We start from the raw sequence: 56,766 nt of genomic DNA on the forward strand, positions 1-56,766 counted from the left end.
GCTTGTTCGTCATGGCACCTCCTATTGGGCCTCAGATTTGAGGCTCAGAGGTGTCTAGGAAACCCGGGGCGATTCAGCCAAAGCGAGAGTAACGTGCATCATTTTCCTTGTGCTCGGGGCTCCATTTCTGCGAGTAAGGTGGGTTGGACACCACAGCGTCCAAGTACAACGGGTTGTAGGTATTGGTCGGGTCGTTGTCCTGGAAGAAGGGCCAGTCGTCTTCGAGCGTGTCGCCGTTGCGGGTGACGATGTTGGAGGGACCGATGTCGCGCATGATGAGGTTCATGCGAGTGAGGTTGTAAGTGTTCTCTTTGAGCTCTTGCGCAAAGTATTTGATGTTGTCCGTACCGCTCATGTGCTTGGCAATCGACTGGCCGATATTGAGCAACAGCGAGCCCGAGCCGCTGGTGGAGTCGTAGATGTCGATGCGCTGCTTGTGCTTGACGTGGTCGGCAATGATCTCGGATATGAGGACCGAGACCTCATGCGGAGTATAGAATTCTCCCGCCTTTTTGCCTGCATTGGCGGCAAACATGCTGATCAGGTATTCATATATGAAGCCCAGCACGTCATAGCCTTGACGGCCATCCATGGGAATGTCTTTGATGAGTTGGATCAGATCGCTGACGGCCTTGGTCTGCTTTGCTGCAGTTTCGCCCAACTTGCTCAGTCCAGTTTCCAGTGTCTTGAAGATTCCGTCGAATAGAAGCTTGTGATCGGGGTGAATCAGGCGGCTGAATGCAGAGAGGGCATCGCGTACGTCGGCCACCTGAAAGTCTGCACCACGTTCTAACCAAGTGGCAAACAGGTTGTCGTAGCTAATGAAGTAGCCAAGGTTACGTTTGAAAAACTCTACTGTCTCGGGATCGCTCTCGGAAAGGGCCTGCAGGTCTTCTTCCGCATAGTCCTGGCTGACGGCAAAGCGCTCTAATTTGTCAGAGAGGTATTTGTAGAAAATGAAGCCAAGAATGTAGTCTTTGTATTCATTTGCCTCGATCTTGGAGCGCATCTGGTTGGCGGACTCCCAGATCTTTGTGGCCAGTTGCTGCTTGTTCATTTCAAATTCAATTCGCTAAAATTATTGCCGGCGTCGGCCGTTCTCTTTTTGGGGGGCGTCATGTTCCCGGAGGTCGCTGCTATCTCAGAAACTGTGCGAGTGTAAGGATGCCGTGCCCCATACCCACCGCCGAAAATAGTAGTTCAGAACGCCTTTCGTTTGGGTCACTTTCAGGGCCGTCACGCGAACCTTGGTCGGAGCGCAAGCGTTCTATAACGAGGGCGTCATCCGCTTGCCTTGTTTGAAGGCTGCGGATCGGTACATCCACAGTGTGAATTGTCAGGCATCCATTGCTAGGTCAACTGGCTAGATGCTCGTCACAACTCGGAATTTTTAGGTTCTAAAATTCGTCTTACATTAGCCTTTGCAGAATTTGCAAAAAGAAAAACCCCACTATCTAAAAGATAGCGGGGTTTTCTTTACTGACTTGGTGCCGGAGAGATGAATCGAACACCCGACCTTCTCATTACGAATGAGCTGCTCTACCGACTGAGCTACACCGGCGTTAGAGAGAAATTATAGCGTGAAATTTTGGCTCTCAGACCAAATTGCGGAATTTATGCTTCCGTGTGGTAACGGGTGATGCGCTCGACCTCGTTCTTCGAGCCCAGCACCACGCTGACGCGCTCGTGCAGCTTGGTCGGCTTGATGTCGAGGATGCGTTCGCGGCCGTTGGTGGCGGCGCCGCCGGCTTGCTCCACCAGCCAGCTCATGGGGTTGGCTTCGTACATCAGGCGCAGCTTGCCGGGCTTGTTGGGTTCGCGCTTGTCCCAGGGGTACATGAAGACGCCGCCTCGGGTGAGGATGCGGTGCACGTCGGCGACCATCGAGGCGATCCAGCGCATGTTGAAGTCCTTGTTGCGCGGGCCTTCCACGCCAGCCAGGCATTCGTCCACATAGCGCTTCACCGGTTCATCCCAGTGGCGCATGTTGCTCATGTTGATCGCGAATTCCTTGGTGTCCTCGGGGATACGCACGTTCTCCTGGGTCAGTACAAAGCTGCCTTGCTCGCGGTCCAGGGTGAACATGGCCACGCCGTCGCCAAAGGTCAGCACCAGGGTGGTTTGAGGGCCGTAGACGCAATAGCCGGCGGCCACTTGCTGGGCGCCTGCCTGCAGGAAGTCGTCTTCGGTCACGCCAGGGTGGCCTTCGGGCTTTTTGAGCACGCTGAAAATGGTGCCGATGGATACGTTCACATCGATGTTGGACGAGCCGTCGAGCGGGTCGAACATCAGCAGGTATTCGCCCTGTGGGTAGCGGTTGGGCACCAGGTAGATGCTGTCCATCTCTTCGGAGGCCATGGCGGCCAGGTGGCCACCCCATTCATTGGCTTCGATCAGCACCTCGTTGGCGATGATGTCCAGCTTCTTCTGCACTTCGCCTTGCACGTTCTCGCTGCCTGCTGTGCCCAGCACATCGCCCAGTGCGCCTTTGTTGACGCTGTGGCTGATGCGCTTGCAGGCGCGGGCCACCACTTCGATCAGCAGGCGCAGCTGGGCGGGGATAAGGCCGTCTACGCGTTGCTGCTCGACAAGGTAGCGGCTGAGGGTGATGTTTTTCTTCATGGGTGGAACTCCTTCAAATTGGGTCAATCTGGGTGGGCTCAGCGCTTGGGCTGGCGCGGTGCCTGTGGGGCTGGCGATTGGGCCGGCTGTTGCGGCGGGGGCGCTGCTTCGCGGCCGTTCAGCTCGTCGCGCAGCTGCTGGGCGCGGGCCAGTTGGTCGCTGTGGCCCTGGGCGCGGGCATATTGCGCATAGGTGCTGAGCCACTGCTGCGCCTGCTGCGGCTGGTTCTGCTCATGGGCCAGCACCATCAGCTGGAAATAGCTGTCGTACACGGTGGCGTGGTCGCCTGCGCTGATGGCAATCTGCAGGCGCTCTTGCAGGTAGTTGCGGGCAGCATCCACCTGGCCGAGCATGTAGCTGTTCTGCGCCAGGTTGGCCAGCAGGCCACGCAGGCGCGGGGTCTCGCCCAGCGCTAGCAGGCGCTCGCGCGCCACAGGCAGCAGCTGCTGGTTGGCCTGCAGGGCCTGGCGGTACTGGCCTTGCTCGTGCAGTACATAGCCCAGGTCTTCGTACACGCCCAGTATCTGCAGCTGGGTGGGGTAGTCGGCCGCCTGCGGGATGGGGGTGCTGTTGTCCCAACGCATCTGCGCGGGCAGCCTGGCAATCTCTTGCAGCGGATAGCGGGTGATAAGCGTTTGCGCCTGTTTGAGCGCTGCCTCATAACGCCCGCCTTCGGCCAGCCAGCGGATGCTGGCAATGCTCAGCTCCAGATGCTGGTAGGCCCATTGCGGATCGCTGGGCTTGGGCATGGCCACCAAGGCCTTTTGTGCCACCTGGCCCGCTTCGGCAGGCATGGCGCGGCGGCTGAAGATGGTGGCCTGGGTGTAGTAGAGGCGGAAAAAATCCAGCGCCGGCGCCTTGGTGCGCTTAAGGATCGGCTCGAGCGCCTGCAAATCGGCGCTCATCGCGCTGCCGCTGAAACGGCCGCCTTCGCTGAACACGGCGGCATAGAGCGGCGCAAAGCGCTTTTCAAAATTGTTGCTGGGCGTGACCGCCAGGCCTTCGGGCGCGGCGGTGGCCACCGCCCCGGCACTGCGGCCGGTTTGCGCGCTAGCCAGCAGGGGCATGGCGGCAGCCAAGCTGGCCAGGGCGGCAATGCCCTGGGCCAGCAGCTGTTGGCGCATGCCCTGGCGCATCAGTCCGCCATCGCGCGCGTGATCACCTCGCGCACATCGTTGCTGAGCTTGGGCTTGGCGGCGACCTTGGCAATCGCGTCGCCCGCCGCGCTGCGGTAGGGCTCGGGCAGCTTCTTCCAGCGGTCCAGCGCGCGGGCCAGGCGGGCAGCGACTTGCGGGTTGAATGCATCGAGCGCCACCACCTGTTCGGCCCAGAAGGCGTAGCCAGCACCATCGGCGCGGTGGAAGCCACCGGGGTTGCCGTTGCAGTAGCTGAAGATCACGCTGCGGGCGCGGTTGGGGTTCTTGATGTTGAAGTCGGGCTGCTTCATCAGCGCGCGCACGGCGGGCAGGGCGCTGCCGTTGATATCGGGTGCGCTCGCTTGCAGCGCAAACCACTTGTCCAGCACCAGCTCGTCGTTCTTGAACATCTGGTGGAAGCTCTGGATCGCCGCGTCGGCCAGCGGGCTGCCGCTCACCACCAGCGCGCTCAAGGCGTTGTAGCGGTCGGTCATATTGCCCGCATCCTTGTAGCGCTGCAAGGTCTTGCCAGGCCAGACCTTGTCGCCCGATTCACGGGCGGCCACGCAGAGCATCAAGAGCGCATGGCCGGCCAGTGCGCGCTTGCCGGCGCTCACCGCATCGGGCACATAGGCACCGGTGTGGCTGCATTCGTCGTAGGCCCAGGCCCAGTCGGCGGCCAGCTCGGTGGCCAGCTGCTGGCGCATGGCTTCGCGCACGGCGTGCACGGTTTGCGGGTCAACCTGGTCGAGCTGTTCGGTGATGTAGCCTTCGGACGGCAGAGTCAGCGCCAGGTCCTTGAAGGCGGCGTCGAGCTGCGGATCGCGAAGCACGTCGCGCATCGCTTGCACGAAGGAGGCGGGCAGCAGATGGGCTTGCAGCGCGGGGGCATCGGCACCGGCGGCGCTGCGTGCAGCAATCGCTTGCAGCGCAAAGCGCAGGCCCAGGCGTTGGCCCGCTTCCCAGCGGTTGAAGGCGTCTTCGTCGTGGGCTAGCAGGTGCAAGAGCGCGTCGTCGCTCTCTTCGATCTGCAGCACCACGGGCGCGCTAAAGTTGCGCAGCAGCGATGGGGCAGGGGCTTGCTCGACACCGTCGAAGACGATGGTGTGGGATTCCTCGGTCAGCACCACAGTGTGGTTGGTGGCGCTGTGGGCAATGCTGCTGAGCGCCTGGCTGGGGCGAATGTTCAGCGGCAGGCTGCGGCCATCGGCTGCCAGCAGGCCCAGGGTGACGGGGATCACAAAGGGTTCTTTGCCAGGCTGGCCCGGGGTGGGCGGGCAGGACTGGGTCAGGGTCAAGGTGTAGGTCTGCGCTTCTGCGTCGTACACACCTTGCGCGGCCACGCGCGGCGTGCCCGACTGGCTGTACCAGCGCTTGAACTGCGGCAGGTGCTGGGCCAGCGGCGAGCCGGGGTTGGCATCGGCAATGGCCTGGGCAAAGTCGTCGCAGGTCACGGCCTGGCCGTCATGGCGCTCAAAGTAGAGCTTCATGCCCTTTGCAAAGCCTTCGCGGCCCACCAGGGTGGACTGCATGCGCACCACTTCCGAGCCCTTCTCGTAAATGGTGACGGTGTAGAAGTTGTTGATTTCGAGGTAGCTGTCCGGGCGCACAGGGTGGGCCATGGGGCCGGCGTCCTCGGGGAACTGCACGGTGCGCAGCACGCGCACATCGTCAATGCGCTTGACGGCGCGGGCCGAGGCGCTGCCGGCCATGTCCATGCTGAACTCCTGGTCGCGGAAGACAGTCAGGCCTTCCTTGAGCGAGAGCTGGAACCAGTCGCGGCAGGTGACGCGGTCGCCCGTCCAGTTGTGGAAGTACTCGTGGCCCACCACCGACTCGATATTGGCGTAGTCGGCATCGGTCGCGGTGGCCTGGCTGGCCAGCACATACTTGGTGTTGAAGATGTTCAGGCCCTTGTTCTCCATCGCGCCCATGTTGAAGTCGCTGGTGGCGACGATCATGAAGCGGTCGAGGTCCAGGCTCAGGCCAAAGCGGGCTTCGTCCCAGGCGATGGAGGCCATCAGCGAGTTCATCGCGTGCTCGGTCTTCTCCAGGTCGCCGGGGCGCACAAAGACCTGCAGCAGGTGCTCGTTGCCGGCGCGGCTCTTGATCTTCTGCTCGCGGGCGACGAGGTTGCCGGCCACCAGTGCAAACAGGTAGCAGGGCTTTTTGTGCGGATCGACCCACTTGGCAAAGTGGCGGCCTTCGTTGCCAGGCCCTTGCAAGTCGCCTTGCTCGACCAGGTTGCCGTTGGACAGCAGCACCGGGAACTGGGCCTTGTTGGCGCGCAAGGTCACGGTGTACATGGCCATCACATCGGGACGGTCCAGGAAATAGGTGATGCGGCGAAAGCCTTCGGCCTCGCACTGCGTGAAGAACGAGCCATTGCTGGTGTACAAGCCCATCAGCTTGGTGTTCTTCTCGGGCATGCAGGTGGTGAAGATCTCCAGGTCGACGGGGTCGCTGCCTTCTGGCAGGTTCTCCAGCACCAGGTCCGAGCCGTCCATCTTGAACGAGGACGCTGCGCCATTGACCATCACGCGGGCCAGGTTCAGCTCGTCGCCATTGAGGTGCAGCGGCTGGGCTGGCACATCGGGGTTGCGGCGCACGCGCATCTTGTTGAGCACGCGCGTCTTGGCCGGGTCCAGATCGAATGTCAGGTCGACCGTATCAATCCACCATGCCGGGGCCTGGTAGTCGGCGCGGTACACGGTGTGTGCTTGTCCTTCACGCATCATGGAGCTTCTCCAAAAATTGGTTGTTGAGCAGGGTCGAAAAATCGGGCGCCCATGCCAGAACATGGGGGCCGCTGAGTTGCTGGGCATCGTGCGTGGTGCCAATGCCCACCGCACGCATGCCGGCGCGCCGCGCCGCTTCAATGCCGTGCGGCGCATCTTCAAACACGATGCAGGCGGCCGGGTCTATCGCCAGGCGCTCGGCCGCCTTCAGAAAAATATCGGGGTGGGGCTTGCCGGGCAGGCCCTCGTCGCCGCGCGCAATCGCCTGGGCTGGGGGCTGCATCTGCAGGTTGTCCAGCACAAAGCGTACATTGTCCTGGTCGCCCGCAGTGCCAATGGCCACTTTGAGGCCCATGTCTCGCGCCTGGGCATGAAAGCGGTCAAAGCCATCGACCGCGCAGAAATGGGCGGCAAACAGCTCGCGGTAAATGCCTTCTTTTTCTGCGGTGATGCGCTCGCTCTCTTCGGCGCTCACCGTGCGGCCCATCAGCGCGCAGGCGCATTCAAAGGCATTCTTGCCAGTGGTCTGCGCCATGAAGGCGGGCACATCCAGATCCATGGCGTGGCGGCGTGCGTATTCCACCCAGGCCTGGGTGTGCCAGGGCATGGAGTGAACCATGGTGCCGTCCATGTCAAAAATCAGCGCTTCGATCGCAGGCATTGGGCTTGTCTTCAGGTCCGTATCGGCTGGGAGGCCCAGCCAATCGATAGAGGGGCTGAGGCACGCCGCATGCACCGCTGCAAGGCTGCGCTGCATGGGGAGTGCCACAGGTTTTTTAAACGCCTTGCTTGAGCGAGGCTTCGATGAACACGTCCAGGTCGCCGTCCAGCACCTTTTGGGTGGCGGAGACTTCGACGTTGGTGCGCAGGTCCTTGATACGGCTGTTGTCCAGCACGTAGCTGCGGATCTGGTGGCCCCAGCCCACATCGGTCTTGGTGTCTTCAAGCTTTTGCTGCTCTTCCATGCGCTTGCGCATTTCAAAGTCATAGAGCTTGGAGCGCAGGCGCTGCCAGGCCACATCGCGGTTGCTGTGCTGGCTGCGGCCATCCTGGCACTGCACGACGATGCCGGTCGGGATGTGGGTCAGGCGCACGGCCGAGTCGGTCTTGTTGATGTGCTGACCACCAGCGCCCGAGGCACGGTAGGTGTCGGTACGCACATCCGAGGGGTTGATGTTGATCTCGATGGAATCATCAATCTCGGGGTAGACGAACAGCGACGAGAAGCTGGTGTGGCGGCCGCCCGACGAGTCAAACGGGCTCTTGCGCACCAGGCGGTGCACCCCGGTTTCGGTGCGCAGCAGGCCAAAGGCGTACTCGCCTTCGATCTTGATCGTGGCGCTCTTGATGCCGGCGACGTCGCCCGGGGTTTCTTCTTCAACAGTGGCCTTGAAGCCCTTGCGCTCGGCGTACTTGAGGTACTGGCGCAGCAGCATACTGGCCCAGTCGCAGGCTTCGGTGCCACCGGCGCCAGCCTGGATGTCGACAAAGCAGTTGAGCGGGTCGGCCTCGTTGCGGAACATGCGGCGGAACTCGAGCTCCTCGATCAGCGGGCGCAGCTTGGCAGCCTCGGCTTCGATGGTCTCCAGCCCGGCGTCATCGCCTTCTTCCTTGCTCATCTCGAAGAGCTCGGTGTTGTCGGCCAGCTCACTGCTCAGCTTTTGCAAGGTCAGCACGACGGAGTCGAGGGCCTTCTTTTCCTTACCCAGCTCCTGGGCCTTTTTGGGATCGTTCCAGACGCTGGGGTCTTCCAGCGAGGCGTTTACCGTGCGCAGTCGTTCGTACTTTGCATCGTAGTCAAAGATACCTCCGAAGCTCTTCTGTCCGGCTGGACAGGTCTTCGAGGGTGTTGCCGATTTGGTTGATGCGTTCTGCTTCCATGTCACTGTGTCCTATTATTGCGGTCTAGCCCGTTATTGTCGCATGCTGGCAGCGCTTGGCCGGCCAGTGGTGCTTTAGGGCATATGCTTGATTTAATAATGTTTTTGCTCCCGCTGCGCAGCTTTTGCGGCGCTGGGCGAGGCGAGGCTCACTTCCAGGCAAACCGGGGCTGGTCAAAATGCGCGACGCGGGTGGGGTGCCCGAGCAGGCAAACCTCGCGAAACTGGTACAAAAATGCGGCTGTAGGTGCGGCCACCCAGCTCTTGCCCATCGGCATGCGCAGCACCGGGTGGGGGGAGGCATCGGTGTGCTCGAGCATCGGCGTATCGCTGCGCAGCAGCTCAGCCAGCGGGATGCGGTGCACGCTGGCCACTTCATCGGGGTTGGGCTGCAGCTGGGCCGTGGCACCGGCCCAGACCACCACCGGGGTGATGACAAAGCCCGAACGCGTGGCGTAGTCATCGAGGCAACCGAGCACCTGGCTGGGCGGCAGCAGCAGGCCCGCCTCTTCATGCAACTCGCGCAAGGCGGCTTGCTCGGCGGTCTCGCCCGCCTCGATGCGGCCGCCGGGCAGTGCCCATTGGCCGGGGTGGTTGCGCAAGTGCAGGGCGCGGCGCGTCAGCAGCAGTGCGGCCTCGTTGCTCCACTGCGCGGGTGGGGGCATGCCTTCGAGCCCGGCGCCCGGGCCTTCGTCCAGCAGCACCAGCGCGACTGCGGCCTGGGACTGGCCGGCGCCGCCCATGCGCTGCACCTCAAAATGCTGCAGGCTGTGGTGGATGCGCGATCGCAGGGCGTCGCTCAGGGGCGTGGCATGGGTCATAGGGCTGCTGCATTGTAGAAGCGGCCCGGCCAGCTACCGCGCGCCAGAGAGACAGCGGGCGGTGTTTGGGACTTTGAACAGGTTCTAAGGATTCAGCTGGAGCGGCTCTTGTGGCGCAGGCAGACCTGGAACATCAATCCAAAGGCTGCATCGGGGCCGAACTGGGCGGGCAGGGGCGCGCCCTGGGCCGGCAGCAGGCGGCCATGCATCACGCCGGTGTCGCTGGGGTGGGAGGTGACCACAATCTCGGGCCCGCAGCCACCGGGCAGCAACACCCGCAGGATCTGGCCCTGGTGGCAGTGCAGGGGGGCTTGGGGTTCAAAGATCAGCCGCACGGTGCCATGTGCATGGCCGCTGGCGTCGCACAGCATGCACTGGACGATGCCTGGCGGGCTGCCCTGGGACCAGCAGGGCACATGGCCGATGAAAGGATCCTTGGACGGCTGCGCGTATGGCGCCCCGCCGCTGGAGGCTCTTGCCTGCCTGCCGTGGGGGGCGCACGGGGGGCAATGGGTCTCGGTGCAGGGCGTGGGCAGGCTTTTGCCGCCCTCGGGCCTGGAATCGCGCGGCTTGTCTGGCCGGGGTGCGGGGGGAGGGTGGCTGTGGGGGTTGGGCGGCTGGAACATCGTGGGCTGTCGCTATAACTGTATTGAACGGATTAATGAATTCGATAGTTTTTTATAAATAATAAAAGATGAAGCTTCGGCAGAACTTACGGGAGATTGGCGGCTGATGCGGATCAAAAGAGCGATGAATAACGCTTGACAGCGCCTCGATCTGCTGCGCTGTGCTGCCTGGGTGGCGGTGATGCCGGTGTCGATGGGCATCTCTGCGTGGCGCGCATGGCGGCCATGGCCAGCGAGGTGTCAATAAATGCTTTTACACTTGGTTTTTTGACCGACACCGCTGAATTTTTCTTATGCAAGACATCCAACTTGGCCGCAGTGATTTGAAGGTATCGCCCATTTGCCTGGGCACGATGACGTTTGGCGAGCAAGTGAGCGAGGCGGATGCGCATGCGATGCTCAGCCATTCGCTGGCGCGCGGCGTGTACTTCTGGGACACGGCGGAGATGTACTCGGTACCTGCCCGCGCCGAAACCTATGGCGCGACGGAGACCATCATCGGCAACTGGTTCAAGGCCAACCCGGGCCAGCGTGACAAGGTGGTGCTGGCCAGCAAGGTGGCGGGCCCGTCGCGCGGCATGCCCTGGGTGCGCGAAGGCAAGGGCATGACGGCGGCCGACATCGTCGCATCGTGCGAGGCGAGCCTGCGCCGCCTGCAGACCGATGTGATCGACCTCTACCAGATCCACTGGCCAGAGCGCCATGTGCCCGCCTTTGGCAATCTGTACTACGACCCGAAAAAGGAAACCAGCGAGACGACGATTGGCGAGCAGCTGCAGGCCTTGGCGGGCCTGGTCAAGGCCGGCAAGATCCGCCACATTGGCCTGTCCAACGAGACGCCGTATGGCGTGCATGAGTTTGTGCGTCTGGCCGAGCAGCATGGCCTGCCGCGCGTGGCCAGCGTGCAAAACCCGTACTGCCTCATCAACCGCAGCTGGGAAAACGGCCTGGATGAAACTTGCGACCGCCTGGGCGTCTCGCTGCTGGCGTACTCGCCACTGGCCTTTGGCCTGCTGACCGGCAAATACGACGACAGCGGCATCACCGGCCCCCAGGCGCCGCAGGGCGCGCGCATTGCCAGCTATGAGTCGGTGCGCAAGCAGCGCTGGGGCCGCCCCGAGGCGCTGGATGCCGCCAAGCGCTACAACCAGCTGGCGCGCGACCATGGCCTGACCCCGGCTGCTTTGGCACTGGCCTTTTGCTACAACAAATGGCAGGTGGGCAGCACCATCATCGGTGTGCGCACCATGGAGCAGCTGGACGAAGACCTCAATGTCTGGGGCACGCAGCTGTCCGAGGCCTTGCTGCAGGAGATTGACGCACTGCGCTGGGCGCTGGGCGATCCGGCGCAATAAGTCTCCAACAGGTTCTGAGGTCCCTGACGGGGCTGATGAAAGGTGCTGACCTGCAGGCCCTGGTGCAAACCAGGGCCTTTGGCGTTGCCAAGGCCGCTATGCTTGGCGGCGCTCCCCGCTTATTTTTCGAGACAATAGGGGCAGATTTTGTGTGGCGCCTGCCGCCACCCCTCCAGCCATGAGCAAAAAAAACCATATCAGCGAAACGCCTGCCACCCAGTTTCTGAAGGCGCACAAGGTGGCGTTTACCGAGCATCCCTACGACTATGTGGAGCATGGCGGCACGTCCGAATCGGCCCGCCAGCTGGGGCTCGATGAGCATGTTGTCGTCAAGACCCTGGTGATGCAGAACCAGGATGCCAAGCCGCTCATCGTGTTGATGCATGGCGACTGCAAGGTGTCGACCAAGAGCCTGGCGCGCCAGATTGGCGCCAAGAGCGTGGAGCCCTGCTCGCCCGAAGTGGCCAGCCGCCACAGCGGCTACCTGGTGGGGGGGACCTCACCGTTTGGCCTGCGCAAGGCCATGCCGGTCTATATCCAGGAGACGATTCTGGCGCTGCCGCGTATCGCCATCAACGGCGGGCGGCGTGGTTTTTTGGTGCAGATCGACCCCAAAGCATGCGTGGAGGTGCTGGGTGCCCAGCCAGTGCAATGCGCGCTGGCAGAATGATGCCTGTTTTTGACCTAGATATACCAGTGCGCGCCGGCCGCCCAGGCGCGCAGACAAGGGGAGCAATTTGAGTACCGTTTATTCCATCCTGGCCACCATCCTGGCCTACCTCATCGGTTCGCTGTCGTTTGCGGTGATCGTCAGCCGCACGATGGGCCTGAGTGACCCGCGCACCTATGGCAGCAAAAACCCGGGTGCCACCAATGTGCTGCGCTCGGGCAGCAAGGCAGCGGCCGTGGTGACCTTGCTGCTCGATGCCGCCAAGGGCTGGCTGCCGGTGGCGCTGGTGGTCTGGTTGGGCAAGCGCTATGGCCTGCAAGAGGGCACTGTCGCCCTGGTGGGGATTGCGGCATTCCTGGGCCATTTGTGGCCGGTGTTCTTCAAGTTTGAAGGCGGCAAGGGCGTGGCCACCGCTTTGGGCGTGCTGCTGGGCTTTAGCGGTTGGCTGGGTCTCTTGGTCTTGCTGGCCTGGGTGGCGGTCGCTGCCATCTGGCGCTATTCGTCGCTGTCGTCGCTGGTGGCGGCGGTGCTGGCGCCGGTGTTCTATATCCTCATCGGCGGCGAGCTCTGGGATTTCCATGCGGAGATCTTTGTCGCGATCCTGGTGATGTCGGCCTTGCTGGTCTACCGCCACAAGCTCAACATCCAGCGCCTGGTCGAAGGCAAGGAATCCAAGCTGGGCCAAAAGAAAAGCAAGTGATGCAAGGCGCTGCCCACGGGCAGACGGCAAAAGGGCTGAATACCGATAGCGGGTTCAGCCCTTTTGTTTTGGCGGCGTTCAGTGCGGATGCTGGCCGCTATTTGATCCGGTCCAAGGTCATCTGCGGGCCGGCGCGCTTCATCTCAAAGGCATTGAGAAAGCTGTTGCCCAGCAGCACATAAGGCATGTTGGCCGAGGTGACCACGGCATCCACATTGCGCAGTTCCACATCGGAGATGCGCACGCTGCTCAGCTTCAGATGCCAGCCGTTGCTGACGCCATTGGCCGTGCCCATGCGCACGGCACGGCCCTGTTTGTAGTCAATGCCCAGCTTGAGCGCCTCGCTCATCCCCAGGCTCACCGTGGTGGCACCGGTATCGACCAGAAAACGCGTGGCCTTGCCGTTGATCATGCCGGCCGTCATGAAGTGGCCGCTGGCATCGGCCGCCAACACAATGCGGCCGGTGTTGCTGACGGGCAGCGCGGCATCGGCCACGCTGACCGGCGACTCGCCCATGCGCAGGCTGTGCAGGGCGCCCGCGATGCTGACCTGGGCCTGCCCATCCTTGACGCTGACCACCTGCACCTGCTGGTAGCTGCTGCCCGCTGCCACGGCCTTGGGCGCCCGGCCGTCGATAACGAGCAAGGCCTTGTCCCCCAGAATGCCGGCCAGCGCCACCGAGCGGGGGCCTTCGGCAGCCTCCTGTGCATGGGCCGCCCAACTGGCGCTGCCGCACAGGGCCAGTGCCAATGCCCAGCGGTGCAGGCAGGTAGGGGCGGGGCAGGGCTTGGGAACTGAAAGCTTCATAGGTCGCGGGGCAGCATGGTGGTGCATACGGGCAGGGCGGTGCCGCGTCTAGCGCGGGTCACAGGCAGGTCGGCTGCTTTACATCCTAAAGCATGCGAGCCGCAGCAAAAGCTGCGATTTATTTTTTTGACGAAAAGTCTAGCCCGTTGTTTTTTTGATAAGTAAACACCCGCTTAAGGTTAATATATTGCTATTGATAATCGTTATCATTAGCATCCCTGACTCAAATTTACAAGCCGTTTACCAAACGGAATTATTGTTTCAGGAGTTTTCAATGATCCAAGCCCTTCGCAGCGAGACGCTCGCGCGTACAAGAGGCGAGCGCGCCGGCCTGTCGGTCGCCGCGCTGTTGATGATGGCCGCCGTGCCAGCCATTGCACAAGAGCACACCTTGCCAACGGTCCAGGTGTCGGCCGACCAGTTCGATCCCGATGATGTGCGCCCCGAAGGCGTGACCACGGCGACCAAGACCTATATGGCGCCCAAGGACATTCCGCAGACCATCGACACCTTGGAAGTCAACAAGTACAAGAGCTATGGCATCAATGACCTGTCGGTCATGCTCGATGGTGTGCCGGGCGTCAACACCAGCTATGACATGCGCGGCGAGGGCGTGATGATCCGTGGCTTCAATGCCGACAGCGGCGATATCTACCGCGATGGCGTGCGCGAATCCGGCCAGGTGCGCCGCAGCACCGCCAACGTCGAGCGCATCGAGATCCTCAAAGGCCCGGCCTCGGTGCTGTATGGCCGTGGCGCGGGCGGCGGTGTCGTCAACATGGTCAGCAAGCAGGCGCGTTTTGATGGCGTCAGCAGCGTGACCTTGCGCGGTGGCTCCTGGGAGAATGTCGGCGGCACCATCGACATCAACCGGGTGATCAGCCCCAATGTGGTCATGCGGTTGACGGCCGACCGCGAGCAGGCGCACAGCTTTCGCAGCGGCATCCGCAACCGCAACGAGATGGTCTCGCCCAGTATCCTGGTGGATACGCGCACGGGCCTGCGCTGGACCGGCCAGTACACCTATGACAATGTCTGGCGCGTGCCGGACCGGGGGCCTTCCTACGACCAGATGCCGCCAGGCATGTCGCTGCGCCAGGGCTTTGCCCAGCCGGGCGACTTTGTCGAAGACCGCCTGCGCGTGCTGCGCTCGGACCTGTCGTACGAGTTCAACAAGGCCTGGAGTGTGCGCTGGGTGGCCAGCAAGCGCGAGGCCAGCCAGGACTTTGACCACTACTTTGCCGGCACCTACTGCAACCCCCAGGGCCTGACGCCGGCGGGCGCCAAGTGCGCCAACCCTGGCCTGCTGCGCCAAAGCTATGCCTGGCAGCAAACCGAGAACCGCACCACCACCCACACCGTGGACTTGACCGGCAAGCTGGACCTGGCCGGCATGCGCCATGAGTTGCTGCTGGGCGTGGAGCACAGCGAGGAAGAGCGCGCGCCGCGCCTTTTCAGCACCGCCAACAGCAATGGCTATATCGACCCGAACAACCCGGTGTTCGATGCGGTGCGCCCGCCCCAAGGCGCGCCATCGCAGCAGAATCTGCACAAGGGCACGGCCCGCGCGCTGTATGTGCAGGACTTGATCAGCCTGAGCGACCAGTGGAAGCTGCTGCTGGGCGCGCGCTATGACAACTTTGACTTCAACAGCACCAACCAGCTGACCAACGCCAGCCGCAGCACCGATGGCAACTCGGTCAGCCCCCGTGCGGGCCTCGTTTGGCAGCCGGTGCGCGAGCACAGCCTGTATGCGTCCTGGAGCCGCAGCTTCTCGCCCTATGGCGGGCGCGGCATTCTGTCGGTGGATACCGGCGCTGGCGCGGTGCTGGACGACGAGCCCCAGCATTCGCAGCAGTTTGAGATGGGGGTCAAGAGCGATTGGCTGGACGGCGCGCTGTCCACGCAGCTGGCCGTCTACCAGCTGGAGCACTACAACATCCGCTACCGCCCCGATCCGGACAACGACCCCTTCACCTGGGCCGTGCGTGGCAAGGAGCGCTCGCGCGGTATCGAGTTCAGCGCGTCTGGCCGTGTGGCACCTTTTTGGTATGTGCGTGGCGGCGTCGGCATCATGGCCGCCAAGGTCACCGAGAACAAGGCCAACCCCGCCCTGGAAGGCAACTACCTGGCCAATACCGCGCGCCGCAATGGCAATGTCTTTCTGCGCTATGCGCCTGCAGGCAACTGGTATGCCGAGCTGGGTGTGACCCACACCAGCGCGCGCTACACCAATGACGCCAACACCAGCCGCGTGCCCGGCTACACCCGCTGGGATGGCCTGGTGGGCTGGCGCGCCGCGCCCTGGACCGTCACCCTGGCGGTCTCCAACCTGACCAACAAGGAATACTGGCGTTCCAGCAGCATGCCCGGCACGCCGCGTGGTGCGCTGCTGAGCGCGAACTACCAGTTCTAAAAGGGTAGGCACCATAAAAACAGGCCGCGCTGCAATCCCTGCAGCGCGGCCTGTTTGTTTTTGATCGAGTGCGGATCAGTCGCGGAAGTTGTTGAACGACAGCGGCACGTCGGTCACGTCTTTCTTCAAAAGCGCCATTGCCGCTTGCAGATCGTCGCGCTTGGCGCCGGTGATGCGCACGGCATCGCCCTGGATGGCGGCCTGCACCTTCATCTTGCTGTCCTTGATGAGCTTCTGGATCTTCTTGGCCAGCTCCTGCTCGATGCCATTGCGCACCTTGATCACTTGCTTGACCTTGTCGCCGCCGACCTTTTGCACATCGCCCTTGTCCAGAAAGCGCACATCCACATTGCGCTTGGTCAGCTTGTTGCGCAGGATGTCTTCGACCTGCACCAGCTGGAAGTCGGCATCGCCGTACATGATGATCTCTTTGTCCTTGAGCTCGATCCCGGCCGACGTTCCCTTGAAGTCAAAACGGGTGCCAATTTCCTTGGCGGAATTCTCAACAGCGTTTTTCACCTCGACGAAGTCGGCTTCGCAAACCGTGTCAAACGATGGCATAAATACTCTCCTTGCAGGCCAGGCTGAGCGCCTGAGTGGGTCGCGACAAGTGCGACAATCTAGCGATGTTAGTCGAGAAAAATGCCCCGCTGCAGCAATACAACACCTTTGGCATCATGGCGCGGGCCATGAACCTGGTGCGCGTGCAGGCCCCGCAGGATATCCGTGATTTTTTGGCCCAGCCCCCGTTGGGCGCCAGCCGCCAGGTGGTGGTGCTGGGGGGCGGCAGCAATATCGTCATCACCGGCGATGTCGAGCCCACCGTCTTCAAGATGGAGATCATGGGCAAGCGCCTGGTCGAAGAGACCGACAAGCACTACATCATTGAAGTGGGCGCCGGTGAAGTCTGGCACGAGGTCGTGGCCTGGAGCCTGGCCCAGGGCTACCCCGGGCTGGAGAACCTGGCGCTGATCCCCGGCACCGCAGGTGCGGCGCCCGTGCAGAACATTGGCGCCTATGGCGTGGAGCTGCAAGACCGCTTTGACTCGCTCGATGCGATCGACCTGAGCAATGGCGAGCATTTCAGCCTGCATGCGGCGCAGTGCGCGTTTGGCTACCGGGATTCGGTGTTCAAGCATGCGCCGGCCGAGACCATGCCATTGACGATGATTGCCCGCGCCACCGGCGTGGCCGAGCCTCGGGGCATGGGCCTGGCGGGCCGCGCCGTCATTACCCATGTGCGGCTGCGCCTGGCCAAGGATTGGAAGCCCGAGCTGGGTTACCTGGACCTGGCCCGCAAGCAGGCCGAAAAAGGCATTGCGCAGCCCACGGCACAGGACATCTTTGACTGGGTGGTGGAGATCCGCCGCGCCAAGCTGCCCGATCCAGCGCAGATCGGCAATGCCGGCAGCTTTTTCAAGAACCCGCAGGTCACTGCCGACCAGTGCGAGGACATCATCGCGCGCGAGCCCAAAATTGTGCACTACCCGATGCTGGATGGCAGCATCAAGCTGGCTGCGGGCTGGATGATCGATGCCTGCGGCTGGCGCGGCAAAAGCATTGGCAAGGCCGGCGTCTATGACCGCCAGGCGCTGGTGCTGGTCAACCTGGGTGCGGGCGAGGGCAGCGTGACCGGTGGCGAGGTGGTGACCTTGGCACGCGCGATCCAGACCAGTGTCTATGAGCGCTTTGGTATCCAGCTGGAGCCCGAACCCGTCGTCTGGTAGCTGCGTTAGCGGCTCGAAATGGCTCAGCGCTTGGCTGGCGGAATCCAGCGCGCCAGCGCAGCCGCCGCGCCCCAGGCCAGCAAGCCGATGCAGGCAATGCCGCTGGCCAGCGACAGGCTGCCTGCCAGAAACGACAGCAGCGCTGGCCCCAGCGATGAGCCCAGGTCGGCCGCCAGACGCCATAGCCCGAGAAAATGCGCCCGCGCATGGCGCGGTGCGTGGTCGGCCCCCAAGGTCATGATCAGGCCCGAGCCAATGCCATTGCCAAAGCCCAGCGCCATGGCCGCCAGCAGCAAGGTCGTCACGCTGGCCGTCAGCGGCATCAGCAGCATGGCCGCGCCCATCACCAGCATCGATGGCACGGCCACCCAGCGCCGGCCTTTGAGATCCATCAGCTTGCCGGCGGGGTAGAAGACCAGCATATCGATGGCGCCTGCCAGCCCGTAGACCAGCGAGGCGGCAGCCGGTGCCAGCGCAAGATGGTCGGCCCACAGCGGGATGACCACCTGGCGCGAGGCACGCACGGCGCTGACCAGCAGCACGCCCAGGCCCAGCGTGAGAAACAGCCGGTGGTGATCGCGCAGAATGCCGGCGATGGACGGTGCCTCGGTGGGCAGCGGCTGGCCCGGCAGCGCGGCGGGCGCCGCCAGATCGGGCACGCGCAGGCCAATGGCTGCGGCGCAGAGGACGCCCACAATGCCCACCGCAAAAGCGGCATGCAGGCCCCAGGTATGCATGGCCCAGGCGCCAATAAAGGGCCCGATGAACATGCCGATGCGCATCACCCCACCCAGGGTGGACAGCGCCCGCGCGCGGTAGGACACGGGCACGGCCTCGGTCAGATAGCTTTGCCGCGCCAGGTTGTAGACCGCCTGCGACATGCCCACCATCAGGCAGCCCAGCGCAAACAGCCACAGCTGCTGGGTGGCCAGGCAGAGGGCCATGCCGATCGCGCTCCACAGGCCAGCGGCCACAATCGCCCAGCGCTCGCCCCAGCGGGCTGTGATCAGCGATGCCGGGATATTGCTCAGCAAGGAGCCAATGCTGACCAGCCCCACCACCAGCGCGGCGATGGGCACTGACGCGCCCAGATCGCGCGCCATCAGCACGATGACCGGCAGCACCGCACCTTCGCCAATGCCAAACAGCAGCGAAGGCCCAAAGGCCGCCACGGCAATGCGGCGCAGCGAGAATGCTGCGTCGCTGTCTAGGGCCGGATCGGATGCGGGAGGAGGGGAGCTGGGCGTGCCCATGGTCGCGGTAAGGTGGGTATCAATCTGCGCTGGTTGCCTGGGGTGCTGTGTGGATCAGCACCTCAACCGCAGATTGTGCGCCTGCCCGCCGCTTGGGTGGCGCTGATGCTGTCGCGGGCAGAACTCGGCCTGCGCGGCTTATTTGAGGCTGCCCGAGAGGAAGCGTGCCAGACGCTCACTCTTGGGGTTGGCCAGCACCTCGCGCGGCGGGCCTTGCTCTTCGATCAGGCCCTGGTGCAGAAAGATCACATGGTTGGAGACCTCGCGGGCAAAGCCCATCTCATGCGTCACGACCAGCATGGTTCGGCCTTCCTGGGCGAGGACCTGCATCACGCGCAGCACCTCACCGACCAGCTCGGGGTCGAGGGCAGAGGTGGGCTCGTCAAACAGCATCACCTCGGGCTCGACCGCTAGCGCACGCGCAATGGCCACGCGCTGCTGCTGGCCGCCACTCATATGGTTGGGGTAGCTGTCTTCCTTGTTTTCCAGGCCCACCAGCTTGAGGTACTTGCGGGCGCGGGCGACGGCCTCGTCCTTGCTGATGCCCAGCACATGCACCGGCACTTCGATGATGTTCTGCATCACCGTCATGTGGGCCCAGAGGTTGAAGTGCTGGAACACCATCGCCAGCTTGCTGCGCAGGCGCTGGAGCTGCTTGGGGTCCACCGCGTCCAGCGCGCCATTGCGGCCGGTGCGCAGCTGCAGGCTTTCGCCAGCCACGATGATCTGGCCTTGCTGGGGCTGCTCCAGCAGGTTGATGCAGCGCAGAAAGGTGCTCTTGCCCGAGCCGGAGCTGCCGATGATGCTGATCACGTCGCCAGCGCAGGCGTTGAGCGAGACGCCCTTGAGCACCTGGTTGCTGCCATAGCTCTTGTGGATGTCCAGCGCCTGCAGTTTGTAGTTGGATGCGTTCATATCTCGATGCTCGAATGTCTTAGGCCTTGCGCGGGGCCAGGTAGCCCAGGAAACGGCGCTCGGCGAGGCGGAAGATGCCAATCAGGATGAAGGTGATGCTCAGGTAGATGGCAGCTGCCGCGATATAGGCTTCAAACGGCAGGTAGTAGTCCGAGTACACCCGGCTGGCAGCGCCGGTCAGGTCCACCAGCGACGGCACGGTCGAGGCCAGGCTGGTCGAATGCAGCATCATCACCACCTCGTTGCTGTAGGCGGGCAGGGTGCGGCGGATGGCGCTGGGCATCACGATGCGGCGCATCAGCTGCCAGCGGCTCATGCCCATCGCGCGGGCCGCTTCCACTTCGCCCTTGTAGGTCTCGCGGATCGAGCCGGCGAGCATCTCGGCCGTGTAGGCGGCGTTGTTCAAGGTGAAGGCGAGGAACGCGCAGAAGAACGGCTCCTTGAAGTAGGTCCAGGGCCAGACCGCATCCCAGCGCGCCTGAACCCATTCAAGCTGCGAGAAGCCGTAGTAGATCAGGTAAACCTGGATCAGCAGCGGCGTGCCGCGCATGAAATAGGTAAAGGCGCCCACGCTTTTGCGCAGCAGCCAGGAGCGGCTGACCAGCGCGAGCGCGCCCAGCAGCGCCAGCACAGCGCCAATGGCCAGGCTGGACAGCAGCAGCTTGAGGGTGGTGACCAGGCCCTCGCCGTACAGCGCAAGGGTGTCGGGCTGAAAAATGACTTCCCAGTTCATAGCTGCACCTTTTCGGTTCCCAGGCTGTAGCGGGCATTGAGACGGCCCAGCGCCCACAGCGATACCGATGTGTAGACCAGGTACAGCGCAGCGGTGAAGAGGAAGAAGATAAAGGGCTCGCGCGCAGCGGCGCTGGCCTGCTTGGCCAGGTAGGTCATGTCTTGCAGGCCGATCAGGCTGACCAGCGCGGTGGCCTTGATCAGCACCAGCCAGTTATTGGTAAAGCCGGGCAATGCATAGCGCACCATTTGCGGCAAGGTGATGCGAAAGAAGGTCTTGACCGGACTCATGCCGAAGGCCCAGGCCGCTTCCATCTGGCCCTTGGGGATGGCCAGGATCGCGCCCCGGAAGGTTTCGGTCATATAGGCGCCGTAGATAAAGCCGATCGTGAACGAGCCGGCCACAAAGGGGTTGAGGTCGACCGAGCTTTCGCTGCCCATCTTCTCAAGCAAGGTATTGAGGCCGATGGCGCCGCCGTAGAAGACCAGCAGCATCATCACCAGCTCAGGGATGCCGCGCACGATGGAGGTGTAGACCGTCGCCAGCACCACCAGCGGGCGGCGGCCCGACAGCTTGGCACTGGCGCCCAGCAGGCCCAGCACGGTGGCAATGGCCGCTGATGCCAGTGAGACCGCTACCGTCAGCAGCGAGCCCATCAGGATCGATTGAAAGTAATCACTCATAGTTTTTGGCCTTAGGCGCCGTGATTGCGGTACGCAATCGGGCCCATGGATGGCCTGGTGTTTGCCTTGGGGGGGCGCTGCAAAAAGGCTTGGCACCATGGAATTGCGGCGCGATTCATCCAGTATGAAGACTCTGGAGCAGCGCGCCGCTTGGTGTTAGCCCTGATCGAGGACGCGGTGGCGCCAGGGGCGCGACCGCGTTTTGCAAAGATCAGTTGCCGTAGGGGTCGAAATCGAAGTACTTCTTGGCAATCGTGGCATAGGTGCCATTGCTGCGGATGGTCTTGATCGCTTCGTTGATCTGCTTTTTCAGGTCGCCCTGGTTCTTGCGCAGCGCAATGCCGATGCCATCACCGTAGTACTTGGTCTCGTACTGGTCCGGGCCCTTGTAGCCGTAGTCGGCGCCTTCGGCCTTGCGCAGGAAGCCGCCGTTGACTTCGACCTTGTCAGCCACGGTGCCGTCAAGGCGGCCGGACTTGATGTCCAGGTAGACCTGGTCCTGGGCTTCATAAGGCACGATGGTCGCGCCTGCAGGCTTGAGCTCGCCATTGGCCCACTTCTCTTGGGTCGAGCCCTTGAGCACGCCGATCTTCAGGCCCTTGGCCGAAGCCGGGCCCTTGTATTCCACGCTTTTCTTCAGCACCACGGCGCTGGGCGTCTTGTAGTAGCGGTCGCTGAAATCGACCACGCGGCGGCGCTCGTCGGTCATCGACATGGAGCTGACGATGACGTCGTATTTCTTGGCTTGCAGGCCGGGGATCATGCTGTCCCAGACTTGCTCGACAAACACGCACTTGCGCTTGATCTGCTCGCACACCGCCTTGGCGATGTCCACGTCAAAACCGGTGACTTCGCCTTGGGGCGTCTTGTAGGTAAACGGTTCGTAGGTCGGGTCGACAGCTACTTTCAGGTCTGCAGCAAACGCAGGGGCGGCGATAGCGGCCACTGCCAGTGCGATCAAGGTTTTACGCATAGTGAATCCTCGGATCCGAATGTTGATAAGGTGGCTAGCATGCTAGTGCTTTTGCTGCCCGCCGTCGGGGTCTCAAATCGGCTTGTGGCGACCCGGCGACAGCTCTGTGCTGTGCTTTGTGGCAAAGCGGCGAGCTTGTGCGCATTATCACCAGCCTAAACGGCCATTGAGCGCAAAAATCGACGTTGAAGCGTCAATTTTTACGCCCTATCCAGGGAAACACTAATAAGTATGGGTTGTGACGGTCGATTCGATCGTCTATTTTGTCGAAACGTCCGCGCTTACTTCTTCCAGTAGCCTGGGCGAATCAGCAGACTGTGGACGCGGTAGGGTGCCTTTTCCTCGATGCCGATGTCCATCGGTACATAGGCCTTGTCGCACTGCAGCAGGTAGCTGGTGATGTAAGGGGTCGGGCTGGTCATCTGCGCGCCGACCTTGCAGCTGCCCACGCTTTGGTGCACATCGTTGAACACCTGCTTCATCTGGTCGGACGTAACCTGCTTGTTGAAGTCTTCGGTAAAAGTCTTGGCATCGGGCACAGCGGCCTTGCCTTCAAAGGCGGCGAGCAGCGCCTGGAAGCGCTGGGCCAGCGCCTTTTCAGCAGCCGGGTTGGGCGCAGGGGCCTGGGGCGCTGCCTCGGCTGCGGGCGGCGTGGCTGCCGCTGCTGGATTGGCCGCTCCCTGGCTGCTTTGGGCCTGGGCCGCCAAAGCGGCGCAGGCCAGCGCGGTGGACAACAGGGCGTGGCGGGACTTACGGTGCATGCGGGTTTCCTTGGTGTTGTTTTGCATCTGGCCATCCTAGGCGCAGTGGGCGCGCTGGTGGTAACACTTGGTGTTCAGATGCTGGGGGATGAAAGGGGCTGCAGATGGCTTTTTTGGGGCCTGCCATGCAAGCCATCAAGGGTGAGCAGCGCAGTTGCTGCACTTGCCACCTTGCTCGGGTCCCCCACTGTGCACCTGCGCACCCCGACCCGCATGCCATCCAAGGCCGTAATAGCGCTTGAGAATTGGCCTACATGGTGGGTCGATGCAAAACCGGGCAAGGCCTGTATCCATGCGCTTGTGCGGCGCGCGGCGGTGGCCGGGGCGGGCCCGCTTTCATCTTGGCGACCCGGTTTTGGCGCCGTTGCAGCTAAGGTGTCGCGCAGTGATAGGCAACCGTTTAAGGATATAGAGATGAATGGCGCACACAGTCTGGTCAAGACTTTGCTGGCTGCAGGGGTGGATACCTGCTTTGCAAACCCTGGTACCAGCGAGATGCACTTTGTAGCAGCTTTGGACCAGATCCCCGGCATGCACTGCGTTCTGGGCCTGCAGGAGAACGTGGTCACCGGGATGGCCGATGGCTACTACCGCATCGCCCGCAAGCCCGCCTGCACCTTGCTGCACTGCGGCCCGGGCCTGGCCAATGGCCTGGCCAATTTGCACAATGCGCGGCGCGCGCGCAGCGGCATTGTCAATATCGTGGGCGACCAGGCCACCTACCACCGGCCTTTTGATGCGCCGCTGACGGCTGATACCGATGGCCTGGCGCGCGCCGTATCGGGCTGGGTGCATACCAGCACGCACAGTGCGGACCTGGGCCAGGATGCGGCGATGGCCGTGCGTGCCGCCTCGACCTTTCCCGGTCAGATCGCCAGCCTGATCCTGCCGGCCAATGTGTCCTGGGACGAAGGTGGTGTGGTGGCGCAACCGCTGCCCCTGCCTGCGCCGCTCGCAGCGGATGGCCATGCGATCGATGAAGCGGCAAGGGTGCTGCGCCAGGCGGGCGGCAAGGCCTTGATTCTGCTGTCGGGCGCGGCGGTGTTTGCGCCGGCCCAGGCGCTGGTGTGGCGGCTCGCGCAGGCGAGCGGCGCTGCCGTGCTGGCCGAGTACGGCGCATCGCACCTGCAGCGCGGCCAAGGCCGCATGGCGCTGGAGCGCGTGCCCTATGGCATGGAGGCCGCGATCCAAACCCTGGCCCGGTTTGAGCACATCATCCTGGTGGGCGCCAAGCCGCCGGTGGGCTTTTTTGCCTACCCCGGCCTGCCGTCGACCCAGTACCCGGCAAGCGCCCAGTTGCATGTGCTGACGCGCCCCGAGCAGGAGCCGCTGGCTGCGCTGCAGGCCCTGGTGGATGCGCTGCAGGCGCCGCAAGTGGCCATCCCCGATCCAGGCCCCCGGCCCGAGGCGGCCGTTGGTGCCCCCACGCCCGAGAGCCTGGCGCGCACCGTGGCGGCGCTGATGCCCGAGGGCGCCATCGTCTCGGACGAGAGCATCTCCTACGGCCGGGGCTTTTACCCGCACACCCATGCCGCGCCGGCGCATGACTGGCTGCACCTGGCCGGCGGCGCGATTGGCGATGGCATGCCGGTGGCGACCGGCGCGGCCATTGGTGCGGGCAAGCAGCGCCGGGTGATCAATCTGCAGGCCGATGGCTCTGCCATGTATTCGCTGCAATCGCTGTGGACGCAGGCGCGCGAGCAGCTGCCTGTCACCACCGTCGTGCTGAACAACAGCCGCTACAACATTTTGATTGGCGAATACAAGGGCGTGGGCGCCACGCCGGGCGCCACCGCCATGCAGATGCTGGACCTGGGCAACCCCTCGATTGGCTGGGTGAAGCTGGCCGAAGGCATGGGCGTGGAAGCGGCGCGCGCCACGACCATGGAGGAATGCGCCCGGCTGATGCAGGCCAGTTTTGCTAAATCCGGCCCCTTCTTGATTGAACTGATAATTTAATAAATTCTGAACATACAGGTTTGGAAGTCACCTACACTGCTGCCTGACCATGCTCCAACGCCTGCGCAGCCGCCCCCGCTTCTCCGCCGTCATCACGGCGGTTTTTGCGTTGCTGCTGCTCGTGGCATCGCTGGCAGGTGTGCAGGTGCGCGTGCTGGCGCAGCCCATTGCGGCGGCGCTGGCGGCCGATGTATGCAGCGTCAATGCACCGGCGCTGGATGTGGCGCTGGCCCATGGCGAGCACCTGGCAGCGGATGATCTTCTGCCGGATGGCAGCGACAGCCACAGCGCGCACAGCGCCCATGGCGCCGATTGCGTGCTGTGTATTGCGATGGCGCTGCCACTGGCCTTTGCCGCCGATGTGCACCGGCCAGCGGCCCCTGCCTTCCACCCGCAGTGGCAGGCCCAGTCGGCTCACTACCCCGAAACGCCGGGCGCGCCACTGCCCGCGCGCGGCCCGCCTCCCGTTCTTGTCTAACGCACTTATGCCGCAGTGATGCTGCCGCTGCTCTCCGCGCCCATCGCGCGGGGAGGGCGGCCGCGCAGCCTCTGCAACCCATGGGCCTCTTCGTCATGTCTGCTTTAGCCGCCTTCGCTGCGGCCGGCTGGGCATGGCTGCGTGCGCCCCCACCACATTGATGCAAGCCGCTGCGCCCAGCAGCGCTTGCTGCGAGAGACATTGATGACTTCCTACTTTTTGGAGGCGGCGCCGGGCCTGCGCCTGCCAGCCCCACCGCGCGCCCGCTTGCAGCGTCCGCAGATGGCGCTATCCGCACTGGTCTTGGCCACCAGCTCTGCCTGGGCGCAAAGCCCTGCTGCATCATCAGTACCTGCGGCCAGCGTGCCGGAGATCAGCCTGCAGGAGACCGTCGTAACCGCAGTGCATGAGCATTCGCCGCTGCAGGTGGTGGCTGATCCCAAGCAGCCGCGCCAACCGGTGCCAGCGAGTGACGCGGCCGACTACCTCAAAAGCATTCCGGGCTTCTCGGCGATCCGCAGTGGGGGCTCCAACAGCGACCCGGTGTTCCGGGGCCAGTTTGGCTCGCGCCTGCCGATATTGACCAATGGGCAGACCTTGTTGGGCGCCTGCCCGGCGCGCATGGATTCGCCCAGCTCCTATATCTCGCCCGAGACCTACGATGTGCTGACGGTGGTCAAAGGCCCGCAGACGGTGATCTGGGGGCCGGGCGCATCGGCCGGAGTGGTGCGATTTGACCGCGAACGGCCCGAACTGGACAGCGGCCAGGTGCGGCTGTCTGCCAGCCTGCAAGGCGGCACCGCCGCGCGCAGCGACCAGAACATCGACCTGCTGGCCGGCAATGCCGCGTATTACCTGCGCCTCACCTCCAACCATTCGCAAAGCAAGGACTACCGCGACGGCGATGGCCAGCGCGTGCCCTCGCACTGGGACAAATGGAACACCGAAGTCGCCATTGGCTGGACGCCCGATGCCAACACCTGGCTGGAGCTGAGCGCCGGCCAAGGCGATGGCGAGGCTCGCTATGGCGGCCGGGGCATGGATGGCAGCCAGTTCAAGCGCGAAAGCTATGGCCTGCGGCTGGAGAAAAAGAACATGAGCGAGCGATTGACCAAGCTGGAAGCGCAGCTCTATTACAACCGCGCCGACCATGTAATGGACAACTTCAGCCTGCGGCCCTTTGTGCCGGAAGGGGGCATGTCCATGCCGATGGCGGCCAATGTACGGCGCACCACCACCGGCATGCGCGTGGCCACCACCTGGCAGCTGGGCCCGCACACCGAAGCGGTGCTGGGCGTCGATGCCATGGGCAGCCCGCATGACAGCCGGTCGGGCACGGAGATGCAGTCCTACCGCAGCAAGCCCTGGGCGCGGGATGCCAAGTTCAGCAACCAGGGCCTGTTTGCGCAGGCCACGCAGCACCTGGGTAGTGAAGACAAGCTCGTCGCCGGCCTGCGGCTGGACCGGGCACAGGCCTGGCGCTACCCCAGCGACAGCGGCATGGGCGGCATGGAGGGCATGGGCGATATGGGCACGATGGGTGGCATGCAGGCCATGGCCGGCATGGATGCCAGCATGGCCGCCACGGCCAGCAACCACCGCGAGCGCAGCGCCATGCCCAGTGGCTTTCTGCGCTGGGAGCGTGCCCGCGCCGATGGCAGCACGCTTTACGCCGGTATTGGCCATGTGCAGCGCTTTCCGGATTACTGGGAGCGGATATCGCCCAGCAACAGCGCAGCCGACAAGGGCGATGCCTTCAACCACCTGCAGCCGGAGAAAACCACGCAGATCGATGTGGGCGCGAGCTGGAAGGGCGCAGACTGGCAGCTCTGGACCTCCGCCTATGTCGGCCAGGTGCAGGACTATCTGCTGTTTGACTATGCCGGCATGGCCGCCAACGTACGCAATGTACAGGCGCGCACCGCCGGTGCCGAGCTGGGTGGCAGCTACCGGCTGACCCCCGGCCTGACCGCCCAGGCCACCCTGGCCTACAGCTGGGCCCGCAACCGCAGCGATGGCAAACCGCTGCCGCAGGTGCCGCCGCTCGAAGCCAAGCTGGGCCTGGACTACCGGCAAGGCCCCTGGAGCGCTGGCGCGCTGTGGCGCCTGGTTGCCGCGCAGCACCGCTATGCCAGCGGCCAGGGCAATGTCGTGGGCCAGGATCTGGGGCCCAGTGCCGGCTTTGGCGTGCTGTCGCTCAATGCCGGCTACAAGATCAGCGAGCAGTTACGCCTGACGGCCGGTATCGACAATGTCTTTGGCAAGACCTATGCCGAGCACCTGAACCTGGCTGGCAATGCGGGCTTTGGTTTCCCCGGTGGCGTGCGCATCAACGAGCCGGGTCGCACCTTGTGGCTGCGGGGCGATGTGAAGTTCTGATGCAGGCCTGCGCCGCTGCCAGCGAGGTGCTGGTGGCGGCGCTGCGGCTTGGCACTCTTTGAACAGGTTCTTACAGCGGTACGCGCAGAAAAAGCACAATCACCACGCCCAGCGCCAGGTTCAGCGCGACGAGCTGGCGAATCTGGCCCAGGGCCTTGCCGCCTGCCGGCCAGTCCTTGGCGTTAACGGCGCGGTCCAGGCGCTTGAACAGCGCAAAGCGGATATGGCCAAACACGGCCATCATCGCCAGGCCCAGCACGGCCATCACCATCCAGGAAACGGGCATGCTGAACTTGGCACCGGCCTGCGCGGCCATGGTATGGACCAGGCCCATCATGCCGATGCCCGACAGCAGCACAGCGGCGATGATGACCAGCACCACGGCAAAGAAGCGCCCCAGCACATCGCGCATCAGCACCAGGCGCTGAGGGGGTTCGAGCTGCTGCAGCGCAGGGCGCAGAAAGAAATGTGCAAAGGCCATGCCGCCCAGCCAGACGATGATGGACAGCAGGTGCACGGTTTTGAGAATGATGTAGAGCATCGGGGGGCGCCGTTTATTTTGTGTGGGGATGCGCTATGGTACGCGCCAAGGCGCCTCGGCTGGGGATGCGGGCCTGCTTTAAAAAATGCCCATGGTTAGACCTGCTGCCATGGCTTCGCCCAGTTCGCGGCAGCGCTGCAGATCGTCGGCGCCAATCTGCTTGGTCGCGGCAATGGCCTCAGGCGTTTGGGCATGGGTGCAGACAATCAGCGGCTCGGCAATGGGCTTGAGCCGCCAGCCGGTCGCGATGCGGGCAATTTGGCGCGCCGCGTTGCTGCCATCGCTGCCAGCGCAGATGAGGGCGGCATAGGGGCGGCCCTCAATGCGGTCCAGCGCCGCGTAGTAGCAGCGGTCAAAAAAGTCCTTCATCAGCCCACACATCGCAGCCAGGTTCTCGGGACAGACAAACAGGTAGCCGCTGGCGTCCAGCACATCGGCAGGCCCGGCATCGGGCGCGCACAGCAGGCGCACTTCCACCCCGGCCTGGCTGGCGGCAGCCGCACGCGCGGCCTCGGCCATCTGGCGGCTGCCATCCGTGTGGCTGTGGTAGACGATCAGGAGTTGGGGGCTGTCCATGGTAGCAAGCATAGTGGCAAAGGCGGCTGTCATCTGCAGGACGCGGGGCCGCACCATCGGCTGCGTTGCATGCTAGATTGGCTGATCGCTACCGAGGCTTGGCCACAAGGCACACCACCATGAACGCATTGTTTGAACGCATTTCTACCAGCTTCCACGCCCAAGGGCTGATGCAGACCCTGGGCGCAAGCCTGCTGTCCGTGCAGCCGGGGGAGGTGCAGATTGCGCTGCCCTACCAAAAGGCGCTGTCGCAGCAGCATGGCTTTTTGCATGCCGGCGCGGTGAGCAGCGTGGTGGACGGCGCGGCAGGCTATGCGGCGCTGACGGTGGCGGCCGAGGGCTATGAGGTGGTCACGGCCGAGTTCAAGATCAACCTGATGCGGCCTGCGATTGGCGAGCGCTTTGTCGCCATTGGCAAGGTGGTGAACGCTGGCAAGCTGCTGACGGTTTGCAGCGGCGAGGTGCTGGCCTATGGCGCAGATGCGGCAGTGCCACCTAAGGTGGTGGCGCTGCTGCAGGCGACGATTGTCAATGTGAAGTACTGAGACGACCACCAGCAGCCCACCAGGGACCGCTGCAGCTGCGCCTTCCGATTACGTGCTCAGTCCTGCCACTGGAACAGCGGCGGCTGCTTGCCCACAAAGCGGGCGATGGCCTCCTGGTGAAAGGCGCTTTCGCGGCACAGCGTCTGGGCCAGCGCTTCTTGCTGGTAGATCTCGTCGCGCTGGGTCTCAAAGGCGCGGTTCATTACGCGTTTGGTGTAGCCCATCGCCTCGGTCGGTGCGCTGGCAAAGCGCTCGGCAAAGGCCAGCGCGTCGGCCAGCACGTCTTCGCTGGTGATCTTGTAGACCATGCCCATCTGCTGCGCCTCAGGGGCGGCGACGACGCGTGCGGTAAAGGCCAGCTCCTTGGCCGCTTGCAGGCCCACCAGGCGCGGCAGCAAATACATGCCGGCCAGATCGGGCACAAAGCCGATCTTGGCAAACACGCAGCAGAACTTGGCAGAGGGCGCGGCCAGCACAAAATCAGCCGCCAGGGCCAGCGACAGGCCGGCGCCAAAGGCGCTGCCCTGCACGGCGGTGATGACGGGCTTTTCCATGTCCAGCAGCTCGTCAAACCAGCGGTGCAGGCCCAGCATGCGGTTGCGGCTGTCAAACACATCTTGCTTGCCGGCAACAGCGGCCTGCATGCTCTTGATGTCGCCGCCGGCGCAGAAATGGCCGCCAGCCCCCGTCAGCACCACGGCCTTGATCGCGCGGTCATCGCGCACCTGCGGGATCAGGCGGCTGAAATCCTCGCGCATCTGCTCGTCGAGTGCATTGCGGGCCTGGGGGCGGTTCATCGTCAGCACGGCAGTGGTGCCATGCATGCTCAGGGTCAGGGCGGTCATATCAGTCGGTTTTCAACAATAAAACGGTAGGGCGGGCCAGGGGCGGGAGCGGGGGCTATTCGGCGCGGATGCCCAGCTTTTGGGCCACCGGTATCCAGCGTTCGCGCTCGGAGGCCACAAACTGCCCCCATTCTGCGGTGCTGGCCGCAATCGGCTGCGCACCTATGCGACGCAGACGCTCTTGCACATCGGGCTTGGCCAGGGACTGGTTGATGGCCCGGGCCATGCGCGCCACTGCGTCAGCCGGCGTGCCGCTGCGGGCCACCACGCCAAACCAGGCGCTGGCCTCGGTATCGCCAAAGCCCAGCTCAGCCAAGGTGGGCACCTGGGGCAGCGCTGCAAAACGCTGTTTGTCCAGTATCGCCAGCGGCACAATGCGCCCACCAATGGCCTGCTGCATGCAGGAGGGCAGCGCGTCGAACATGATGTCCACATTGCCCCCCATCATGCTGGTGATGGCCGGTGCGCTGCCGGAAAACGGCACATGGGTGACCTGGAAACCCATGCGCTCGGCGGCATATTCGCCCGCCAGGTGGGTGATGTTGCCGCTGCCGGCCGAGCCCATGCTGAGCGTCTTGCCCTGGCGCTGCGCCTGCTGGGCGAGCGTGATCAGCGCGCGCAGATCGCTGGCGCCCAGGTCCTTGCGGGTGACCAGCAGCAAAGGCGCCTTGCCCAGGCCCGCAATGGGCACAAAATCCTTGACCGGGTCATAGCTCATCTTGGCGTAGATGGCGCTGTTGATGACGAGCGGCGCATTGGAGCCGACAAAGAAGGTCAGCCCATCGGCGGGGGCGCGCAGCGCCGTCTCGGCCGCAATCATGCCGGCGGCGCCGGCCTTGTTCTCGATGACGATGGGCTGGCCCGTGCTCTGGCCCACATCCTGGGCCACGATGCGCGTGATCTGGTCGGCGGCGCCGCCCGCAGGGTAGGGCACGACCCAGCGCAAGGGGGCATCGGCCGCGCGTGCCAGCCAGGGGCTGGCCAGGCTGGCGGCTGCGCTCCATTGCACAAGACGGTGGTGGAACTGGCGTCGGGATACGGGCATCAACTGTCTCCTAGGCAGCATCTAGTTATCGGCATGTGGGGCGCTGCCTGCCCCAGCATCCATGCAGGCTAGGGCCGTTTTTGGGTAGCGTCCAATACCAAATTGCACTCAGCTGATATGCAGGCGCATGCGGGCTTTAACCGTATGCTCTGGCTCATTCGGCGCACAGCGCTGACCACATCGAGACCTACCCGGAACCAGGAGTCCCTTCCATGACTGCATTTTTGAAGTACGAACAGCAAGGCCATGTCGTTACCCTGACGATGAGCCAGCCCGAGCGCCGCAATCCGCTGACCGGCAACACGGCGGTGGCTGAGATCCTGGCCGCCTGCGAGACCATTGCGGCCGACAGCAGCGTGCGGGCGGTCATCCTGACGGGCGAAGGCCCCGCGTTCTCGTCGGGCGGTGATATCAAGACCATGCAGCAGCAGTCTTTTGGCGATGTCGATGGCATGCGCATCCGCGATGACTACCGCCGTGGCATCCAGCGCCTGCCGCTGGCGCTGTTCAACCTGGAAGTACCCACCATCGCGGCGATCAATGGTGCGGCAGTAGGCGCGGGCCTGGACCTGGCCTGCATGTGCGACCTGCGCGTGGCCTCGGACAAGGCCAAGTTTGCCGAGAGCTTTGTGAAGATGGGCATCATCCCCGGCGACGGAGGTGCCTGGCTGCTGCCCCGGGTGATTGGCATGGCGCGCGCGGCCGAGCTGTCACTGACCGGCCGCATGATCGATGCCGCCACCGCCTTGCAGTGGGGCCTCGTGTCGCAGGTGGTGCCGGCCGAGGAACTGCTGAACGCCGCCAACGCCCTGGCCAGCGAGATTGCGGCCAACCCGCCCCAGGTCACCCGCATGACCAAGAAGCTGATGCGCGAGGGTATGCACCAAAGCCTGGCTTCGCTGCTGGAGCTGTCCGCTGCCTACCAGGCACTGGCGCACCAGACAGCTGACCACCGCGAAGCCGTGAGCGCCTTCCTTGAAAAGCGCACCCCTGAGTTCAAGGGCTAACGCAGCGTTCTTCCCCTAGCCGAAGGCTTGCTGGATCTGGCCCGCCAGCTGCAGTGCCTGCGCCTCGCTCGTGATATTGGCAAAGCCCATCAACAGGCCTTGGCGCGGCGCGGCATCAATATACCAGCGCGACAGCGGGTGCATGGCCAGGCCTAGCGCGCGGGCGCGCTGGGCCACCAGGCTGTCGTTGTCGCCGTCCTGGATCTGGCCGAGAAGGTGCAGACCGCCGGGCTGCAAGTCAATGCGCAGGCGATCGCCCAGCACTTGCTGAAAACTGCGCTGTGCGACTGCGCGGCGCTCGGCATACAAGAGCCGCATCTTCTTGAGGTGGCGGGCAAAGTGGCCCTGGGCCATGAAGTCGGCCACGCTGGCCTGCAGCAGGTAGGGGCAACCGGCATTGAGGTTGGAGCTGACAGCCTGAAAGCGCGGCACGACCTCGAGCGGCACCACCGCGTAGGCCAGGCGCAGACCGGGAAACATCACCTTGCTGAAGGTGCCGGCGTAGATCACGCGGTCCTGCCGGTCCAGGCTTTTGAGGGCGGGCAGGGGCCGGCCCTGGTAGCGGAACTCGCTGTCATAGTCGTCCTCGATGATCCAGCTGCCGGCTTCGTGCGCCCATTCGAGCAGCGCCATGCGCCGCTCCAGCGACAAGGTCACGCCCAGCGGGCTTTGGTGCGAAGGCGTCACCATCGCAAACCGCGCATAGGGGCTCAGCTGCCGGCCCGCATCCACCTGCAGGCCCTGGGTATCGACGGGTACGGGCACAATCTGCACGGCGGCATTTTGCAAAAACGGCCGCGCCAGGATATAGCCCGGGTCCTCAAACCAGAAGGCATCGCCAGGGCTGGCTAGGCTGCGCAGGCTCAGCTCCAGGGTGTTGCGCAGGCCGGTGGTGACAAAGACCTGCTCGGGCACGCAGGTCACGCCGCGCGACACCGCCAGGTAGGCCGCTATGCGCTGGCGCAACTCCTCATCGCCTTGCGGGTTGGGGTAGGCGAGGCGGAAGGGCTCGCTGCTGCGCAGGCGGTGGGTGACCAGCCGGTTCCAGACCTTGCGCGGAAAGGCATCGATCGCTGGCAGGCCCAGCTGCAAGGGGCGCGGCTGCAGGCCGTCGTGGTCTACGATATCGGCGGCTGGTGGCTGGGCCATGGCTTGCGGCGCCGGGGCCGTGGCAGCCGGGGGCAGGCTCGGGGAGATGACGGTGCCCGCCGCCCCGCGTACCTGGAAATAGCCTTCATCGGCCAGGATGCGGTAGGCCAGATCGACGGTGCCGCGCGCCAGGTTCAGCTCGGTGGCCAGCGCCCGCGACGCAGGCACCCGGTCGCCGGCGCGCAGATGGCCTTGCGCAATGGCGGTTTTGAAGCGCTGGCAGATCTGCAGGTACATGGGCAGCTGCAGGCTGCGGTCGACCTGCAGCTGCAGCGCTGGCACAGGGTGGGCGTTGGGAGGGGTAGAGATCATGGCCTAGTCATTTTTGCATTTCTTGGCTCTTTTGGCTTGGCCAAGACCATCGCATACTGGCTACCAGCAACGGAATTCACCGACGCAACCCAGCCATGGAGATAGCTATGCAAACCCGACTCGACTTCTACACCGCCGACCCCGCCATCATGAAGGCCCTGATGGGCGTGGAAAACCAGATTGCCAAGGGCAGCCTGGATATTCTGCTCAAGGAACTGGTGCGCCTGCGCGCCTCGCAGATCAATGGCTGCGCCTTTTGCCTGGACATGCATGTGACCGATGCGGTGAAGGCCGGCGAATCCAGCCGCCGCCTGGCCACCGTGGCCGCCTGGCGCGAGACGCCGTTCTTCAGCGACCGTGAGCGCGCCGCGCTGGAATGGACCGAGGCGCTGACGCTTGTCTCGCACGACCATGTGCCCGATGCCGTCTGGGACGCCGTGCGCCCCCACTTCACGGATGCCGAGCTGATGGAGCTTACCGCCGTGATCACCTCGATCAACAGCTGGAACCGCTTTGCGATTGCCTTTCGCAAGATGCCGGTTTAAGAAGCTAGCTCCCCGCGTGGCGCAAGACGGCCTATGAAAGTCCTGGTTCTGGGCGGCTGCCAGCTGCTGGGCACGAAGGTGGTCAGCAATTTGCGGCAGCTGGGCTACCCGGTGGTCGCCGATGTGGACCCCAGGCTGCCAGCTGCGCTGCATGGCTCCCAGGTGCTGATTGATGTGCGCGATCCACCTGTGATGGAGACGGCCGATGCGCTGGATGGCTGGGCGAGCGCATGCCGCCAGCTGAATGCTGCCATTGCCGCTGCAGCAGTGGCGCACCATATTGCGCTGTCGGCCTTGGGGGTGCAGCGCTTGCAGCACAGCGGCTACTACCAGGCGCTGGCGCTGCGAGAGCAGCTGATCCAGGCCGGCAGCACGCCCTACACCGTGCTGCGTGCCGCACCCCTGTACGAAAGGCTGGCGCAGCTGGCACAGGGCGGCGCAGCCGACACGGCGCTGACCATGCCCCTAGCGCGTATGCAGGCGATGGCCGCAGAGGACCTGGCGATGCTGGTGGCCGATGCTGCGCTGGCGCAGCCGTTGGATGGCTGCATGGAGGTGGCCGGGCCCCAGAAGATGGCGATGGCCGACTGGATGCAGCAGTACCTGCGCTTGCGCGGCGATGCACGCACGGTGCAGGGCGATGCCGATGTGCCTTACCGGGGTGCGCTGCTGGACGATGACTGCCTGGTCCCCACAGGGCCTGCCCGCCTGGGACGGACCACGCTGGCGGCCTGGGTCTGCAAATGCAGGGCGGCTTGATGCCCCAGGCATTGGCTGGACACCGGGGTGTGATTATTTTCAAACGATTGGACGACTGATGACCCGTACCTTGCTCTTGAACTGTGGCCCCCATGGCCAGGCCAGCCATGGCTACCAACTGGCGGCCGATATGCTGGCCGAGCTGGGCCTTGCGCAGCAGCCGCTGCTGGAACGTGATCTGGTGGCCACACCGATACCGCCGATCAGCCGCGACTATGCGCTGGCAATCACCGCCAATGCAAGCGCAGATGCACCCGCGCTGGCCTGGTCGGAAACGCTGATCAAGGAGCTGGAAGACAGCGATCTGCTGATGATTCTGACCCCCATGCACAACTTTGCGGTGCCGGCCACGCTCAAGCTCTGGCTGGACCATGTGATCCGTATCCACCGCAGCTTTGCATCCACGCCCGAAGGCAAGATTGGTTTGATGAAGGACCGTCCTAGCTTGGTATTGGTGAGTTCCGGCGGCTTCCATACGGGGCCCCGTGCCAAGCAGGAAGACTTTTTGACGCCTTATCTGCGCTATGCGCTGGCCTCCATTGGCATCCGCAATGTGCATTTTGTGTTGCTGCAAGGCCTGGTATTTGGGCCTGATGCGGTAGCTGCTGCAGTGGATGGCGCCAGAGATGCGCTGCGCGAGCAGCTGGCCCCATTCAAGCAGCAGGCGCTGGAGGCTTTGGCTACTGCGCGCTGACAGGACGGGTGGCTGGCGCAAGTGGGCCGCAGACAGCGATGGCTGGCAGCGCGGGCTGCCGAGCACGCGGGCCTTGCGCCACCACGGCCTGGTCTGGCCTGGGCGTCAGGAAGGGGGGCTGCTGGACTGGGCAGCCCTGAGCCGCTGTTGCAACTGCCTTGCACATTGCCCGGAATTTCTCAGCGCCGTTCTGGAATCCCTCCGGTCGGCCACACCTGGTCGGCCACACCTAGCCGGCCGCACCTGGTCGGCCACACCTAGCCGGTCGCACCTAGCCGGCCGCACCAACTGGCACATCGGGTCGTCTGTGGCATGGTGACGGGTCGGGAACACCGAGCCCCATGCCCAAACCCTTGGCCCGCCTGGCTCTGTTTGCAGCTTTCAACGCATGCTGGCGGCCAGACTTGATGCCCGCCTGGGCACCGGCTTAGACCGCGTGCAGATGTTCCAGCCGTTCCAGGCGTTCGAGCTCGGCACAGATATCGGCCATGCTGCCCGACATGGCCCAGCGCATACCCTTTTGGCGGTGCAGGCTGGCCGGTTGGGCCCAGTACATCTTGATGGGGGCATCGTTGGCGGCCTGGGCGCTGCAGCGCTGCACTGACAGGAAGGGGCGGGTGTGGGACTGTGCGCCTACCGAGAGGCGGCGGCGCGCAGCGGGTTTGCGCGGCAGGCGGATGCGGTCGATGGGGCGCTGTGCGGGGGCCTCATCGGCAGGGCTGTCTGCGTGGGGCGTTTCTACGCCGGACGTGTCCACGCGGGACGTATCCACGCCGGACATGTTCAGGCCCTGGCCCTCGAGCAAGCTCAGCTGCTGGGCGGCGCCACGCTGTACAGCGGCAGAGGACGCGGTGGCAAAGCAGTGCACCTGGGCGGCGAGCTGGCCGTCATTGGCGGCGCCATGGCCGGGTCGGCGGCGGTTGCTGCGCACAATGGCACGCTGGATGGACTGGAACCAGGGCAGGCCAGCGACGAGGGAAAAGGGCGCAAGCGCGCGCAATGCATCTGCTACAAGCATAGGAAACTCCTTGGTATACGGGTAACAGCAGGATTGCGCAGGGCGAGCGCATCCCCCAGGGTTGTGGGCCAAGAGCCCACAACGCCCGCTACCTGGGGTTGCGCAGAAAAGGGAGGGCCGAAGTGGCCGGAAGGGCCGCTAGGCCTAGTTCAGCATCGTGTTGCGGATCAGGCCCACGGCAATGCCTTCGATCTCAAAGGGCTCGCCGGGCTGCACGATGATGGGCAGGTAATCCGGGTTTTCGGCCAGCAACTCAATGCCGTCCTTGGTGCGCTGCAGGCGCTTGACGGTGACGTCATCGCCCAGGCGCGCCACAATGATCTGGCCGTTGCGGGCCTCGCGCGTGGCTTTGACGGCCAGCAGATCGCCGTCGATGATGCCAACATCGCGCATCGACATACCGCGCACCTTGAGCAGGTAATCGGGCTGCTGCTGGAACAGGCCGCCCTCCACGGTATAGGTTTGGTCGACATGCTCTTGCGCCAGGATGGGCGAGCCGGCCGAGACGCGGCCGATCAGCGGCAGCGCCAGCTGGGCGAGCTCTTGCACCACGCGGCCGAGGCCAGCGGCGGCATTGGACACGCCTGCCAGCGGTGAGGAGAAGCGCGTGCCCCGAGCGGCATTGATGGAGCGCACGGTATCGCTTTGCAGGCGAATCCCCCGGGAGGTGCCGCTGACCAGCTCGATCACGCCCTTGCGGGCCAGCGCCTTGAGGTGGTCTTCTGCCGAATTGGCCGATTTGAAGCCCAGCTTGCTGGCAATCTCGGCGCGCGTTGGCGGGGCGCCGGTGCGCGAAATGGCGGTCTGGATCAGGTCCAGAATTTCTTGTTGGCGCGCGGTCAGTTTGGGATGGTCTCGCATAAGATCTCCGTGTGATCTGCGGTGCCGGGCAGAAGCAAAGCCACTGTGCATCCCAACACCTGTATATCAATCCAGTACCTGTATTTTTAACCAGTTTTTTGCAGGAGGCAAGCCTTGCAGCCAAAAATTTTGATCATCGGCACCGGCGGCACCATTGCCGGCATGGCCGATGACGCCGAGAAACCCGGCCAATACCGCGCAGCCCAACTGTCCATTGCGGCCTTGCTGGCGGGTGTGAGCGGTATCGAGACAGCTGCGGCAGGCCCGCTGGATGCGGTGCAGATAGCGCAAATTGATAGCAAGGACATGAATGACGAGGTCTGGCATGCGCTGCTCAAGCGCTGCGATGCGGCCATGCGCGATGAGACCGTGCGCGCTGTTGTTATCACCCACGGAACCGATACGCTCGAAGAGACGGCCTGGTTCCTGCACTGCGTTTTAGGACGCCTGGCCAAGCCCGTGGTGCTGACCTGCGCCATGCGCCCGGCCAATGCGCTGATGCCCGATGGCCCGCAAAACCTCAAGGATGCCGTGGCCGCCGCAGCGGCGCTGGATGCGGATGGCCAACCGCTGCTGCGGGAGGTAGTGGCCGTGACGGGCGGCGGCGAGCTGCACAGCGCGCGCTGGCTGCAAAAGCTGCATCCGCACCGCTTGCTGGCCTTTTCATCGGGCGAGCAGGGCCCCTTGGGCTGGGTGGATGGCGTGACCGTGCGCCTGCGCCAGGGCTATGCGCCGCAGGCACCAGGCGCAGCGGACGGCTACAGCGGCAGCCAGTGGCTGGCCGCCTTGCCAGTACCGGCCAGCCAGCCCTGGCCTTGGGTGGAGATCGTCACCAGCCACGCGGGACTGCGCCCGGGGCTGGTGGAGGCGCTACAGGCACAGGGCATCGACGGCCTGGTGGTGGCGACCACCGGCAATGGCACCGTGCATCAGGTGCTGCTGGAGGCCATGGTGCGTGCACGCCAGCAAGGTTTGCCGGTATGGCGCAGCAGCCGCTGCAGCGATGGGGTGATCAGCGATGCGGTATTACCCGGGGTGGCCGATCTGCAAAAAGACTTGGCGGTGGCCTTGACGCCCTACAAATGCCGGGTGAGTTTGCAGCTGGCGCTGGTGCAGGCACAGACCCAAGCCAAGGGTTAGCGCAGGTACCGAAGGCCTGCTTGCTGATGACGGGGACAGGCATAAAAAAGCCACTGTCGCAAGACAGTGGCGGTGCGGATAAGTCCGAGCGACTTATCAGGCCTGCAGCGCGGCAATGGCGCGTTGCGTGATCTCTTCGACCGAGCCCATGCCGCTGATGGCGCGGTATTTGGGGGCTGCGGCCGGGTCTTGGGCGGCCCAGCTGCTGTAGTAGTCCACCAAGGGGCGGGTCTGGTTGCTGTAGACGTCCAGGCGCTTCTTGACGGTTTCTTCCTTGTCGTCTTCGCGCTGCACCAGGGCTTCGCCCGTCACATCGTCCAGGCCTTCGGTCTTTGGCGGGTTGAACTTGACGTGGTAGGTACGGCCGGAAGCGGGGTGGCTGCGGCGGCCGCTCATGCGCTCGATGATGGCTTCAAACGGCACATCGATCTCCAGCACATAGTCGAGCTTGACGCCAGCGGCCTTCATCGCGTCGGCCTGGGGGATGGTGCGGGGGAAGCCGTCAAACAGGAAGCCATTGGCGCAGTCGGCCTGGGCGATACGTTCCTTGACCAGATTGATGATCAGATCGTCACTGACCAGCTGGCCGGCGTCCATCACGGCCTTGGCCTGCAGGCCTAGCGGCGTGCCAGCCTTCACGGCGGCGCGCAGCATGTCGCCGGTGGAAATCTGCGGAATACCGTATTTTTGGCAGATGAAGGCAGCTTGCGTACCTTTGCCGGCGCCGGGTGCTCCCAAAAGAATTAATTTCATGACGGTCCTTGGAGAATAAAAAACTTGCACGGCAAAAGCGGGCACTAAAGCCCGCTTTTACACAAAAAAACTGGGCTTGAGCATATCACGCATCAGGGGATTGTCAGCGAACTGGCGCCAATACCGTGTCTCGGCTGCGCAAGACAGGCATGCTGCGCCTTTTAGCTTACCGTGTGCTTGCATCGGTGGCCGTTGCGGTGCAGGGCAGGCACGCGGGTTACATCACCGCGCCCAGCAGCTGGCGCACGCGCACCAGGTCTTCGGGCGTATCAACGCCCGAGCCGGGGATCTGCCGCGTCACATGCACGGCGATGCGGTGGCCATGCCAGATCGCGCGCAGCTGCTCGAGCATCTCGATCTGCTCGGTTGGGGCCTGGCTGAGCGTGGGGAAGGTATGCAAAAACTGGGCGCGGTAGCTGTAGATGCCCATATGGTGCAGCGGCGCAAAACCGGGCGTGCCGGTGGTGCCGGGGTTCTTCCACCAGGCGACATTGACAAAATCACGACCCCAGGGGATGGGCGCGCGGCTGAAATAGCTGGCCAGGCCCTGGGCATCGAGCACCACCTTGACGACATTGGGGCTGAGCAGCGACTCCAGATCAGCGATTGGGTGCGCGACGGTGCCCATGCTGGCCTCGGGCCGCTCGCTGAGCAGCGCTGCGACCGCATCGATCAGCGCCGGCGCGATCAAGGGCTCGTCGCCTTGCACATTGACCACGATGTCATCACCACCCAATTGCAGCAGGCTGCAGGCCTCGGCCAGGCGGTCGCTGCCACTGGGGTGCTTGGGTGAGGTCATCACCGCTTGCACGCCATGCTTTTTGCAGGCGTCGATGATGCGCTCGTCATCTGCAGCCACCACCACGCGCTGGGCAGCGCTCTCTTGCGCGCGCCTGGCCACGCGCACCACCATGGGCAGACCGGCGATATCAACCAAGGGCTTGTTGGGCAGGCGCGAGGAGGCCATGCGCGAAGGAATCAAGACAGTAAACGGCGGGGGAGCGGATGCCATGGTGCTAAAGGAGAGGAGAGTGAAGCTGACGTAAATTGTAGCGAGGAGGGCAGCCGGCGAGGTGGCCGACAAGGTGCGACCAGCTAGTCGCAGCCGACCAGGCCCGACAGCGGCAAGCCACCTACCCAGGCAGCCGCCGCTGCTGCGGCGCCCGAGCTCAGGGCGCAGGCTTGACAGGCGTATTGGTCTCGTTGCTGCCAAACAGAATGGCTTCGATGGGGCGCAGCTTCTTGGCGTCGATCATCTCGCGCAGCTTGGGCAGGATGGCGACCAGGCCGTCATAGCCCTGGGCTTTTTCCAGTTGCAGCTGCAGCCGAAAGCCCTTGAGCCCCAGGCCGCTGACCAGCTGGCTGGCAGCGGCATAGGCCTTGATATAGCGCTCGCTGGGATTGCTGATGGCGGCAGCCGCTTGGGTGGCTGTGGCCTGCGCAGCAGCTGGGGCGGCTGCGGCAGCGGGCGGCGGCGTGGGCGCAGGGGCGGCCAGGCTGTCAATGATGTCGCTGGCACTGGAGGGCCATTGGCCCGCGTCGCTGGGGCGCAGCAACTCCAGCAGGCCTTGCTGCAGCAGCTGCTTGATGTCTTCGAGCACCTGCAGCTGTCCGCCCGCCGACGGCGACAGTGCCATCACCTGCTCAATGCTTTTTTGCCCATCAAACATGATGAAGGCCGGTCGCATGCGGTGCGGCAACGAGGGATCCCGGGCGCGCAGCGCCTCCATGCCTTTGTCGGTTTTCTTGAGAATCAGGGTATGCATGGCAATGTGCTGAAAGTAATGGATGCAATCCACAAGGCTTGCCCGCAGGGGCGGCGTGCCTAAATTTTCAGCAAATTGTGTCTTTTTTTTACAAAACCGCTATTGGGGTTTGCCTGTGCGGACGGCCATGCCGGCCCTGGTGGGGCCGCAACTTCATCAAAGCTTAATCTGCCGCAGCTAAGGCGTCGATTTCTTCGTCGCTGAGCGGGCGCGCTTCGCCTTCGAGCATGATGGGCATGCCATCGCGCACCGGGTAGGCCAGGCGCGCGCTGCGCGAGACCAGCTCCTGGCGCTCGCGGTCATAGCGCAGGGGGCCTTTGGTGACGGGGCAAACCAGCAGTTCGAGCAGTTTCGGGTCCATAGCAGCAATCAGTCTTTCTTAACAGGGGGCGATGCGGGCTGGCGCTGGCGCAGCAGTGCATCGGCATGCTGGCCAAAGGCCGGGTCGATGGCAACCTCCAGCGGCACAGCCAGCGCATGCGGGGCAATGCGCCAGAGCTTGTGCGCATCCTTTTCGGTGCACAGCAGCACGGGGGCATCGGGTGCTCCTATTGTAGGTGCGCTGGTCGCGGCGATTCCGAGGCTTGCCAGCCAGGCCGGGTCGTCCAGCGGCGCATGGTCGGGCAGTGCATCGCTGCGGGCGAGCTGCAGGCCCTGGGCTTGCAGCATCGCAAAAAACTCCTGCGGATAGGCAATGGCGGCCAGCGCATGCACCGGCCGGCCGCGCAGATCGGCAAGCGCATGGCGGCGGCCATCCTGGCCAACGGCATAGCAGGCCAGGCTGCGCTGCAGCGGCCAGGCCGCTGCACCTGTGGCGGCCAGGTGCTGGGGCGCTGGGCCGGCGTAGAGCGCAATATCCAGCCGCCGGGGCCAAGGTTCGCGCAGTGGCCCAGCCGGCAACTGCCAGCCATTGCCAATGCCTTGTGCGTTGAAGACGGCAATCTCTACATCGCGGGCCAGTGCCAGGTGCTGCAGGCCATCGTCGCAGACCAGTACATCGACATCGGGGTGCGCCTTCAGGGCCGCCTGGGCGGCCGTGGCCCGCAGCGCAGCCACATACACCGGCACGCCACCGCGCTGGGCGATCAGCAAGGGCTCATCGCCCACCAGGCGCGGGTTGCTGCCAGGGGTGACGGCGATAGCATTGGGATTTTTGCTGTTGTTGCGCCCATAGCCGCGCGAGATAACCGCTGGCCGCCAGCCCTGGGCCTGCAAGGCCTGTACCAGGTGCAGCGTGACAGGCGTCTTGCCCGCGCCCCCGGCGATCACATTGCCCACCACCACCACGGGCACCGGCGCGCGGTAGGCCTTGCACAGACCGGCGCGGTAAAGGGCGCGGCGCAGCGCGCCCAGCGCCGCATAGCACCAGGACAGCGGCAGCAGCGCGATGGTCAGCGGGCCTTTGCGCTGCCAAGCATCGGTGATGCGCGCCGAGCGGGGGCGCGTGGCAGCAGCTGAGGGCGAAGGATTGGGAGGGGGCGGGACGGTCATGCAGGCTGCATGCTAGCACTGCCCAGGCGCGGGGCCTGGGGTTTAGCGTGCGGCCGTCTGGGTGGCAAAGGTGATCTGCTGCAGGCCCACGCGGCGGGCGGCCTCCATCACCGAGACCACGGACTGGTGCGGCGCCAGCGCATCGGCGCTGATGATGATCACGCTGTCCTTGCCGGCAGTGGCGGCATTGCGCAGCGCTTCGGCCATGTCGGCCACGGTCTTGCCTTCCAGCGCGACCTTGCCCACGGCGTAACGGCCATCGGCAGCGACGGAGACAATGATTTCCTTGGGCCGGTCGCGCAGCTGCTCGGCATTGGCGGTCGGCAAGGTCAGCTGCAGCTCGGTGAATTTGCTGTAGGTGGTCGAGAGCATCAGGAAGATGAGCACGACCAGCAGCACATCAATGAACGGGATCAGGTTGATCTCGGGCTCGGTCGTGGTGCGGGGGCGAAAGTTCATGCTGGCTCCTGCCCGGCGATCAGCTGCGGCGCAGCTTGTTCAGGTGGCGCAGAAACTGCTCGGCCGACAGCTCCAGGGTGAGCAGATAGCCATCGACCCGGCTGCGGAAGTAGCGCCAGAAAATGAGGGCAGGGATGGCCACCATCAGACCGAAAGCGGTGTTGTACAGCGCGATCGAGATGCCATGGGCCAGCATGCTGGGGTTGTTGCCGCCACCGCTTTGCGAGCCAAAGATCTCGATCATGCCGATCACCGTGCCCAAGAGGCCCAGCAACGGCGCGGCCGATGCGATGGTGGCGAGGGCGGTGAGGGACTTTTCGAGCTTTTGCGCTTCGCGGCGGCCGGTGCTCTCCAGCGTGGCGCGCAGGTCGGCCTCCGAGATGCGGGGCTCCAAGGTGATGGTGCGCAGGCCGCTGGCCAGCACCTCGCCCAGCGACGAGTTCTGGCCGAGCTGGTTCACCACTTCGGCGCTGGGCACCCCATTGGCAGAGACGGACATGGCTTCCTGCAGCAGGTTGGCCGGGGCGACTTTGTCAGCTTTCAAGGCCACAAAGCGCTCAACGATCAATGCCAGGGCCAGGATGGAGCAGGCAATCAAGGGCCAGATGGGCCAGCCTGCTGCTTGAATGATGGAAAACAAGATTCTCTCTCCGCTCTTTCTTTTTTCAGCGGCCATTATGGCCCAAGGCCACTGCCGGTCCGCCTAAAATCGGCGCTGGCGCTGCGTCCAACCCACAGTCCCGGGATGCCGGAAAGGCCCAGTCATCCACAAAAAATGTGGATAACTTTGTGGGTAATGTGTCATCAGCCGGAAAAATTGCCCAATTTACGGGGTTTTTCTTAGATTGCTTAAAAAATAAGCTGATAAAAATATCGAAAAATCAAAAGCTTGTACGTAGGTTCAATATTTTGTGCTACAGAGTATGACGTATGCATGACGCTGTCACAGAGCCGCTCTCTTGTGGACTACTGCGCATTGGAGGTGTGGGAAAAGGCGATTTTTGAGCCTTCCATGGCCTCTATGTCGTTGCTGTGACGGGAAAAAATGCCGCTGCCAGTGGTTGCTTTGGCAGCTAATTGGCAGCCCCTTCCGATAACGGAGCCTCTGCATCTGGCAAACGATGGCCAGCCCGCTGGATCCCTGGCGCAAGCTCCAGCCGCTACCATGTCTGCTGCATGCCGCGCTGCGGCGCAACCAACACCCACCTCTCCTGATTTCTGCCGCGCCGAGCCTGGCGCCAAGCCGGCCATTTTTATGGACACCACACACTACCCGCCCACTGCCGCTGCCAATGCCGCCCCCAGCCCCCGTATCTGGGAGGTGGGCGCGCTGTGCCGGGCGGTGGCCGATGCGCTGGCGGCGCGCTTCAACCCGGTGGAGGTGCGCGGGGAGCTCAGCGGTTTCTCGCGCGCGGCCAGCGGCCACTGCTACTTCAACCTCAAGGATGCCAACGGCCAGGTGCGCTGCGCGATGTTTCGCCGCTCTGCGCAGGCGCTGGACTTCAACCCGCGCGACGGCGAGCTGGTCGAGGTGGTCGGCAAGCTGGGGGTCTATGAACAGCGCGGCGATCTGCAGCTGATTGTCGAAGGCATGCGCCGGGCCGGGCAGGGGGCCTTGTTTGAGCAGTTCCTGCGGCTCAAGGCGCAGCTCGAATCCGAAGGCCTGTTTGACAGCGAGCGCAAGCGGCAGCTGCCGCTGATGCCGCGCGGCATCGGCATCGTCACCTCGCTGGGCGCGGCGGCGCTGCACGATGTGGTGACGGCCTTGCGCCGCCGCGTGCCGCAACTGCCGGTGGTGCTGGTGCCCGCGCTGGTGCAGGGCGCGCAGGCCGCGCCATCGATGGTGGCTGCGCTGCAAAAGCTCTACCGCCTGGCCGAGGCCCAGATCGCCTATGACGCCCGCCTGAGCATTGACGCGCCGGCGGTGCCCATCGACACCATCTTGCTGGTGCGCGGCGGTGGCTCGCTGGAGGACCTCTGGGCCTTCAACGATGAGCAACTGGCCCGCACCGTGGTGCAAAGCCCGGTGCCGCTGGTGAGCGGCGTGGGGCATGAGACCGACTTCACGATCGCCGATTTCTGCGCCGATCTGCGCGCGCCCACGCCCACGGCCGCTGCCGAGCTGGTCTGCCAGCCGCGCGATGTCTGGCTGGCTGCGCTGCAGCTCGCCGAGCAGCGCCTGGCCGATGGTGTTGAGCGCCATCTGGACCGCCAGCAGCAGCGCCTGGACATGGCAGCCCGCCAGATCGGCAGGCCTTCGTCCTTGGTGCATGGCCAGCAGCAGATGCTGGACCGCCTGGGCCGCCGCCTGCAAAGTGCTGCGCAAAGCCAGTTGCATGGGCAGGACAAGCGGGTGCAGCACCTGGCCAGCGTGTTCCCGGCGGTGGCCGGGCGCCATCTGGAGCGCAGCGAGCAGCGCCTGGCGCAATTGCATGCGCGGCTGGAGCTGCTCAACCCGCGCCAGGTGCTGTCACGGGGCTATGCCTTGCTGACCGACATGCAAGGCCAGGTGGTGAGCTCGGTAACGCAGGCGACACCGGGCAAGGCCCTGCATGCCGAGCTGGCCGATGGCAGCGTCGATATGGTGGCGACCCAGCGCCTGCTGGTCTAAGTTGGTTCGGTATGCAGGCGATCGATTGGCGGTGGATTCTGACGCCGTGCCGTCTGGCTCGCATGCTATCGTCGTCATAGTAAATGGGCTGAACCCGTATTCATAAACGGGTCGATTTTCCTTTTTACAATCGACCACTGAGGCTGCAGGCTGGCCGGTGTTTGTCAACACCGCCTGGCCCGGCTTTGAAACCATACCAACCACGAGGAAACCACGATGGAACGCACTCTGCCACCACTGCCCTATGCGATTGATGCCCTGGCCCCTGCTTACAGCCAGGAAACGCTGGAATACCACCACGGCAAGCACCACAAGGCCTACGTGGACAAGCTCAACGAGCTGCAAAAGGGCACCGAGTTCGAGAACCTGGAACTGGAAGCCGTGATCAAGAAGGCGACCGGTGGTATCTACAACCAGGCCGCTCAAATCTGGAACCACACCTTCTTCTGGAACTGCATGACCCCCGGCGGCGGCGCTGAGCCAAGCGGCGCGCTGGCCGATGCCATCAACAAGAAGTGGGGCAGCTACGCCGAGTTCAAGAAGGCCTTCCAGGCTTCGGCCGTGGGCAACTTTGGCTCGGGCTGGACCTGGCTGGTCAAGAAGCCCGATGGCTCGGTGGACATCGTCAACACCGGCGCCGCTGGCACCCCGCTGACCACCGACGACAAAGCGCTGCTGACCGTTGACGTCTGGGAACATGCCTACTACATCGACTACCGCAATGCCCGCCCCAAGTTTGTTGAAACCTTCTTCGACAAGCTGGTGAACTGGAAGTTTGCGGAAAGCAATTTCGCCTGATAGCGGCTGCCCGGCTGGATGGCCGGGCACACCCGATCAGAGAAAAGGCCGGATGGTGCACTGCACCGCATCCGGCCTTTTGCTTTTTGGGGGCAGGGCGGTGCAGCAACGCCAGTGCCCAGTCTGTCAGCTACAGGCAACACTTGCCTCTGACAAAGCCCCTGATTTGCGCCAGTTTGCCGGGGCGCTCAGATGCATGATTGATAATCAGTCTCATTTGCTTCTTGGCTGGTTGTCTGTATGTTTTTTGCTTCCCGTTTTGCGCTCCACCCGGTGGCTGGCGCAGTCGCTCTGCTGGTGTCTTTTGCCGCTGCCCCCGCTTTGGCCCAAACCCAGGAGGGCGCTGCTGACACCGCTCCCACCACCGCCGCAGTGGCGCCAGCTGCCGGCGAAGACAGCGTCTTGCCGACGGTGACCGTCAACGCCAGTGCCGATGCATCGGCGCAGGGCCTGTCCAAGGCCTATGCCGGCGGCCAGGTGGCGCGCGGCGGCCGCGTGGGCATTTTGGGCACCGAAGACATCATGAACACGCCGTTCTCGACGACGGCCTACACCCAGGATCTGATCCGCGACCAGCAGGCGCGCAGCGTGGGCGATGTGCTGCAAAACGATGCCTCGGTGCGGGTCTCGCGCGGTTTTGGCAACTTCCAGGAATCGTATTTTGTGCGCGGCTTTGTGCTGGGCTCGGACAGCATTGCCTACAACGGCCTCTACGGCCTGCTGCCGCGACAGTATGTGTCGGCAGAGCTGTTTGAGCGCGTAGAGCTGCTGCGCGGCGCCAGCGGCTTTTTGAATGGGGCATCCCCCGCCGGTGACAGCATTGGCGGCGCCCTGAACCTGCTGCCCAAGCGCGCCTCGAACGAGCCGCTGACGCGGGTCAGCGTGGGTGGCTCCAGCGGCGCGCAAGGCTATGCCGCGGCCGACATCAGCCGCCGCTTTGGCCCCGACCAGGCCACCGGCCTGCGCCTCAACGTGGCCAAGCGCAAGGGCGATACCACGATCGACGACGAAGGCGTCGATCTGAGTGTGGTGTCCTTGGGGATGGACTGGCGCTCCAGCAATCTGCGCCTGTCGGCCGATGTGGGCTACCAAAGCCACAAGCTGACCACGCCACGCCCCAATGTGACCTTGGGCGCCGCGGTGACCCAGGTGCCAAGCGCCCCGGACAACAGTAAAAACTTTGCCCAGCCCTGGACCTATTCGAACGAGCGCGACAGCTTTGGCTCGGTGCGCGCCGAGTACGACATCAACAGCCGGCTCACCGCCTGGGTGGCCGGCGGTGCACGCTTTGGCCGCGAACGCAATTCGCTCGCCAGCCTGACCCTGAACAATGGCAGCACCGGCAGCGGCACCCAAGGGCGCTTTGACAATACCCGCGCCGATGACATCTTCACCGGCGAAGTCGGCCTGCGCGGCAAGCTGACCACCGGCAGCATTGGCCACAGCATCGTGCTGGCAGCCTCGGCTTTCTCGGACAAGCGCAAGAACGCTTTCTACTCGCAGCCCGCAGCCAGCGCGCTGGCCACCAATCTGTACAACCCGGTCTATGGCGCGGCACCGCCCTTGGGCACCAGCTCGAACGATCTGGACGACCCGGCCGTGCAGGCCCGCATCAAGCTGTCGAGCCTGGCCTTGTCGGACACCCTGTCGATGTTCGATGAGCGCCTGCTGCTCACGCTGGGTGTGCGCCACCAGACCATCGAGACGCAGACCTTTGCCTACAACACCGGCATTGCAGCGCCCAAGGTGGACAAGAGCCGCACCAGCCCGATGGCGGCCGTGGTCTTCAAGCCGGCCGAGCGGGTATCGCTCTACGCCAACTACATCGAAGGCCTGACCCCGGGCGAGATTGCACCGGCGCTGTCTTCGGGCCTGCCGGTGGCCAATGCCGGCGCGGCGCTGGCGCCCTATGTCTCCAAGCAAAAGGAAGTGGGCCTGAAGTGGGACGGTGGCGATATCGGCGCGGGCCTGGCCTGGTTCACCACCGACAAGCCGCGTGTGTTCCGCAATTCCATCTCGGGCGTCTACGGCCCTGAAGGCATGGACCGCCACCGTGGCCTGGAGCTGAATGTGTTTGGCCAGGTCACACGCGGCCTGCGTGTGCTGGGCGGTGTCACCTGGCTGGATGCTAAGCAACTAGCCGATGGCAACAACCCCAATGCCGGCAAGCGCGTGATTGGCGTGCCCCGCCAGCAAGGCAATCTGGGCCTGGAATGGGATGTGCCGGGCGTACGTGGACTGAGCCTGGATGGCCGCGCGGTGGCCACTGGCAGCAGCTATGCCAATGCGACCAATACCTTGCAAGTGGCAGGCTGGACCCGCTTTGACCTGGGCGCGCGCTACCTGACCGAAATCGACGGCCGCCTGGTCACCTTGCGCGCCCGCGTGGAGAACGCAGCCAACCGCAACTACTGGGCCTCGGTGGGTTCGACCGGCTACCTGGTGCTGTCCAACCCGCGCACCTTCACGGTCAGCGCCAGTGTGGACTTCTAAGCGCTGAGAGCCGGAATGCGGTGTGCCCCATGACTGCGACCAGCCCCGTGCCCCTGCAGCCTGCGCCCGTGCTGCCCGATATTGCCGCGCTCTATGTGGAGCACCATGGCTGGCTGCAAGGGTGGCTGCGCCGCCGGCTCGGTGATGCGCACCAGGCTGCAGACCTGGCGCAAGACACCTTTGTGCGGCTGCTGAGCCCCGCTGCCAGCCATGGCGATGCCAGCGCGGCTACGCCGCCGGCCGCTGCGCTGCGCGCCCCGCGTGCCTACCTGGCCACGGTGGCCAAGCATGTGCTGGTCAACCACCTGCGCAGGCAGTCGCTGGAGCAGGCCTATCTGCAGGCGCTGGCGGTGTTGCCCGAGCCCGAGGCCATCTCGCCCGAGCGGCAACTGGCCATTCTGCAAGCTTTGCAGGAGGTCGATGCGATGCTCGATGCACTGCCGGCCAAGGTAAGGGCGGTGTTCATCCTCTCGCAGATCGACGGCCTGACCTATGCCGAGATTGCCCAGGTGCTGGGCGTGGGCCTGCGCTCGGTCAAGCGCTATATGGCCCAGGCCATGGCCGAGTGCATTTTGCTGGCGGACTGAGGTTGCCGCCATGAGCGTCTGGAATCCGCCGCCCGCGCCCGTGCCCGCGCCTGCGGCCACGCCCCTCATCACCCGCGAGGTGGCGATGCAGGCGGCCGAATGGTTTGTGCGTCTGCAAGAGGAGGCCGGCAGCGCCGATGCCCAGGCCGCGCTGGCACGCTGGCGGGCGCAATCCCCTGCGCATGAGCGTGCCTGGCAGCGGGCGATGGCTGTCAGTCTGCAGGCGGGCTCCATTCCGGCATCGCTGGGCTCGCCCGCGCTGACGCGGCCCCAGCGCCGTGCCACGCGCCGTGATACCGTGCGCGCGCTGGCAGTGCTGATCACGGCGGTGCCCGCGGGCTGGCTGGCCTGGCGCATGGCCGCGGTGCAGCAGTGGACGGCCAGCCACGCCACCGCCACTGGCGAATGGCGCAGCTGGACGCTGGCCGATGGCAGCCGCATGGTGCTGGACACCGCCAGTGCGGCCGATGTGCAGTTCGATGCGCTGCAGCGCCGCATCCATCTGCGCGCTGGCGCGCTCTATGTGGAGACGGCCCCCGATCCGCAGGCCAGCGCAAGGCCATTTATGGTGACCACCGAGCAGGGTGAGGTACGTGCACTGGGCACGCGCTTTAGTGTGCGCTGTGGTGATGGCTACAGCGATGTGGCCGTGCAGCAGGATGCGGTGGAGGTGCGGCCACGCGGCGGCGCTGCAGCACTGCGCTTGCAGGCCGGCCAGCAACTGCGCTTTAGCGACCGCGAAGCAGGGCAGCCACAGGCCGCGCAGGCTGGGGCCAGCCAGTGGACGCAAGGCGTGCTGGCGGCCGACAACATGCGCCTGGATGCCTTTTTGGCCGAGCTGGGCCGCTACCGCAAAGGCTGGTTGCGTTGCGACCCGCAGGTGGCGGCGCTGCGCATCTCGGGCGCGTTCCAACTGGCCGACACCGACGCGGTGCTGGCCAACCTGGCCCATCTGCTGCCGGTGCAGATCAGTGCCCGAACCCTTTACTGGATCACGGTGCTGCCCTTGTCGCACTGAACTTTACACAGCACTTTTAAAAATTTTCTGCCAAGTTGGCCCCTTTGGGTGCGGTCGGCTGTCCTGCATAGAGACAGCGAATTCATCTGTACCGACCCCAAGCAGGAAGCCTTATGCCAACCGTTTCTTATCGTCCTCACCCCACCCTAGCGGGAGCGCAGCCCATGCCATCGACCCTGGCCCGCGCGGTGCGAGCCGCCGTCATCACCATGGGCGTCAGCGCCATGCTGGGGCTGGCCGTGCCGGCCCATGCCCAAACCGCCGCCGAGCAGGCCACTGCACCTGCGGGCGCGGTGCAATCCTTGCAGGTGCCGGCCGGGCCACTGCCAGCCGCGCTGGTGGCCTTTGCATCGCAAACCGGTGTCAGCGTCAGCGGCACGCCCGAGCTGCTGAGCGCCGCACAATCGCCCGGCGTGCGCGGGCAGCTGCCCGTGGCCCAGGCACTGCAGCTGCTACTGGCGGGAACCGGGCTGGAGGCCGTGCCTGCGGGCGACCACTCTTATGTGCTGCGCAAGCGCGCGGCGGCCAGCCCGGCCCCGGTGGCGGGCGAGATGGTGCTGGCGCCGGTGGTGGTGCAGGCCCAGGCCGACCGGGTGGCCGCTTCGGAGCACACGGGTTCTTACACGGCAGCGGAATCCAGCACGGCAACGCGCATGGGCTTGTCCTTGCGCGAGACGCCGCAGTCGGTGACCGTAATCACCCGCCAGCAGATGGACGACCAGGGCCTGAGCAACCTGCCCGAGATTCTGGACAAGGTGACCGGGATTACCGTGGGCCGCAATGACAGCGAGCGCGCGACCTTCTACTCGCGCGGCTTTACCGTCGAGAACTTCCAGTTTGACGGCATGCCCAATACGATGGACTCGGCCAGCCAGTACACCACGTCTTTGGCCGACAGCGCCATCTACGACCGGGTGGAGGTGGTCAAAGGTGCTACCGGCCTGTTGACCGGCGCTGGCAACCCCAGTGCAGTGGTCAATCTGGTGCGCAAGCGGCCCACCAAGGAGTTCCAGGCCTCGCTGGAAGGTGGTGTGGGATCCTGGAGCAAGCAACGCGGTGTGGCCGATGTATCCGGACCCCTGAACGCCGATGGCAGCGTGCGGGCGCGCATGGTGGCCGCCGCGCAGAATGCCGATTCGCATGTGAACTACTACAGCCGCGATACCCGCAACCTCTATGGCATTGTGGAGGCCGACCTGGCGCCCCATACCACGGCAGCGCTGGGCATTGACTACATGCAGACCCGTGCTGACGGCGCAAGCTATGGCCATCTGCCGCTGTTTTTCTCGGATGGCCGGCAGACGCATTTCCCGACCTCGCTCAACCCGGCTACGCGCTGGTCGTACTGGAACAACGACAGCAGCAACCTGTTTGCCGATCTGAAACATGTGTTTGACAACGGCTGGAAGCTGGAGCTGGCTGGCAGCCACCTGCGCCAAAGCCGTGATGTAAAGGTGGGTGTGGCGGCCTATGGGGAGCTCGATCCGGTGACGGGGCAGGGCATCAACCGACTCTCAGTCAAAATCCCCACCACCTCGACCACCGACTCGCTCAACGCCGTGCTGTCAGGCCCGTTCGAGCTGCTGGGCCGCAGCCATGAGCTGACTTTGGGGGCGGGTTGGTCGCGCGGGCGCCGTGGCGCGCCGGGCTATACCTCCAGCTACGACCCCGTGGACAATTATTTTGAATGGCAAGGCAATGCACCGGAGCCGCAATTCAATCGCATCAGCGACCGCGATACCCGCGTCACCGAAAAAGGTGCGTTTGGTGCTGTGCGCCTGCGCCCCACCGATGCGCTGTCCGTCATCCTGGGCGCGCGGCTGAGCTGGTACCGCCTGGTCGATGGCGAGACCGATCTGGCAAGCAGCGCCTACACGCTCAACGACCGGTTGAAGGTAAACCACAAGGTCATTCCCTATGCCGGCGTGGTCTATGACTTCAGCAAGCAGTGGTCGGCCTATGCGAGCTACACCGATATCTTCAACCCGCAGACCTACTACAAGGATGCGGGCGGTGCGGCGCTGCCGCCGCTCACCGGCAAGAGCCAGGAGATCGGCATCAAGGGCGCGCTGCTGGATGGCAAGCTCAACACCTCGGTCGCGCTGTTCCACACCCAGCAAAACAATGCCGCGCAGTATGTGGATTCCAACCCCGCCACTGGCGAAGAAATCTACATCGCGGCCAAGGGCGTCAAGAGCCGGGGCGTGGAGATGGAGGTCTCCGGCCAGGTCACCCCGGCCTGGAATGTGTATGCGGGCTACACCTACCGCGAGTCCACCTTGGGCTACCAGCCCGATGTGATCCTGAGCGCCGTCAACACCAACCAGCCCAAGCACCTGGTCAAGCTCAGCTCCAGCTACCGTCTGCCCGGCCAGTGGAACCCCGTGACGGTGGGCGGGTCGCTCAGCTGGCAGAGCGAGACCTACTACCAGCAAGCGGGCGACACCCAGTGGCGCGCCACCCAGCCGGCCTACACCTTGCTGGGCCTGATGGCGCGCTGGGAGGTGGACTCGCACCTGTCGGTAGCGCTGAACCTGAGCAATGTGCTGAACAAGACCTATATGCCGGGCATGGGCTCGTATGGCACGGGCGTGTATGGGGATCCGCGCAGCTATTACCTTTCGGCGCGCTATAAGTTCTAAGCGCCTGTTCGCCGTCGTTTGCGCTGTAGCGCCAACAAGGCCAAATGGAGGAGCTGCGGACTGCTGTTGGGCAAGCTCGCAGTTTTTCCTCCATCGCTTGCGCATCACCAGCCACTTGAGGCTGCGCTGGACTGCCCTGCGTTAGGGCATCACCCTCCACCTGTGTCGTCCACTTTGCCTGGCGATCTGCACGGTGACCTGTCCATCCAGAATGTCTGGGCCACCTAGCTGCACGCTCACAGCGTCGCGATTTTTATGCCTGCAACAGGCAGATCGCTGCGCCGGATATGTTCCACATCGAAAAGTACGCAGGCACTGTGCGCCACTTGGGCAACTAGTGGAGCGGTATGGCCCACAGGCTCTGCTTCTGATCCGGCGCAGCGCGGCACAGAACATGACATACGGCTCCACCTTGCACGGAGCCTTCCCCTGCATTCACTCTCCTGCACCTCACTGAGGGCGTTGCAACGCTCGCAACTGACATCGTTCAGACAGCGATTCTGATTCACCAAGATGCTGAATGCAGTGGGTAGGGGACTTTGAACAGGTCTTCACTGTCTCACAGCGAGGTCGTACTGATGAATACCGAGTGCCTTGTTTCCATCGAGTCTTAAGTGGATTGCTTCGCAGTAATCTGCATGGTGATATTGCAACAAAAGGTTTTTATAGCAAGTGCGGAGTATGCCTATATAAGTGTAAGTATTTGTTTGGATTTACTAGTCAGTCCCCACGATTTTTCAGATGCAGCTTGGCGACAACTATCCGGTCACAGGTGCGGAGCAGGTGACAGTTTGTAGAGAATCAAAAATGAGATTTAGGAGCATGCAGGCATGAAGGTGTGGGGTACGCGAAGCATGTTCTGATAAATTTTGATCGGCTAAATGTATGGCTTGAATGGATCGTATTATTGAGTTGGTAGCAATTACAGACAATTGATGTGAGCACCAAAAATTTCAGTCTATTAGTATCGGCCCATCCTAGTGGAAGGTTGGTTCAATGTTCAGTGGATTGATGACTGCCTTTTAGGCAGAGGAGGTGAGCAATGTCTACATAATTTATAGTTGGCTACCAACGTTCTGGCCTGCAAGTGCAAAGTATCCTTAAGCGTGCCGGATATTATTATTGGTTGTGATCAATCTACGCTGATATTAATCAGCTGGATTGTGGGAGATGAGCGATGAAAAAAGCAAAATTCGAGACATCATCAGGGCGCAGAGTTTTCATACAACGAGCCGCAGCTGGGGCATCTGTCTTATCAACTGCGGGGCTTGTCTATGCCAATGATGATTTGCCTATGCAAGACGAAGTACGTCAGTCTGGTTTGGCGGGGGATATCTATGATGTTTTACGAGAGAGCATTCTCATTGGTGCGTTTGCAGTACCGGTGATCGGCGGATTTTTGTCATTTTTGGGTGCATCGTTTATACCCAGCTCTGGTGAGTCACCGGAGCAGATGTGGAACCGCCTGATGAGAGCCAGGATTTCAGATGCATTGTTGAGATTGGCTCAGAGGGATCTGGTCGGTCTTTCTGAAGTCAGTCGCCTCTATAAGATTGCTATTGAAAGTGGAAATAGTGACGAAATTAGGGCTCAAAGCATCGCTGCCAATACGCAATTTACGGCCATGGTTCCGGGGTTTCAAGTCAGAGGAGAGGAGGCTGCGCTGCTGCCTCTGTTTGCGATCGCTGCTACCCTTCATTTGGCATTGCTGAGAGATATGGTGCTCAAAGGACGAGATATTGGTCTGAGTGACGGGCTTGTGGCTAGATACACAAGTGAAATGGTTGTGCTGATCAGACGGTATACCATCTATGTGGATACCCATGCCTCGTCCACCATCGATAAAGCGCGCAGAGATAACCCGCACTCTACCGTCGGCTTGGCGCAAAACATGCCTTTGTCCGCGATGCTGATAGAGAAAACAAAATATCAGTTGACGGTGCTTGACCTGCGCGATACCTGGGCGAATCTTGATCCGATTCGCTATCCTGGTAAATCTCGTATTAAACTCGATCGCGAGATATTTACGCCCGTCATTGGCTGGTTGGGGCGAAAAAATAGCAGGCCTGATGTTATTCCAGTGTGGAGGCGTCCATCCTCCCCGCTGAGTAGCCTTGAAGTCTGGGATAGAATGCAATGGCGCACGCGTTTTATATTCGGTTTTGATGCGATGTATGAAGATGGCAGTGTCATGAGTTCCGGCTCCAGAATCAGTAATTCCCACAATGTGCGGGTGGGAAAATATATCAATAGGGTTACTGCGGAAGCTACAGCAGGTGTGTATCAAATGAGATTTCGTAGCAATGATGGGCGCTGGACGAAAGTAGGTAGAGATGCTGATGATGACACGCCTATCAGGAGGTTTGATAGTTCTTATTCTGGGCATCGGCTGTCCTCAATTCGTCACGTGGGTATCGGAATGGGGGCCGCTGAAGGAGCTGTCCGTGGCTGCGTACTCGGGTTTCAACTGATTCATCCCAGTGGCGCTCCCATGCCCCGCGAAGCCCTCAACAGCATTGCACCCAAGATTGCGCCGCAGGTGCTGAAGTGGCTGGAGGATGAAGCTATTCCCAACCATGGTTTAATATAGCGAAACTCAATGACCCAGCTTGAAAAAGAACGGTGAGCGTTCCTCTGCAAAATCTTTGCCCAGTGAAATGCATTTGGCCGCCCGCGTCTGCATGCGGACCACGGCATGGGGTTTTGCAGAGCGTCATTGGCAGTCAAGCAGCCGCGGTCCGCTGTATTTATAACTTTTTGTTTAACAAATACTGAGCAGCGCTTGAGATCTTTGCGCTGAAGATAGTGTCTATTAGAGGTAACCGAGGCAGGCCTGCTGACCAGCCTCATCTGCATCTACCGACTTCAGGAGCGATACCCATGCTGATACGTACCAACAACGCGGGCTTTGACCACGGCAGCAGCAGCGACATCACGCCTCAGCATCTGTATCTGAGCCGTCGCGACCTGCTCAAATTCGGTGCGGCAGGCGGCACGGCGCTGGCCGCAGGCGGCGCCTGGGCGCAAGCGGCCAAGTCCGATGGCACGCAAGCAATCAGCACCGTTCGCTCTACGGTGCCCGGTGCGATATCGATGGAGACGCCCACATCCTTCCAGGATGCCAGCACCTACAACAACTACTACGAGTTTGGCCTCGACAAAAGCGACCCGGCGCGCTACGCCCACACCTTGCAGACAAGGCCCTGGACGGTGCGGGTCGAAGGCCTGGTCAACAAACCCAAGACCTTTGATATCGAAGAGCTGCTCAAGCTGAGCGCCCAGGAAGAACGCATTTACCGCCTGCGCTGTGTTGAGGGCTGGTCCATGGTGATCCCCTGGGTGGGCTACTCGCTGTCCAAATTGTTGGCGCAGGTGGAGCCGCAAGGCAGCGCCAAGTATGTGGAGTTCGTCACCTTGGCCGACAGCAAGATGATGCCTGGCCTGCGCAGCGGTGTGCTTGACTGGCCCTACACCGAGG

The 56,766-nt window shown here is 63.5% G+C and carries 52 protein-coding genes and 1 tRNA gene (1 of these 53 only partly in view); 22 read left to right on the forward strand and 31 right to left on the reverse strand.

The window, feature by feature from the left end; all coding sequences use genetic code 11:
• Positions 1-73 precede the first annotated feature (73 nt).
• The 9 genes from WH367_RS23085 to WH367_RS23125 all read right to left on the reverse strand — a co-directional run bounded on the left by WH367_RS23085 (position 74) and on the right by WH367_RS23125 (position 9,568).
• Positions 74-1,057 carry a class I SAM-dependent DNA methyltransferase gene (locus WH367_RS23085; RefSeq protein WP_339537856.1) on the reverse strand — a complete coding sequence of 328 codons (984 nt, stop codon included), beginning with the start codon at positions 1,055-1,057 and terminating at the stop codon, positions 74-76.
• Between the two features lie 428 nt (positions 1,058-1,485).
• Positions 1,486-1,561, reverse strand: a tRNA-Thr gene (locus tag WH367_RS23090).
• 53 nt (positions 1,562-1,614) lie between these two features.
• Complete coding sequence (locus WH367_RS23095; RefSeq protein WP_339537857.1) at positions 1,615-2,622, reverse strand: class 1 fructose-bisphosphatase; 1,008 nt, start codon at positions 2,620-2,622, stop codon at positions 1,615-1,617.
• Positions 2,623-2,660: 38 nt separating this feature from the next.
• Complete coding sequence (locus tag WH367_RS23100) at positions 2,661-3,746, reverse strand: tetratricopeptide repeat protein (protein WP_339537858.1); 1,086 nt, start codon at positions 3,744-3,746, stop codon at positions 2,661-2,663.
• An 11-nt stretch (positions 3,747-3,757) separates the two neighbouring features.
• A complete protein-coding gene (gene pepN / locus WH367_RS23105) occupies positions 3,758-6,496 on the reverse strand; it encodes an aminopeptidase N (protein WP_339537859.1) in 2,739 nt (912 codons plus the stop codon).
• Complete coding sequence (locus WH367_RS23110) at positions 6,486-7,157, reverse strand: HAD family hydrolase (protein WP_339537860.1); 672 nt, start codon at positions 7,155-7,157, stop codon at positions 6,486-6,488. Before WH367_RS23110 ends, pepN begins: the two co-directional genes overlap by 11 nt.
• A 115-nt stretch (positions 7,158-7,272) precedes the next feature.
• A protein-coding gene (gene prfB / locus WH367_RS23115; RefSeq protein ID WP_133857164.1) for a peptide chain release factor 2 occupies positions 7,273-8,377 on the reverse strand; the annotation gives its coding sequence in 2 pieces (ribosomal slippage) (positions 7,273-8,295 and positions 8,297-8,377; 1,104 coding nt in all).
• A gap of 148 nt (positions 8,378-8,525) precedes the next feature.
• Positions 8,526-9,197: an NUDIX hydrolase gene (locus tag WH367_RS23120; RefSeq protein ID WP_339537861.1), complete on the reverse strand. Its 672-nt coding sequence runs from the start codon at positions 9,195-9,197 to the stop codon at positions 8,526-8,528.
• 92 nt (positions 9,198-9,289) lie between these two features.
• On the reverse strand, positions 9,290-9,568 hold the full coding sequence (locus WH367_RS23125; protein WP_339519542.1) for a hypothetical protein: 279 nt from the start codon (positions 9,566-9,568) through the stop codon (positions 9,290-9,292).
• 548 nt (positions 9,569-10,116) lie between these two features.
• Here WH367_RS23125 and WH367_RS23130 point away from each other — a divergent pair.
• From WH367_RS23130 to plsY, 3 genes are all read left to right on the forward strand, one after another.
• The gene (locus WH367_RS23130; protein ID WP_116926895.1) at positions 10,117-11,178 is read left to right on the forward strand and encodes an aldo/keto reductase; all 1,062 of its coding nucleotides are present in this window, start codon (positions 10,117-10,119) and stop codon (positions 11,176-11,178) included.
• A gap of 178 nt (positions 11,179-11,356) precedes the next feature.
• Positions 11,357-11,848 carry an aminoacyl-tRNA deacylase gene (locus tag WH367_RS23135; RefSeq protein ID WP_339537862.1) on the forward strand — a complete coding sequence of 164 codons (492 nt, stop codon included), beginning with the start codon at positions 11,357-11,359 and terminating at the stop codon, positions 11,846-11,848.
• Positions 11,849-11,915: 67 nt separating this feature from the next.
• Complete coding sequence (gene plsY, locus WH367_RS23140) at positions 11,916-12,548, forward strand: glycerol-3-phosphate 1-O-acyltransferase PlsY (protein ID WP_339519544.1); 633 nt, start codon at positions 11,916-11,918, stop codon at positions 12,546-12,548.
• 97 nt (positions 12,549-12,645) lie between these two features.
• On the opposite strand, the gene WH367_RS23145 is transcribed toward plsY, so the two are convergent.
• Positions 12,646-13,356 carry a retropepsin-like aspartic protease family protein gene (locus WH367_RS23145; protein ID WP_021026762.1) on the reverse strand — a complete coding sequence of 237 codons (711 nt, stop codon included), beginning with the start codon at positions 13,354-13,356 and terminating at the stop codon, positions 12,646-12,648.
• Positions 13,357-13,630: 274 nt separating this feature from the next.
• On the opposite strand from WH367_RS23145, the gene WH367_RS23150 reads away from it, so the two are divergent.
• Positions 13,631-15,772 (forward strand): TonB-dependent receptor, encoded by a 2,142-nt coding sequence (locus WH367_RS23150; protein WP_339537863.1) that lies wholly within the window; start codon positions 13,631-13,633, stop codon positions 15,770-15,772.
• A 75-nt stretch (positions 15,773-15,847) separates the two neighbouring features.
• On the opposite strand, the gene WH367_RS23155 is transcribed toward WH367_RS23150, so the two are convergent.
• A complete protein-coding gene (locus WH367_RS23155) occupies positions 15,848-16,333 on the reverse strand; it encodes a YajQ family cyclic di-GMP-binding protein (protein ID WP_021026760.1) in 486 nt (161 codons plus the stop codon).
• A 65-nt stretch (positions 16,334-16,398) separates the two neighbouring features.
• Here WH367_RS23155 and murB point away from each other — a divergent pair, with 65 nt between their 5' ends.
• Entirely contained in the window at positions 16,399-17,499 is a 1,101-nt protein-coding gene (gene murB / locus WH367_RS23160) for a UDP-N-acetylmuramate dehydrogenase (RefSeq protein WP_339537864.1), read from the forward strand.
• A 23-nt stretch (positions 17,500-17,522) separates the two neighbouring features.
• On the opposite strand, the gene WH367_RS23165 is transcribed toward murB, so the two are convergent.
• The 6 genes from WH367_RS23165 to WH367_RS23190 all read right to left on the reverse strand — a co-directional run bounded on the left by WH367_RS23165 (position 17,523) and on the right by WH367_RS23190 (position 22,844).
• Positions 17,523-18,752, reverse strand: coding sequence for an MFS transporter (locus WH367_RS23165; protein WP_339537866.1), 1,230 nt, complete (start codon positions 18,750-18,752; stop codon positions 17,523-17,525).
• 138 nt (positions 18,753-18,890) lie between these two features.
• On the reverse strand, positions 18,891-19,667 hold the full coding sequence (locus tag WH367_RS23170; protein WP_021026757.1) for an ABC transporter ATP-binding protein: 777 nt from the start codon (positions 19,665-19,667) through the stop codon (positions 18,891-18,893).
• Between the two features lie 19 nt (positions 19,668-19,686).
• Complete coding sequence (locus WH367_RS23175; protein WP_021026756.1) at positions 19,687-20,400, reverse strand: ABC transporter permease; 714 nt, start codon at positions 20,398-20,400, stop codon at positions 19,687-19,689.
• Positions 20,397-21,083 (reverse strand): ABC transporter permease, encoded by a 687-nt coding sequence (locus WH367_RS23180; protein WP_021026755.1) that lies wholly within the window; start codon positions 21,081-21,083, stop codon positions 20,397-20,399. Before WH367_RS23180 ends, WH367_RS23175 begins: the two co-directional genes overlap by 4 nt.
• A 211-nt stretch (positions 21,084-21,294) precedes the next feature.
• Positions 21,295-22,056, reverse strand: coding sequence for a transporter substrate-binding domain-containing protein (locus WH367_RS23185; RefSeq protein ID WP_027010882.1), 762 nt, complete (start codon positions 22,054-22,056; stop codon positions 21,295-21,297).
• Between the two features lie 281 nt (positions 22,057-22,337).
• Complete coding sequence (locus WH367_RS23190; RefSeq protein WP_339537867.1) at positions 22,338-22,844, reverse strand: hypothetical protein; 507 nt, start codon at positions 22,842-22,844, stop codon at positions 22,338-22,340.
• Positions 22,845-23,231: 387 nt separating this feature from the next.
• Between WH367_RS23190 and WH367_RS23195 the strand changes: the two genes are divergently transcribed.
• From WH367_RS23195 to WH367_RS23205, 3 genes are all read left to right on the forward strand, one after another.
• A complete protein-coding gene (locus WH367_RS23195; protein WP_339537868.1) occupies positions 23,232-24,776 on the forward strand; it encodes an acetolactate synthase large subunit in 1,545 nt (514 codons plus the stop codon).
• Between the two features lie 49 nt (positions 24,777-24,825).
• Positions 24,826-25,254 (forward strand): DUF2946 family protein, encoded by a 429-nt coding sequence (locus tag WH367_RS23200; RefSeq protein WP_339537869.1) that lies wholly within the window; start codon positions 24,826-24,828, stop codon positions 25,252-25,254.
• Between the two features lie 204 nt (positions 25,255-25,458).
• A complete protein-coding gene (locus WH367_RS23205) occupies positions 25,459-27,633 on the forward strand; it encodes a TonB-dependent copper receptor (protein WP_339537870.1) in 2,175 nt (724 codons plus the stop codon).
• A gap of 70 nt (positions 27,634-27,703) precedes the next feature.
• On the opposite strand, the gene WH367_RS23210 is transcribed toward WH367_RS23205, so the two are convergent.
• Entirely contained in the window at positions 27,704-28,174 is a 471-nt protein-coding gene (locus WH367_RS23210) for a CopD family protein (RefSeq protein ID WP_339537871.1), read from the reverse strand.
• A gap of 78 nt (positions 28,175-28,252) precedes the next feature.
• Positions 28,253-28,750 (reverse strand): flavodoxin family protein, encoded by a 498-nt coding sequence (locus WH367_RS23215; RefSeq protein ID WP_339537872.1) that lies wholly within the window; start codon positions 28,748-28,750, stop codon positions 28,253-28,255.
• Between the two features lie 119 nt (positions 28,751-28,869).
• Here WH367_RS23215 and WH367_RS23220 point away from each other — a divergent pair, with 119 nt between their 5' ends.
• Complete coding sequence (locus WH367_RS23220; protein WP_339537873.1) at positions 28,870-29,295, forward strand: PaaI family thioesterase; 426 nt, start codon at positions 28,870-28,872, stop codon at positions 29,293-29,295.
• Positions 29,296-29,351: 56 nt separating this feature from the next.
• Here WH367_RS23220 and WH367_RS23225 read toward each other — a convergent pair whose 3' ends face one another.
• The gene (locus WH367_RS23225; protein ID WP_339537874.1) at positions 29,352-30,140 is read right to left on the reverse strand and encodes an enoyl-CoA hydratase/isomerase family protein; all 789 of its coding nucleotides are present in this window, start codon (positions 30,138-30,140) and stop codon (positions 29,352-29,354) included.
• A gap of 55 nt (positions 30,141-30,195) precedes the next feature.
• Positions 30,196-31,185, reverse strand: coding sequence for a Bug family tripartite tricarboxylate transporter substrate binding protein (locus WH367_RS23230; protein WP_339537875.1), 990 nt, complete (start codon positions 31,183-31,185; stop codon positions 30,196-30,198).
• A 212-nt stretch (positions 31,186-31,397) separates the two neighbouring features.
• Between WH367_RS23230 and WH367_RS23235 the strand changes: the two genes are divergently transcribed.
• Positions 31,398-32,192 (forward strand): crotonase/enoyl-CoA hydratase family protein, encoded by a 795-nt coding sequence (locus WH367_RS23235; protein WP_339537876.1) that lies wholly within the window; start codon positions 31,398-31,400, stop codon positions 32,190-32,192.
• A 15-nt stretch (positions 32,193-32,207) separates the two neighbouring features.
• On the opposite strand, the gene pdxR is transcribed toward WH367_RS23235, so the two are convergent.
• Positions 32,208-33,653 (reverse strand): MocR-like pyridoxine biosynthesis transcription factor PdxR, encoded by a 1,446-nt coding sequence (pdxR, locus tag WH367_RS23240; protein WP_339537877.1) that lies wholly within the window; start codon positions 33,651-33,653, stop codon positions 32,208-32,210.
• A gap of 107 nt (positions 33,654-33,760) precedes the next feature.
• Between pdxR and WH367_RS23245 the strand changes: the two genes are divergently transcribed.
• Genes WH367_RS23245 through WH367_RS23255 form a run of 3 tightly spaced genes read left to right on the forward strand, consistent with a single transcriptional unit; the run spans position 33,761 to position 35,651 of the window.
• Positions 33,761-34,198 (forward strand): carboxymuconolactone decarboxylase family protein, encoded by a 438-nt coding sequence (locus WH367_RS23245; RefSeq protein WP_027010670.1) that lies wholly within the window; start codon positions 33,761-33,763, stop codon positions 34,196-34,198.
• Positions 34,199-34,231: 33 nt separating this feature from the next.
• Positions 34,232-34,957 carry an SDR family oxidoreductase gene (locus WH367_RS23250; protein ID WP_339537878.1) on the forward strand — a complete coding sequence of 242 codons (726 nt, stop codon included), beginning with the start codon at positions 34,232-34,234 and terminating at the stop codon, positions 34,955-34,957.
• Between the two features lie 58 nt (positions 34,958-35,015).
• Entirely contained in the window at positions 35,016-35,651 is a 636-nt protein-coding gene (locus WH367_RS23255) for an FMN-dependent NADH-azoreductase (RefSeq protein WP_339537879.1), read from the forward strand.
• 427 nt (positions 35,652-36,078) lie between these two features.
• Here WH367_RS23255 and WH367_RS23260 read toward each other — a convergent pair whose 3' ends face one another.
• Positions 36,079-36,669 carry a hypothetical protein gene (locus WH367_RS23260; protein ID WP_339537880.1) on the reverse strand — a complete coding sequence of 197 codons (591 nt, stop codon included), beginning with the start codon at positions 36,667-36,669 and terminating at the stop codon, positions 36,079-36,081.
• A gap of 144 nt (positions 36,670-36,813) precedes the next feature.
• Positions 36,814-37,530 (reverse strand): transcriptional repressor LexA, encoded by a 717-nt coding sequence (lexA, locus tag WH367_RS23265; RefSeq protein ID WP_339519581.1) that lies wholly within the window; start codon positions 37,528-37,530, stop codon positions 36,814-36,816.
• A 114-nt stretch (positions 37,531-37,644) separates the two neighbouring features.
• On the opposite strand from lexA, the gene WH367_RS23270 reads away from it, so the two are divergent.
• Entirely contained in the window at positions 37,645-38,670 is a 1,026-nt protein-coding gene (locus tag WH367_RS23270; protein WP_339537881.1) for an asparaginase, read from the forward strand.
• Positions 38,671-38,766: 96 nt separating this feature from the next.
• On the opposite strand, the gene adk is transcribed toward WH367_RS23270, so the two are convergent.
• The 7 genes from adk to WH367_RS23305 form a co-directional block, all read right to left on the reverse strand.
• A complete protein-coding gene (gene adk / locus WH367_RS23275; RefSeq protein WP_021024925.1) occupies positions 38,767-39,423 on the reverse strand; it encodes an adenylate kinase in 657 nt (218 codons plus the stop codon).
• A 217-nt stretch (positions 39,424-39,640) separates the two neighbouring features.
• Complete coding sequence (gene kdsB / locus WH367_RS23280; protein ID WP_339537882.1) at positions 39,641-40,435, reverse strand: 3-deoxy-manno-octulosonate cytidylyltransferase; 795 nt, start codon at positions 40,433-40,435, stop codon at positions 39,641-39,643.
• Positions 40,436-40,592: 157 nt separating this feature from the next.
• Positions 40,593-41,189 (reverse strand): hypothetical protein, encoded by a 597-nt coding sequence (locus WH367_RS23285; protein ID WP_339537883.1) that lies wholly within the window; start codon positions 41,187-41,189, stop codon positions 40,593-40,595.
• A gap of 163 nt (positions 41,190-41,352) precedes the next feature.
• Entirely contained in the window at positions 41,353-41,550 is a 198-nt protein-coding gene (locus WH367_RS23290) for a Trm112 family protein (protein ID WP_027010813.1), read from the reverse strand.
• 8 nt (positions 41,551-41,558) lie between these two features.
• The gene (gene lpxK / locus WH367_RS23295) at positions 41,559-42,680 is read right to left on the reverse strand and encodes a tetraacyldisaccharide 4'-kinase (RefSeq protein ID WP_339537884.1); all 1,122 of its coding nucleotides are present in this window, start codon (positions 42,678-42,680) and stop codon (positions 41,559-41,561) included.
• 42 nt (positions 42,681-42,722) lie between these two features.
• On the reverse strand, positions 42,723-43,139 hold the full coding sequence (locus WH367_RS23300) for an ExbD/TolR family protein (protein ID WP_021026537.1): 417 nt from the start codon (positions 43,137-43,139) through the stop codon (positions 42,723-42,725).
• A 19-nt stretch (positions 43,140-43,158) separates the two neighbouring features.
• On the reverse strand, positions 43,159-43,779 hold the full coding sequence (locus tag WH367_RS23305) for a MotA/TolQ/ExbB proton channel family protein (RefSeq protein WP_339537885.1): 621 nt from the start codon (positions 43,777-43,779) through the stop codon (positions 43,159-43,161).
• A gap of 615 nt (positions 43,780-44,394) precedes the next feature.
• On the opposite strand from WH367_RS23305, the gene xseA reads away from it, so the two are divergent.
• The 8 genes from xseA to msrP form a co-directional block, all read left to right on the forward strand.
• Entirely contained in the window at positions 44,395-45,750 is a 1,356-nt protein-coding gene (xseA, locus tag WH367_RS23310; RefSeq protein ID WP_339537886.1) for an exodeoxyribonuclease VII large subunit, read from the forward strand.
• Between the two features lie 216 nt (positions 45,751-45,966).
• On the forward strand, positions 45,967-46,548 hold the full coding sequence (locus WH367_RS23315) for a superoxide dismutase (protein ID WP_021026539.1): 582 nt from the start codon (positions 45,967-45,969) through the stop codon (positions 46,546-46,548).
• A gap of 240 nt (positions 46,549-46,788) precedes the next feature.
• Positions 46,789-49,041: a TonB-dependent receptor gene (locus WH367_RS23320; protein ID WP_339537887.1), complete on the forward strand. Its 2,253-nt coding sequence runs from the start codon at positions 46,789-46,791 to the stop codon at positions 49,039-49,041.
• 29 nt (positions 49,042-49,070) lie between these two features.
• Positions 49,071-49,628: a sigma-70 family RNA polymerase sigma factor gene (locus tag WH367_RS23325; RefSeq protein WP_339519596.1), complete on the forward strand. Its 558-nt coding sequence runs from the start codon at positions 49,071-49,073 to the stop codon at positions 49,626-49,628.
• A gap of 10 nt (positions 49,629-49,638) precedes the next feature.
• Complete coding sequence (locus WH367_RS23330; protein ID WP_339537888.1) at positions 49,639-50,646, forward strand: FecR domain-containing protein; 1,008 nt, start codon at positions 49,639-49,641, stop codon at positions 50,644-50,646.
• Between the two features lie 164 nt (positions 50,647-50,810).
• Complete coding sequence (locus WH367_RS23335; RefSeq protein ID WP_339537889.1) at positions 50,811-53,288, forward strand: TonB-dependent siderophore receptor; 2,478 nt, start codon at positions 50,811-50,813, stop codon at positions 53,286-53,288.
• A gap of 1,177 nt (positions 53,289-54,465) precedes the next feature.
• Positions 54,466-55,878 (forward strand): insecticidal delta-endotoxin Cry8Ea1 family protein, encoded by a 1,413-nt coding sequence (locus tag WH367_RS23340; RefSeq protein WP_339537890.1) that lies wholly within the window; start codon positions 54,466-54,468, stop codon positions 55,876-55,878.
• A gap of 290 nt (positions 55,879-56,168) precedes the next feature.
• Positions 56,169-56,766, forward strand: the 5' portion of a protein-coding gene (gene msrP, locus WH367_RS23345) for a protein-methionine-sulfoxide reductase catalytic subunit MsrP (protein ID WP_339537891.1). It continues 383 nt past the right edge of the window; only the first 598 of its 981 coding nucleotides appear in the window; its start codon is at positions 56,169-56,171; its stop codon lies beyond the right edge, outside the window.

The organism is Comamonas sp. MYb21 (assembly GCF_037479395.1).
Taxonomy (GTDB): Bacteria; Pseudomonadota; Gammaproteobacteria; order Burkholderiales; family Burkholderiaceae_C; genus Comamonas.

Coding starts and splice junctions, on each gene's coding strand:
- WH367_RS23185 (WP_027010882.1), bottom strand. CDS start 22,056: ATGCGTAAAACCTTGATCGCACTGGCAGTGGCCGCTATCGCCGCCCCT.
- WH367_RS23320 (WP_339537887.1), top strand. CDS start 46,789: ATGTTTTTTGCTTCCCGTTTTGCGCTCCACCCGGTGGCTGGCGCAGTC.
- WH367_RS23110 (WP_339537860.1), bottom strand. CDS start 7,157: ATGCCTGCGATCGAAGCGCTGATTTTTGACATGGACGGCACCATGGTT.
- WH367_RS23120 (WP_339537861.1), bottom strand. CDS start 9,197: ATGACCCATGCCACGCCCCTGAGCGACGCCCTGCGATCGCGCATCCAC.
- WH367_RS23260 (WP_339537880.1), bottom strand. CDS start 36,669: ATGCTTGTAGCAGATGCATTGCGCGCGCTTGCGCCCTTTTCCCTCGTC.
- WH367_RS23235 (WP_339537876.1), top strand. CDS start 31,398: ATGACTGCATTTTTGAAGTACGAACAGCAAGGCCATGTCGTTACCCTG.
- WH367_RS23145 (WP_021026762.1), bottom strand. CDS start 13,356: ATGAAGCTTTCAGTTCCCAAGCCCTGCCCCGCCCCTACCTGCCTGCAC.
- WH367_RS23100 (WP_339537858.1), bottom strand. CDS start 3,746: ATGCGCCAACAGCTGCTGGCCCAGGGCATTGCCGCCCTGGCCAGCTTG.
- xseA (WP_339537886.1), top strand. CDS start 44,395: ATGGACACCACACACTACCCGCCCACTGCCGCTGCCAATGCCGCCCCC.
- WH367_RS23225 (WP_339537874.1), bottom strand. CDS start 30,140: ATGACCGCCCTGACCCTGAGCATGCATGGCACCACTGCCGTGCTGACG.
- WH367_RS23195 (WP_339537868.1), top strand. CDS start 23,232: ATGAATGGCGCACACAGTCTGGTCAAGACTTTGCTGGCTGCAGGGGTG.
- WH367_RS23290 (WP_027010813.1), bottom strand. CDS start 41,550: ATGGACCCGAAACTGCTCGAACTGCTGGTTTGCCCCGTCACCAAAGGC.
- WH367_RS23200 (WP_339537869.1), top strand. CDS start 24,826: ATGCTCCAACGCCTGCGCAGCCGCCCCCGCTTCTCCGCCGTCATCACG.
- WH367_RS23335 (WP_339537889.1), top strand. CDS start 50,811: ATGCCATCGACCCTGGCCCGCGCGGTGCGAGCCGCCGTCATCACCATG.
- pepN (WP_339537859.1), bottom strand. CDS start 6,496: ATGATGCGTGAAGGACAAGCACACACCGTGTACCGCGCCGACTACCAG.
- WH367_RS23210 (WP_339537871.1), bottom strand. CDS start 28,174: ATGCTCTACATCATTCTCAAAACCGTGCACCTGCTGTCCATCATCGTC.
- WH367_RS23330 (WP_339537888.1), top strand. CDS start 49,639: ATGAGCGTCTGGAATCCGCCGCCCGCGCCCGTGCCCGCGCCTGCGGCC.
- WH367_RS23205 (WP_339537870.1), top strand. CDS start 25,459: ATGACTTCCTACTTTTTGGAGGCGGCGCCGGGCCTGCGCCTGCCAGCC.
- WH367_RS23170 (WP_021026757.1), bottom strand. CDS start 19,667: ATGAACGCATCCAACTACAAACTGCAGGCGCTGGACATCCACAAGAGC.
- WH367_RS23285 (WP_339537883.1), bottom strand. CDS start 41,189: ATGCATACCCTGATTCTCAAGAAAACCGACAAAGGCATGGAGGCGCTG.
- kdsB (WP_339537882.1), bottom strand. CDS start 40,435: ATGGCATCCGCTCCCCCGCCGTTTACTGTCTTGATTCCTTCGCGCATG.
- WH367_RS23085 (WP_339537856.1), bottom strand. CDS start 1,057: ATGAACAAGCAGCAACTGGCCACAAAGATCTGGGAGTCCGCCAACCAG.
- WH367_RS23250 (WP_339537878.1), top strand. CDS start 34,232: ATGAAAGTCCTGGTTCTGGGCGGCTGCCAGCTGCTGGGCACGAAGGTG.
- WH367_RS23130 (WP_116926895.1), top strand. CDS start 10,117: ATGCAAGACATCCAACTTGGCCGCAGTGATTTGAAGGTATCGCCCATT.
- WH367_RS23135 (WP_339537862.1), top strand. CDS start 11,357: ATGAGCAAAAAAAACCATATCAGCGAAACGCCTGCCACCCAGTTTCTG.
- WH367_RS23125 (WP_339519542.1), bottom strand. CDS start 9,568: ATGCTGTGCGACGCCAGCGGCCATGCACATGGCACCGTGCGGCTGATC.
- WH367_RS23325 (WP_339519596.1), top strand. CDS start 49,071: ATGACTGCGACCAGCCCCGTGCCCCTGCAGCCTGCGCCCGTGCTGCCC.
- WH367_RS23300 (WP_021026537.1), bottom strand. CDS start 43,139: ATGAACTTTCGCCCCCGCACCACGACCGAGCCCGAGATCAACCTGATC.
- WH367_RS23220 (WP_339537873.1), top strand. CDS start 28,870: ATGAACGCATTGTTTGAACGCATTTCTACCAGCTTCCACGCCCAAGGG.
- WH367_RS23150 (WP_339537863.1), top strand. CDS start 13,631: ATGATCCAAGCCCTTCGCAGCGAGACGCTCGCGCGTACAAGAGGCGAG.
- murB (WP_339537864.1), top strand. CDS start 16,399: ATGTTAGTCGAGAAAAATGCCCCGCTGCAGCAATACAACACCTTTGGC.
- WH367_RS23315 (WP_021026539.1), top strand. CDS start 45,967: ATGGAACGCACTCTGCCACCACTGCCCTATGCGATTGATGCCCTGGCC.
- WH367_RS23155 (WP_021026760.1), bottom strand. CDS start 16,333: ATGCCATCGTTTGACACGGTTTGCGAAGCCGACTTCGTCGAGGTGAAA.
- WH367_RS23180 (WP_021026755.1), bottom strand. CDS start 21,083: ATGAGTGATTACTTTCAATCGATCCTGATGGGCTCGCTGCTGACGGTA.
- WH367_RS23095 (WP_339537857.1), bottom strand. CDS start 2,622: ATGAAGAAAAACATCACCCTCAGCCGCTACCTTGTCGAGCAGCAACGC.
- WH367_RS23245 (WP_027010670.1), top strand. CDS start 33,761: ATGCAAACCCGACTCGACTTCTACACCGCCGACCCCGCCATCATGAAG.
- WH367_RS23255 (WP_339537879.1), top strand. CDS start 35,016: ATGACCCGTACCTTGCTCTTGAACTGTGGCCCCCATGGCCAGGCCAGC.
- WH367_RS23230 (WP_339537875.1), bottom strand. CDS start 31,185: ATGCCCGTATCCCGACGCCAGTTCCACCACCGTCTTGTGCAATGGAGC.
- WH367_RS23175 (WP_021026756.1), bottom strand. CDS start 20,400: ATGAACTGGGAAGTCATTTTTCAGCCCGACACCCTTGCGCTGTACGGC.
- WH367_RS23165 (WP_339537866.1), bottom strand. CDS start 18,752: ATGGGCACGCCCAGCTCCCCTCCTCCCGCATCCGATCCGGCCCTAGAC.
- lpxK (WP_339537884.1), bottom strand. CDS start 42,680: ATGACCGTCCCGCCCCCTCCCAATCCTTCGCCCTCAGCTGCTGCCACG.
- WH367_RS23190 (WP_339537867.1), bottom strand. CDS start 22,844: ATGCAAAACAACACCAAGGAAACCCGCATGCACCGTAAGTCCCGCCAC.
- pdxR (WP_339537877.1), bottom strand. CDS start 33,653: ATGATCTCTACCCCTCCCAACGCCCACCCTGTGCCAGCGCTGCAGCTG.
- adk (WP_021024925.1), bottom strand. CDS start 39,423: ATGAAATTAATTCTTTTGGGAGCACCCGGCGCCGGCAAAGGTACGCAA.
- WH367_RS23215 (WP_339537872.1), bottom strand. CDS start 28,750: ATGGACAGCCCCCAACTCCTGATCGTCTACCACAGCCACACGGATGGC.
- WH367_RS23340 (WP_339537890.1), top strand. CDS start 54,466: ATGAAAAAAGCAAAATTCGAGACATCATCAGGGCGCAGAGTTTTCATA.
- lexA (WP_339519581.1), bottom strand. CDS start 37,530: ATGCGAGACCATCCCAAACTGACCGCGCGCCAACAAGAAATTCTGGAC.